The sequence below is a fragment of the Cupriavidus sp. GW823-FHT07A04 genome (genome assembly GCF_058794615.1).
On record NZ_JBXAHA010000016.1, the window covers coordinates 36,830 to 94,500 of the forward strand.

The 57,671-nt window shown below is 66.3% G+C and carries 45 protein-coding genes and 2 tRNA genes (2 of these 47 running past the window's edge); 20 read left to right on the forward strand and 27 right to left on the reverse strand.

From position 1 onward, the window contains the following. The 3 genes from AC1Q7Q_RS26035 to AC1Q7Q_RS26045 all read left to right on the forward strand — a co-directional run. A protein-coding gene (locus AC1Q7Q_RS26035) for an efflux transporter outer membrane subunit (RefSeq protein ID WP_492387234.1) crosses the window boundary here: on the forward strand, positions 1–91 show its final stretch. 1,523 nt of this gene lie to the left of the window's left edge; the window shows 91 of its 1,614 coding nt (coding positions 1,524–1,614); its start codon lies beyond the left edge, outside the window; it ends in the stop codon at positions 89–91. 75 nt (positions 92–166) lie between these two features. Continuing rightward, positions 167–1,438, forward strand: coding sequence for an HlyD family secretion protein (locus AC1Q7Q_RS26040; protein ID WP_492370625.1), 1,272 nt, complete (start codon positions 167–169; stop codon positions 1,436–1,438). Positions 1,439–1,548: 110 nt separating this feature from the next. Continuing rightward, a complete protein-coding gene (locus AC1Q7Q_RS26045) occupies positions 1,549–3,114 on the forward strand; it encodes a DHA2 family efflux MFS transporter permease subunit (RefSeq protein WP_492370626.1) in 1,566 nt (521 codons plus the stop codon). Positions 3,115–3,161: 47 nt separating this feature from the next. On the opposite strand, the gene AC1Q7Q_RS26050 is transcribed toward AC1Q7Q_RS26045, so the two are convergent. The 5 genes from AC1Q7Q_RS26050 to AC1Q7Q_RS26070 are packed head-to-tail and all read right to left on the reverse strand — an operon-like array spanning position 3,162 to position 7,269. Further along, positions 3,162–3,800, reverse strand: coding sequence for a hypothetical protein (locus AC1Q7Q_RS26050; RefSeq protein WP_492370627.1), 639 nt, complete (start codon positions 3,798–3,800; stop codon positions 3,162–3,164). Beyond that, positions 3,797–4,435, reverse strand: a complete 639-nt coding sequence (locus tag AC1Q7Q_RS26055) for an SCO family protein (protein WP_492370628.1) — start codon at positions 4,433–4,435, stop codon at positions 3,797–3,799. Before AC1Q7Q_RS26055 ends, AC1Q7Q_RS26050 begins: the two co-directional genes overlap by 4 nt. A gap of 1 nt (position 4,436) precedes the next feature. Continuing rightward, entirely contained in the window at positions 4,437–5,045 is a 609-nt protein-coding gene (locus AC1Q7Q_RS26060; protein WP_492370629.1) for a c-type cytochrome, read from the reverse strand. A gap of 16 nt (positions 5,046–5,061) precedes the next feature. After that, entirely contained in the window at positions 5,062–5,664 is a 603-nt protein-coding gene (locus AC1Q7Q_RS26065) for a cbb3-type cytochrome c oxidase subunit II (protein ID WP_492370630.1), read from the reverse strand. A 3-nt stretch (positions 5,665–5,667) separates the two neighbouring features. Then, complete coding sequence (locus AC1Q7Q_RS26070) at positions 5,668–7,269, reverse strand: cbb3-type cytochrome c oxidase subunit I (protein WP_492370804.1); 1,602 nt, start codon at positions 7,267–7,269, stop codon at positions 5,668–5,670. A 612-nt stretch (positions 7,270–7,881) separates the two neighbouring features. Between AC1Q7Q_RS26070 and AC1Q7Q_RS26075 the strand changes: the two genes are divergently transcribed. From AC1Q7Q_RS26075 to AC1Q7Q_RS26085, 3 genes are all read left to right on the forward strand, one after another. Further along, complete coding sequence (locus AC1Q7Q_RS26075; RefSeq protein WP_492370631.1) at positions 7,882–9,108, forward strand: NnrS family protein; 1,227 nt, start codon at positions 7,882–7,884, stop codon at positions 9,106–9,108. Positions 9,109–9,220: 112 nt separating this feature from the next. After that, a complete protein-coding gene (gene pdxR / locus AC1Q7Q_RS26080) occupies positions 9,221–10,672 on the forward strand; it encodes a MocR-like pyridoxine biosynthesis transcription factor PdxR (protein WP_492370632.1) in 1,452 nt (483 codons plus the stop codon). A 96-nt stretch (positions 10,673–10,768) separates the two neighbouring features. Further along, positions 10,769–11,206, forward strand: coding sequence for a carboxymuconolactone decarboxylase family protein (locus tag AC1Q7Q_RS26085; RefSeq protein ID WP_492370633.1), 438 nt, complete (start codon positions 10,769–10,771; stop codon positions 11,204–11,206). Between the two features lie 61 nt (positions 11,207–11,267). Here the strand turns inward: AC1Q7Q_RS26085 and AC1Q7Q_RS26090 are convergent, their stop codons facing one another. Continuing rightward, a complete protein-coding gene (locus AC1Q7Q_RS26090; RefSeq protein WP_492370634.1) occupies positions 11,268–11,792 on the reverse strand; it encodes an RrF2 family transcriptional regulator in 525 nt (174 codons plus the stop codon). A 303-nt stretch (positions 11,793–12,095) separates the two neighbouring features. Here AC1Q7Q_RS26090 and AC1Q7Q_RS26095 point away from each other — a divergent pair, with 303 nt between their 5' ends. Then, positions 12,096–13,307: a globin domain-containing protein gene (locus AC1Q7Q_RS26095; protein WP_492370635.1), complete on the forward strand. Its 1,212-nt coding sequence runs from the start codon at positions 12,096–12,098 to the stop codon at positions 13,305–13,307. Between the two features lie 87 nt (positions 13,308–13,394). On the opposite strand, the gene AC1Q7Q_RS26100 is transcribed toward AC1Q7Q_RS26095, so the two are convergent. After that, on the reverse strand, positions 13,395–14,819 hold the full coding sequence (locus tag AC1Q7Q_RS26100) for a heavy metal sensor histidine kinase (protein WP_477133685.1): 1,425 nt from the start codon (positions 14,817–14,819) through the stop codon (positions 13,395–13,397). Beyond that, positions 14,816–15,487 (reverse strand): heavy metal response regulator transcription factor, encoded by a 672-nt coding sequence (locus tag AC1Q7Q_RS26105; protein WP_150985778.1) that lies wholly within the window; start codon positions 15,485–15,487, stop codon positions 14,816–14,818. The genes AC1Q7Q_RS26100 and AC1Q7Q_RS26105 overlap by 4 nt, the downstream gene beginning before the upstream one ends. Before the next feature lie 147 nt (positions 15,488–15,634). Between AC1Q7Q_RS26105 and AC1Q7Q_RS26110 the strand changes: the two genes are divergently transcribed. The 4 genes from AC1Q7Q_RS26110 to AC1Q7Q_RS26125 all read left to right on the forward strand — a co-directional run bounded on the left by AC1Q7Q_RS26110 (position 15,635) and on the right by AC1Q7Q_RS26125 (position 18,322). Continuing rightward, positions 15,635–16,276, forward strand: a complete 642-nt coding sequence (locus tag AC1Q7Q_RS26110; protein ID WP_492370636.1) for a hypothetical protein — start codon at positions 15,635–15,637, stop codon at positions 16,274–16,276. A 61-nt stretch (positions 16,277–16,337) separates the two neighbouring features. Further along, the gene (locus tag AC1Q7Q_RS26115; RefSeq protein ID WP_492370637.1) at positions 16,338–16,985 is read left to right on the forward strand and encodes a cytochrome b/b6 domain-containing protein; all 648 of its coding nucleotides are present in this window, start codon (positions 16,338–16,340) and stop codon (positions 16,983–16,985) included. A gap of 29 nt (positions 16,986–17,014) precedes the next feature. After that, on the forward strand, positions 17,015–17,767 hold the full coding sequence (locus AC1Q7Q_RS26120; protein ID WP_492370805.1) for a molybdopterin-dependent oxidoreductase: 753 nt from the start codon (positions 17,015–17,017) through the stop codon (positions 17,765–17,767). A gap of 243 nt (positions 17,768–18,010) precedes the next feature. Next, complete coding sequence (locus AC1Q7Q_RS26125) at positions 18,011–18,322, forward strand: hypothetical protein (RefSeq protein WP_492370638.1); 312 nt, start codon at positions 18,011–18,013, stop codon at positions 18,320–18,322. 11 nt (positions 18,323–18,333) lie between these two features. Here AC1Q7Q_RS26125 and AC1Q7Q_RS26130 read toward each other — a convergent pair whose 3' ends face one another. The 11 genes from AC1Q7Q_RS26130 to AC1Q7Q_RS26180 all read right to left on the reverse strand — a co-directional run bounded on the left by AC1Q7Q_RS26130 (position 18,334) and on the right by AC1Q7Q_RS26180 (position 38,037). Beyond that, positions 18,334–18,591 carry a type II toxin-antitoxin system RelE/ParE family toxin gene (locus tag AC1Q7Q_RS26130; protein ID WP_492370639.1) on the reverse strand — a complete coding sequence of 86 codons (258 nt, stop codon included), beginning with the start codon at positions 18,589–18,591 and terminating at the stop codon, positions 18,334–18,336. A gap of 5 nt (positions 18,592–18,596) precedes the next feature. Further along, entirely contained in the window at positions 18,597–18,866 is a 270-nt protein-coding gene (locus tag AC1Q7Q_RS26135; protein WP_492370640.1) for a CopG family ribbon-helix-helix protein, read from the reverse strand. Positions 18,867–19,106: 240 nt separating this feature from the next. After that, positions 19,107–23,153 carry a phosphoribosylformylglycinamidine synthase gene (purL, locus tag AC1Q7Q_RS26140; RefSeq protein WP_492370641.1) on the reverse strand — a complete coding sequence of 1,349 codons (4,047 nt, stop codon included), beginning with the start codon at positions 23,151–23,153 and terminating at the stop codon, positions 19,107–19,109. Positions 23,154–23,497: 344 nt separating this feature from the next. Further along, the gene (locus tag AC1Q7Q_RS26145; protein WP_492370642.1) at positions 23,498–25,450 is read right to left on the reverse strand and encodes an alkyl/aryl-sulfatase; all 1,953 of its coding nucleotides are present in this window, start codon (positions 25,448–25,450) and stop codon (positions 23,498–23,500) included. A gap of 265 nt (positions 25,451–25,715) precedes the next feature. Beyond that, a complete protein-coding gene (locus AC1Q7Q_RS26150) occupies positions 25,716–26,174 on the reverse strand; it encodes a (2Fe-2S)-binding protein (protein WP_492370643.1) in 459 nt (152 codons plus the stop codon). Between the two features lie 16 nt (positions 26,175–26,190). Continuing rightward, complete coding sequence (locus AC1Q7Q_RS26155; protein WP_492370644.1) at positions 26,191–28,467, reverse strand: xanthine dehydrogenase family protein molybdopterin-binding subunit; 2,277 nt, start codon at positions 28,465–28,467, stop codon at positions 26,191–26,193. Beyond that, positions 28,467–28,898 (reverse strand): hypothetical protein, encoded by a 432-nt coding sequence (locus AC1Q7Q_RS26160; protein WP_492370645.1) that lies wholly within the window; start codon positions 28,896–28,898, stop codon positions 28,467–28,469. The genes AC1Q7Q_RS26155 and AC1Q7Q_RS26160 overlap by 1 nt, the downstream gene beginning before the upstream one ends. Before the next feature lie 26 nt (positions 28,899–28,924). After that, positions 28,925–30,796 carry a GMC family oxidoreductase gene (locus AC1Q7Q_RS26165; protein ID WP_492370646.1) on the reverse strand — a complete coding sequence of 624 codons (1,872 nt, stop codon included), beginning with the start codon at positions 30,794–30,796 and terminating at the stop codon, positions 28,925–28,927. 21 nt (positions 30,797–30,817) lie between these two features. Beyond that, positions 30,818–33,319 (reverse strand): hypothetical protein, encoded by a 2,502-nt coding sequence (locus tag AC1Q7Q_RS26170; RefSeq protein WP_492370647.1) that lies wholly within the window; start codon positions 33,317–33,319, stop codon positions 30,818–30,820. A 342-nt stretch (positions 33,320–33,661) separates the two neighbouring features. Then, the gene (locus AC1Q7Q_RS26175) at positions 33,662–37,312 is read right to left on the reverse strand and encodes a hydantoinase B/oxoprolinase family protein (RefSeq protein ID WP_492370648.1); all 3,651 of its coding nucleotides are present in this window, start codon (positions 37,310–37,312) and stop codon (positions 33,662–33,664) included. 104 nt (positions 37,313–37,416) lie between these two features. Continuing rightward, the gene (locus tag AC1Q7Q_RS26180; protein ID WP_492370649.1) at positions 37,417–38,037 is read right to left on the reverse strand and encodes a winged helix DNA-binding protein; all 621 of its coding nucleotides are present in this window, start codon (positions 38,035–38,037) and stop codon (positions 37,417–37,419) included. Between the two features lie 306 nt (positions 38,038–38,343). Here AC1Q7Q_RS26180 and AC1Q7Q_RS26185 point away from each other — a divergent pair, with 306 nt between their 5' ends. The 8 genes from AC1Q7Q_RS26185 (at position 38,344) to pgi (ending at position 48,599) form a co-directional block, all read left to right on the forward strand. Then, positions 38,344–39,687 carry an amidase gene (locus AC1Q7Q_RS26185; RefSeq protein ID WP_492370650.1) on the forward strand — a complete coding sequence of 448 codons (1,344 nt, stop codon included), beginning with the start codon at positions 38,344–38,346 and terminating at the stop codon, positions 39,685–39,687. Positions 39,688–39,833: 146 nt separating this feature from the next. After that, positions 39,834–40,796 (forward strand): TRAP transporter substrate-binding protein, encoded by a 963-nt coding sequence (locus AC1Q7Q_RS26190; protein WP_174424553.1) that lies wholly within the window; start codon positions 39,834–39,836, stop codon positions 40,794–40,796. A 169-nt stretch (positions 40,797–40,965) separates the two neighbouring features. Continuing rightward, complete coding sequence (locus AC1Q7Q_RS26195) at positions 40,966–41,517, forward strand: TRAP transporter small permease subunit (protein WP_309405805.1); 552 nt, start codon at positions 40,966–40,968, stop codon at positions 41,515–41,517. After that, positions 41,517–42,827, forward strand: coding sequence for a TRAP transporter large permease (locus tag AC1Q7Q_RS26200; RefSeq protein WP_253927291.1), 1,311 nt, complete (start codon positions 41,517–41,519; stop codon positions 42,825–42,827). Before AC1Q7Q_RS26195 ends, AC1Q7Q_RS26200 begins: the two co-directional genes overlap by 1 nt. Positions 42,828–42,849: 22 nt before the next feature. Then, positions 42,850–44,139 carry a D-amino acid dehydrogenase gene (locus AC1Q7Q_RS26205; protein WP_492370651.1) on the forward strand — a complete coding sequence of 430 codons (1,290 nt, stop codon included), beginning with the start codon at positions 42,850–42,852 and terminating at the stop codon, positions 44,137–44,139. 2 nt (positions 44,140–44,141) lie between these two features. Further along, the gene (locus AC1Q7Q_RS26210) at positions 44,142–45,767 is read left to right on the forward strand and encodes an NAD(P)H-hydrate dehydratase (RefSeq protein ID WP_492370652.1); all 1,626 of its coding nucleotides are present in this window, start codon (positions 44,142–44,144) and stop codon (positions 45,765–45,767) included. Then, on the forward strand, positions 45,764–46,726 hold the full coding sequence (locus tag AC1Q7Q_RS26215; protein ID WP_492370653.1) for a DMT family transporter: 963 nt from the start codon (positions 45,764–45,766) through the stop codon (positions 46,724–46,726). Before AC1Q7Q_RS26210 ends, AC1Q7Q_RS26215 begins: the two co-directional genes overlap by 4 nt. Positions 46,727–46,964: 238 nt before the next feature. Further along, positions 46,965–48,599 carry a glucose-6-phosphate isomerase gene (gene pgi, locus AC1Q7Q_RS26220; protein WP_492370654.1) on the forward strand — a complete coding sequence of 545 codons (1,635 nt, stop codon included), beginning with the start codon at positions 46,965–46,967 and terminating at the stop codon, positions 48,597–48,599. Positions 48,600–48,611: 12 nt separating this feature from the next. Here the strand turns inward: pgi and AC1Q7Q_RS26225 are convergent, their stop codons facing one another. Then, the gene (locus tag AC1Q7Q_RS26225) at positions 48,612–49,310 is read right to left on the reverse strand and encodes an ABC transporter ATP-binding protein (RefSeq protein WP_492370655.1); all 699 of its coding nucleotides are present in this window, start codon (positions 49,308–49,310) and stop codon (positions 48,612–48,614) included. On the opposite strand from AC1Q7Q_RS26225, the gene AC1Q7Q_RS26230 reads away from it, so the two are divergent. Next, positions 49,309–49,992: an arylesterase gene (locus AC1Q7Q_RS26230; RefSeq protein WP_492370656.1), complete on the forward strand. Its 684-nt coding sequence runs from the start codon at positions 49,309–49,311 to the stop codon at positions 49,990–49,992. The genes AC1Q7Q_RS26225 and AC1Q7Q_RS26230 overlap by 2 nt on opposite strands. Positions 49,993–50,064: 72 nt before the next feature. Here AC1Q7Q_RS26230 and AC1Q7Q_RS26235 read toward each other — a convergent pair whose 3' ends face one another. The 7 genes from AC1Q7Q_RS26235 to tig all read right to left on the reverse strand — a co-directional run. Beyond that, entirely contained in the window at positions 50,065–52,014 is a 1,950-nt protein-coding gene (locus AC1Q7Q_RS26235) for a SurA N-terminal domain-containing protein (RefSeq protein WP_492370657.1), read from the reverse strand. 246 nt (positions 52,015–52,260) lie between these two features. Beyond that, positions 52,261–52,337, reverse strand: a tRNA-Asp gene (locus tag AC1Q7Q_RS26240). Between the two features lie 56 nt (positions 52,338–52,393). Continuing rightward, positions 52,394–52,469, reverse strand: a tRNA-Val gene (locus AC1Q7Q_RS26245). Between the two features lie 284 nt (positions 52,470–52,753). Beyond that, the gene (lon, locus tag AC1Q7Q_RS26250; protein WP_043351692.1) at positions 52,754–55,165 is read right to left on the reverse strand and encodes an endopeptidase La; all 2,412 of its coding nucleotides are present in this window, start codon (positions 55,163–55,165) and stop codon (positions 52,754–52,756) included. 249 nt (positions 55,166–55,414) lie between these two features. Continuing rightward, a complete protein-coding gene (clpX, locus tag AC1Q7Q_RS26255; RefSeq protein WP_043345921.1) occupies positions 55,415–56,689 on the reverse strand; it encodes an ATP-dependent Clp protease ATP-binding subunit ClpX in 1,275 nt (424 codons plus the stop codon). 246 nt (positions 56,690–56,935) lie between these two features. Then, positions 56,936–57,586: an ATP-dependent Clp endopeptidase proteolytic subunit ClpP gene (clpP, locus tag AC1Q7Q_RS26260; RefSeq protein WP_043345919.1), complete on the reverse strand. Its 651-nt coding sequence runs from the start codon at positions 57,584–57,586 to the stop codon at positions 56,936–56,938. Between the two features lie 73 nt (positions 57,587–57,659). Further along, a protein-coding gene (tig, locus tag AC1Q7Q_RS26265) for a trigger factor (protein ID WP_441630808.1) crosses the window boundary here: on the reverse strand, positions 57,660–57,671 show its 3' end. Its footprint extends 1,350 nt past the window's final position; the window shows 12 of its 1,362 coding nt (coding positions 1,351–1,362); the start codon falls outside the window, past its right edge — the gene reads right to left on this strand; the stop codon is at positions 57,660–57,662.

Sequence of the window (57,671 nt, forward strand, 5' to 3'; positions counted from 1 at the left end):
CCCCCCCCCTCTCCCCCCCCCCCCCCCCCCCCCCCCCCCCCCGCCAGTCCTTCGCGCCGCCGCGCCGGGCGCTCCCGAACAGCCGCAATAGCCATAACAACCGCAATAACCGCAATAACCGCTCAACGCCGATAACGCCACCGATACAGCGACCGAGGTGATCAAAATGACCGAAGCTACCCAGACCGAAACCACCGCCGACAACAACAACAGCAGCAGCACCGCCCCCGCCAGCAAGATGGCCACCCGCAAGCGCCTGCTCGCCGCGCTGGGCCTGGCCTCCCTGATTGCTGCCGGCGGCTACGCTGGCTACTACTTCACCTACGCCGTGCATCACGAAGACACTGACGACGCCTACGTCAACGGCAACCTCGTGCAGCTCACGCCGCAGGTCAGCGGCACCGTGATCAGCGTCAACGCCGACGACACGCAGATCGTCCAGGCCGGCGAAGCCGTGGTCAACCTCGACCCGGCCGATGCGCAGGTCGCGCTGGGCAATGCCCAGGCTCAGCTCGCGCAAACGGTGCGCCAGGTCAGCGCCCTCTACGTCAACAACAACGTCTATCAAGCCGCGATCCAGCAGCGCCAGGCCGACCTGGCCAAGGCCCGCGACGACTTCCAGCGCCGCAGCCAGGTGACGGAAACCGGGGCCGTGTCCGCGGAAGACGTGGCCCACGCCCGCGACGCGGTCAAGACCGCCGAGGCCACGCTCGAAGCCGCCCGCCAGCAACTTGCCTCCAACCGCACCATGACCGACCAGACCACGGTCGCCGAGCACCCTGCCGTACAGGCCGCCGCCGCCAAGCTGCGCGACGCGCATCTCGCCCTGGCGCGCAACACGCTGCCGGCGCCGGTCACGGGCTATGTGGCGCGCCGCTCGGTGCAGGTCGGCCAGCGCGTAGCCCCGGGCGCGCCGATGATGGCCATCGTCCCGCTGGATGGCGTGTGGGTGGATGCCAACTTCAAGGAAGTACAGCTCCAGCACATGCGAATCGGCCAGCCGGTTGTGCTGCGCGCGGACGTGTACGGCAGCAGCGTGCGCTATCACGGCCGCGTGGTGGGCTTCTCCGCCGGCACCGGCAGCGCGTTCTCGGCGTTGCCGGCACAAAACGCCACCGGCAACTGGATCAAGGTCGTGCAACGCCTGCCCGCCCGCATCGAGCTCGACCCGGCGGAGCTGCGTGCGCACCCGCTGCAGATCGGCTTGTCGATGCAGGTCGACGTGGACACCAGGGACCGCAGCGGCGCGCAACTCGGCGCGGTCAAGAAAACCACCTACAGCACCAATGTCTACCGTGGCTATGGGGAGCAAGCCGATGCTGAAATCGCTCGCATCATCGCGCTGAACAGCACCTCGGGCGCATCCAGCCAGGGCGCACAGGCCACTGCGGTTGCCGCGAAGACGGCTGAAAAACCGGCCAAAGGTGCTGTCCTGTAATGCCTTGCCAGGATTTTTCTTCGTTATTTATCTGATAACTCAGATTTTTAAATAGCAATCAAATCCGGCAAGAGCCGGCCGACACCAGCCAGAGACACGTCGAGTTCACCATGGAAAACGCCAACACAGCCGAACCGCTCCAGCCCCCGCCGCTTACCGGCGGCAAGCTGGTGCTCGCCACCTTCGCGGTAGCGCTCGCCACCTTCATGAACGTGCTCGACTCGTCGATCGCCAACGTGGCCATTCCCACCATCTCCGGCAACCTCGGTGTGTCGGTGGACGAAGGCACGTGGGTCATCACGCTGTTCGCCGCCGCCAACGCGGTATCGATCCCGCTTACAGGCTGGTTGACCCAGCGCATCGGGCAAATCCGCCTGTTCGTGGGCGCCATCCTGCTGTTCGTGCTGTCATCCTGGCTGTGCGGCATTGCGCCCAACCTGCCGATCCTGCTGGCCGCGCGCGTGCTGCAAGGCGCCGTGGCCGGCCCGCTGATTCCGCTCTCGCAGGCCATCCTGCTTGGCTCGTATCCCAAGCGACGCAGTTCCACAGCGCTGGCGCTGTGGGCCATGACGGCCACCGTGGGCCCGATTGCCGGCCCGGCGCTGGGCGGCTGGATGACCGACCGCTACTCCTGGTCGTGGATCTTCTACATCAACATTCCCGTCGGCCTGTTCGCCGCCGCCGTCACCTGGATCATCTACCGCTCGCGTGAAACACCGAAGCGCGCGCTGCCGATCGACAAGGTTGGCCTGGCTTCGCTCATCACCTGGGTGGCAGCGCTGCAGATCATGCTCGACAAGGGCAAGGATCTCGACTGGTTCCATTCGTCGCTGATCGTGGGCCTGGGCGTCGTTGCGTTGATCAGCTTCATCTTCTTCGTGATCTGGGAGCTGACCGAGGAACATCCGATCGTCGATCTCAAGCTGTTTGCCGGGCGCAACTTCCTGGGCGGCACCGTGGCGATCTCGGTAGCCTACGGCGTGTTCTTCGCCAACCTGGTCCTGCTGCCGCAATGGATGCAGCAGTACCTTGGCTACCCGGCCGTGAATGCCGGCCTGGTGACCGCACCGCTGGGCATCTTCGCCGTGATACTGGCGCCGGCGCTGGGCAAGATCATGCCGCGCTCCGATGCGCGGGTGCTGGCGACCATGGCCTTTGCCGGCTTCGCCGCAGTGTTCTTCATGCGCTCGGGCTACACCACCACCGTGGACACCTGGACGCTGGTGCTGCCCACATTGTTGCAAGGCATCCCCACCGCGCTGTTCTTCGTGCCGCTGACCGCGATCATCCTGTCGGGGCTGTCACCGGACAAGATTCCGGCCGCCGCGGGCCTGTCGAACTTTGCTCGCGTGTTCACCGGCGCGGTAGGGACGTCGCTGGCCAGCACGGCCTGGAACGACCGCAATGTCCTGCACCACTCGCAACTCGCGGAGCAGGCCAGCCAGCACAACCCGGCCTTTGTGCACGCGCTGGAAGCCTTGCAGGCGACGGCCGGCTTCAGCCATGACCAGGCGATGGCGTTCTTCGAACGCAGCCTCACCACGCAAGCCGCCATGCTTGGATTGAACGATATCTTCTGGATCTCGGGCGTGATCTTCATCGCGATCATTCCGCTGATCTGGTTCACCAAGCCGGCCAAGGGCGGCAATGCTGCCGCTGGTGCGGCAGCGCATTAAAGGCGCGCGGAAGCTTGCAGGAACGGGCGGCAAACCAACCTACTTGCCTACTTGCCGCCTTGCCCCGCCGTCCCGTGGGGCTGCTCTGCCCTCCTGGCGGCCCATAGCAGCAACCACATGCCCAGCAGGCCCGAATAGATCACCAGGCCCACGCCCGCGATGCGCTGGTCGGCCAGCAGGTAGCTGGCGCAAAGGCGCGTCTCGCTATCGATGAACAGCATCCCGACGGTCAGGCCCATCCATACGTAGTTGCCGCCGATGAACAGCACCGGCGGCCACGCGCTCGCCTTGAAACCGAAATGCGCGGCGACGCCCGCTGCCACCACCAGCGCGTACTTGGCCACCAGGGTCGGAAATTCCAGCCGGCTGAGGTCCAGCGCGACGGGAAGCATCCATGCGCCGTAGGCCAGCAGGGCAAACGCCAGCAGGCTCAGCGCGTAGGGCCGCAACGCCGCCGTGATCCGCTCGCGCCGCGCGTCCGAGATCAGCCAGGGCAGCGCACAGCCCGCGCAGAACAGGCCCGGCAGCAGCACCAGCATCTGCAGCGTCATCGAGCCCTCCAGCAAGGCATGCGCACGCGGCACGCACAGCGCCACGGCTAGCGCCGCCAGCCCGCCGGCAAGACCGGCCCGGCGCGCCCGCCAATGGCGGAGCCACGGCTGCTGCACGGTGGCTTGCGGGCTCATGGCAGATGCCTGCGCGCGAAATCGTAGGCCTGCTGGTAATCGGCCAGCGTGTAGACGGCCAGCACCCGGCCATGGGCGTCAGTCACGTGCACGCCGCCGTTGTGCTCGAAGCCGCCGAGGCCGTCCGGGATAGCGATAACATCCGCGTCGCGCAGCAGCGCCTGCATGGCTGGCGTGGCGACGGGCGTGGCCACCTGCCAGCCAGGCAGTTGCGCATGGTGCTCCCTGGCATAAGCGGCAAGGCTGGCGGTGTCGTCGCCGGCGGGATCGAAAGACAGGGAAACCAGGCCAATGCGGCCGTCCATGCCATCGGCACGGATGCGGCCCTGCAATTGCTCGAACTCTGAGCCGAGCGCGCGGCACACGCTCAGGCAGCGCGTGTAGATGAAATCCACCAGGAAGAGCCGCGCGCCCTGGTCCCGCCCGGCGCCGAACAGCCGCGCGGGCTCGCCCGCTTGATTGCGCGTCTCGATGACCGGCAGCACCAGCGCGCCTTGCGCAATGCGCGTCTCGCGGCGGTCGTCCAGCGTCCAGGCGGTAAAGCCCAAGGTGAGATAGCGCAAACCCGCGACGGCCAGCACCAGCACCAGCAACAAGGCCAATGCCGGCCACGCCGGGCGAATGCGCGACAGCATGCTAGCCACCCGGCGCGCCAAGCGCGGCATCGCCGTCGAACGGTGCGGTCATGGCCGCGGTCTGCGCGCGCGCCGCCTTGACGATATCTTCCGTCATCGCCGGCGAGGTGTTGCCCCACTGGCTGCGCGCATGCGTGAGCACCGCCGCGATCTCGGCATCGCTCAACTGATCCGCGAATGCCGGCATGGCGCCGTTGTAAGTGGTGCCCTTGACCGTCAGCTTGCCGGTGATGCCGCGCAGCACGATGGAGGCAACCTTGGCGTCCTTGCCGTTGACCCATTCCGAGCCGGCCAGCGGCGGGAACACCCCCGGCAAGCCCTGCCCCGTGGCCTGGTGGCAAGCCACGCAGCGCGCCTGGAACACGGCGGCGCCATCCACGGCACCGCCAGCGGCCTTGCCGCTGCCCTGGAGATCGGCCAAGGTGCGGCGGTCGCCCAGTTCTGCCGGCGCGTTGATGGGCGCGGTGGCGATATACCAGCAGCCCCAGGCTACCAGGGCCACCACCAGCACCAGCACCACCTTGGGCATGGGTGCGCGGTTTTCATGCGGGTCCGCATTCTCGCGGGATCGGGCCGCGGCGGCCCGGCGCTTTTCCGATGGGCTGTCCATCTGTGTCTCCGGGGGGCTACGGCGCGGCCTTGGCCGCGGGCGGCGCGGGCAGGACGGCGCCGGTGCGGTTCAACGATTGCAGGTACGAAACCAGGTCGAGCGCGGTTGCCGTGGCCACCACGATCTTGCCCGGCGGATTGAAGGCCTCCGGCAGGTTGACCACCTTGTCGCCGGGGTCCGCCTTGTCCTTCACGTCGAACAGGAACGGATAGCTTGGCATGATGCTGCCGGGTACGTAGGCGCGCGGCTGGAACAGGTGGCCGAGGTGCCAGTCGGCACTCGGCTGGCGCACGCCGATGTTCATCAGGTCAGGCCCGGTGCGCATGGTGCCAAGCAAGTGCGGGTGGTCGTAGTAGTAATCGCCGGCCACCGACACCCGGCCCCAGCCACGCTTGGCGTCCGGCGCGAACGAGGCGTCGCGCGGCTGCTGCGAATGGCAATAGACGCAGCCGTTGGCGATATAGACCTCGCGCCCGCGCAGTTGCGCGGCGGAATACGGCTTGACGCCTTCGGTGGGCTTGACGTCCCGGAGTTGCAGATAGGGGATCACGACCAGCGCGCTCGTTGCCAGCGCGAGCATGGTCATGCCGCCGGCCAGCAGGGCTTTTTCATTGTTCACGATTCAGGCTCCCAGTGCCCGCTTGCGGCCTTGGTGGAACAAGGCGGGCCGGTCCCGGTTAGGTCCCAGGCCAAGGATGGCGCAGACAAAATTGGCGACGAAGAAGAGATGGCCAAGGAGCATCATGCCGCCACCGACCGAGCGCGCTTTCAGGTAAGGGATGGTGACGGCCACGGAGTCCATGAAGGGCTTGCTGGCATCGAGCATGGCATAGCCTTGCAGCGTGCCGCCGATGGACAGCCCGATGAAGTACACGCCGATGCCGGCCACCGCGAGCCAGAAGTGCGCGTAGATCAGCCAGCGGTACGGCCACTCGCGGCCGGTCACGCGCGGCACCATGAAGTAGATGGCGCCAAAGAACGCAAAGCTGACAAAGCCGTACAGTCCCAGATGCGCGTGCGCCACCGTGTAGTGCGTGAAATGGGTCACGCGGTTGACGGCCCGCAGCGCCTCGAACGAGCCTTGTGCCGAGCTCAGCGTATACATCATGCCGCCGAAGGTGACGAAGCGCAGCGTGGGCGAATCGATCAGCCGGTGGAAATGGCCGCGCATGGTCTGGTGCTGGTTGATCGAGAACGCGATCACGGGCACCAGCATCATCATGCTCTGCACGATGGACAAGGTAATCAGCCAGCCCGGCACCGGCCCGCCGATCAGGTGATGGCCGCCGACCTGGCCATAGAAGAACGCCAGCGCCCAGAAGCCCAGCAAGGACAAGCCGTAGGAGCGCACGGGCTGGCCGATGATCTTGGGCAGGAAGTAATAGATGGAAGCCAGCGCCAGCGGGGTGTAGAACAAGCCGAGCACGTTATGGCCGAACCACCAGTTCATGGTGGCCTGCTCCACGCCGAAATGCAGCCCGGGGATGTTCGCCACCAGGAACAGCACGGGGAACCAGAACAGCGCGCAGCCCATGTACCAGACCGAGACGTAGAGGTGATCCACTTTGCGGTTCACCAGCGTGAGCACCAGCGGCATGCCCACCAGCGCGCCGCCGGCCACGAGCAGGATGTCGACCTGCCACGGGATCTCCAGCCACTCCAGGCCGTCCGAGATCCCGGCCGCGATGCTCCCCAGCCCGGCAATGAGCCCGGCGTTCCACAAGGCCGCGCCGAGTACGGCGTATTTCGCGCCGGCCAGGCGCGTCTTGAGCAGGCGTGGCAGCAGGAACAGCGCGATGGACAAACCGGCCATCGGTGCCCAGCCATAGGCCACGGCGTTCAGGTGGATGGTGCGGATGCGGCCGAACGACAGCCACGGCACCGTGGCCAGCAAGTCGGGCTCGTGCAACTTGACCGAGGCCGTCAGCCCCGCCAGCGACGCCACCACCAGCCACACCATGGCGCAGCAGATGAACAGGAAGACCACGGGCGCCGAGGATTCGTCCGCGATATCGCGCGAGGTGTCGTACGCAGCGTCGCCTGCGGCCCCGTGCGGCTTGTCCGCGGCAGGGTCTTCCGGCCGCCCCGCCTCCCCGCGGTCGAAGATCACGTTGGCCGCCGCTGGCGAGGTATCGAAGAAGCCCTTCTGCATGCTCCAGATAAAGGCCGCGAGCGCGACCACCGAGAGCAGGAAGGCGGATAGCAGGATGGCGATGGTGCTCATGGGACGTTTCGGTTGCTGCCGCATCAGGCGCGTGGCGACGATTGCCGGGCGCCGGGCCACCAGCTTGGCAAAGCGCTCGACCCTGTGGATGGTTTTGTTGCGGATGTGCCGGCGGCGGCCGGCGGCCAAGGCCTCCCCCCCCCCCCCGGGGCCTTCTTCAAGATGCTCATCAAAACTTAGCTCTTTTTTTGGCGGGCGGCGTCGCCTGGGCAAAAAACGGCCTTGCCCGGGTACGTCACAGGCCCCGTCCCGTGCAGAGTAGGTAGTGAATGGCTAAGCCGTCCATAGCCACTTTCCAGATTTTTCTGGTGACCACTAGCGGGCGGGCAGGCGCGGCACCGACCCCGCCTTTGTGCAGCCAGGGCCGCGGGCGGCTTAGCGGCAAATTGTCGCGTCGCCGCGCCGTGTATCACCCCGCTGACACACCCGTATTTTATGTTGCATTTGAAATGCTTGTTTTATAGAATCGTTCACAGGTTGCTGCGGCGCACGATATGCGAATTCTGTTGGCAAGCACACGGACAAAGACCTGGAAGCACCAGCAAACACCGACAAACACCGACAAACACCAACGGCAATCCGCGTTTCATCCAACCCTTTGCGAGAGGCGTCATGCTGCCCCTGCCACAGACCCGGCCATCTGCCCGGCCACCTACGCGGCCACCAGCCGGCGCCGGATACCACGGCCACCCCGTGCTTGCGCTCGCGTTCCGGCCCTTCTATCTGCTGGCGGCGAGCTTCGCCGTGGTGGCCATCGGCGTGTGGGCAGCCATCTACCTGGGCTGGTGGCCGTGGTCTGGCGCACAGCCGGCCATCGGCGGCATGCTGTGGCATGCGCACGAGATGGTGTTTGGCTTTGCCGCCGCGGTTGTGGCCGGCTTCTTGTTTACCGCCGGCAAGAACTGGACGGGACAGCAGACGCCGCAGGGCTGGCTGCTGGGTAGTCTCGCCGCTGTGTGGGTCGCGGCGCGCGTGGCGATGTGGACCGGGCCCGCTCCTGCCGCGGCCGTGCTGGACCTCGCCTTCCTGCTGCTGTGCGCCGCCACCTTCCTGCGCGTGCTGGTGCGCGCCGGCAGCGCGCGCAACTACGGCCTTGCCGCAGCCTTGTTCCTGTTGTGGTCGCTGAACGTGGTGTTCCACCTGGCGATGGCGAGAGGCGCCGTGCACGTCGCGCTGCAAAGTGCCGATGCCGGCATCGGCCTGGTCGTCATCTTCATTACCGTGATCGGCGGGCGGGTGATCCCGATGTTCACCGCCAATACCGTGCCCGGCGTACGCATCCGGCGCTCGATGCCGGTGGAGCGCAGCGTGGTGGCGCTGACGCTGGCCGCGATGATCGCCTGCACACTGGCGCCGCGCGGCATGGCAACCGCAGCCATCGCGCTGCTAGCTGCGCTGGCGCAAGCGCTGCGGCTTGGCGGCTGGCGCTCGTGGCACACGGTGCGCAAGCCGCTGATCGCCATCCTTCACCTGGCGTATGCCTGCCTGCCGCTGGGCCTGGTGTTGCTGGCGGCATCCGCCCTGGGCTGGGCCGACCGCTCGACGGCGCTGCACGCCCTCACCGTGGGCGCGATCGGCTGCGCCATCCTGGGGATGATCACGCGCACCGCGCTGGGCCACACCGGCCGCAAGCTGGAAGCGGGTGCGATGGAGAACGCCGCCTACGCGTGCATCGGCCTGGCCGCTGTCGTCCGCGTGATCGGGCCGCTGCTGTTGCCGCAATACAAACCGTTCTGGATCGCCAGCGCGGCGGCGCTCTGGATGGCGGCCTTCGCGCTGTACCTGCTGAAATACGTGCCCTACCTGACCCGGCCCCGGGCCGACGGGCGGGAAGGTTAAGGCTTCCCGCGATGCTCGCCGAACAAGACCACGCTCCCCGCTCTTCCCACCTGCCCGCCTCAGCCTTTGGCGTTGTGCCGGGCCCGGGTAACCACCAACAAAAGATCAAGAGATGGATGTCCATTTGAGCATTCACGGCCGGCAGGGCCTTGCCGGCCAACTCTATCGACAGTTGCGGGCGGGCATCGTCGACGGCCGCCTGGCGCCGGGCGAAAGGCTGCCGTCGACCCGCGACCTTGCCACGCAGCTTGGGGTATCGCGCAAGACCACGCTCGACGTGTTCGAGCGGTTGATTGCCGAGGGCTACCTGCGCTCCCGCGCCGGCGACGGCACCTTCGTCGCGCATGAGATGACGGGCCTGGCACCATCGCCATCATCGCTGTCCCCCAGCGCCGGCTCCGGCTCGATCTGGGAGGCGCTGCCCGACACCCTTCCCCATACGCCACCCGGCGCCGCGCCAGCATTCGACTTCGTGGGCGGCGTCACCGACAAGGGCATGTTTCCCTTCGATAAGTGGCGCAGCTGCGTCAGCCACGCGCTACGCGTGCAGGCCCGCGGGCGCGGCAGCTACCGGGATCCCGCCGGCGAGCAGGAATTGCGGCTTGCGGTGTCGCGCTACCTGGCGTTCAGCCGCGCGGTGGTGAGCAACTGGCAGGAAGTCATCGTCACGCAGGGTGCGCAGCAGGCGATCGACCTGATGGCGCGGGTGGTCATCCGCCCCGGCGACGTGGTGGCAGTGGAGGATCCCGGCTATCCGCCCGCGCGCATTGCGTTTTCCGCGCTGGGCGCGCAGGTGGCTTATGTCCCCGTGGATGCGCAGGGGCTGGTAGTGGACGCCCTGCCGGACAACGCGCGCATTGTCTACGTCACGCCGTCCCACCAGTTTCCGCTGGGCATGGCGATGAGCCTGGAGCGGCGCGTGGCGCTGCTCGAGTGGGCGCAACGCCGTGGCGCGCTGGTGCTGGAGGACGACTACGACGGCGAGTACCGCTTCATGGGCCACCCGGTGGAGTCACTCAAGAGCCTGGACAAGACAGGGGTGGTGGCGTACGTCGGCACCTTCTCCAAGACGATCTTCCCCGAGTTGCGCATCGGCTACGTGATCCCCCCGGCGCCGCTGGGCGCAGCCGTGCGCAGGGCCAAGCAGGTCAGTGACTGGCACAGCTGCACCATGACGCAGACGGCGCTGGCCAGGTTCATGCTCGACGGCCACTTCGCCAAGCACCTGCGGCGCATGCGCAAGGAGTACGCCGCACGCCGCGCCGCGTTGCTTGCGCACCTGCAGGGCCCGTTGAGCCCGTGGTTCATGCCCCACGCGCCGGCCGCGGGCATCCATATGGTGGCCCACCTGAAGATGCCGCAAGATGAAACCGCGCTGATCGCGCGCGCCGCCGCCGCATCGGTCGGCCTGTATGGCATTGCAGGCATGTACGGCGGGCAGGCGCCGGTGCCTGGCATCCTGTTGGGCTACGGTGGCATCAGCGTGGCGGACATCCACGCCGGCATGGAGAAGCTGGCCGGGGCGCTAGCGGCGGACGGCCCGCCACTGGTTACCTCAAATTAGAGAAAACTGGCTATTTTGCATAGCCAGTCGCCGTCCTATTCTTGTTCCTGTCGCGCCTCCACACCGATGGCGCAAAACGCAAAGCAGGAGCAAACCATGGAACAACGTCTCGACTTCTACAAAGCCAGCCCCGCCGCCATCAAGGCCGTGCTCGGCCTGGAAGAACGCGTCGGCAAGAGCGGCCTGGAAAAACCGCTGGTAGAACTGGTGCGCCTGCGTGCCTCGCAGATCAATGGCTGCGCCTATTGCATCGACCTGCACACCACCGATGCGCGCAAGGGCGGCGAGAATGACCGCCGCCTGGCCACCCTGTCGGTCTGGCGTGAAACGCCCTTCTTCACCGACCGCGAGCGCGCCGCCCTGGCCTGGACGGAAGCCGTCACGCTGGTCGCCCAGGATCATGTGCCCGACGCTGCATGGGAAGCGGTTCGCCCCCACTTCGGCGACGCCGAGCTGGTCGACCTGACCCTGCTGATTGCCACGATCAACAGCTGGAACCGCTTCGCCATCTCGTTTCGCAAGACGCCGGCCTGAACCCGGGCCGACCTCGCCCCGGCGCCGCTCCCGCCAGCCGGGAGACCGGCGCAACGCGGGCTTACTGCTCGCCAGCGTCCTCGGCTGCCGCCTGGGAGGCCTTGGCCTTGCGCGTCACGCTCTTGATCGGGATGCCGGTCAGGGTGGCGGCGCCACCGTCGCCAAACGCCCGCGTGAGCGCCGCAGGCTTCTCCACCAGATCCTGCAGGCTATACGCGTCCAGCACCTCGAAATAAGCCCGCAACGCCGCGGACAGCACGCCGCGCAAGCCGCATACGCGGGTGATGATGCAGTGGTTGTCATCGCCCTGGAAGCACTCCACCAGGTTGAAATCCGACTCCATGGTCCGGATCACTTCGCCCACATTGATCTGCGCAGCCGGCCGGCCCAGCTCGATGCCACCTGCGCGCCCGCGCACCGTATGCAGGAAGCCGGCCTGGCCGAGCTTTTGCACGATCTTGATCAGGTGGTTCTTGGGAATGCCGAACGCATCCGCGATGTGCTGGATGGTGACCAGTTCGCCCGGATGGACCGCCACATAGATCAGGGTCCGCAGACTGTAGTCGGTGTAGTCGGTCAGTCTCATGGAAAAATCCGGTTTGCGGCGATGATGTATGGGGTAGCCAGGATGGGGCCCCGGCAGGCATTGCAGCCTCAGTGTGACGGCTGCCGCAGTCTAACATGGACCAAAGATGCATCTTTGCGCGCTGCCGCAAATTTTATGTTGCATTGCAAATGCATGTTTAATAAAATCGATTTCAAGGCGTCGCCACCTGGCCGCGTCCAGGCTGAACCGGGACTGCACCCAGCGCCGTACGCCGCCACCGCACCACGTTGCGGAGTCTTTTTTCTTTTTTGTTGCATTTTCCGCACATCTTTGGAGGTTGCCGTGCTGTCCGAACAATCGAGACCCCTGATCGACGCGAGCGTGCCCGTGCTGCGCGAACATGGCCTGGCCATTACCCAGACGTTCTATCGCAACATGTTTGCCGATCGGCCCGAGCTGACCAACCTGTTCAACATGGGCAACCAGGCCAACGGTTCGCAGCAGCAGTCGCTGGCCTCCGCCGTGTTTGCCTACGCCGCCAACTATGGCGACAACAGCGCCCTGGCACCGGTGGTCAGCCGCATCGTCCACAAGCACGCCTCGGTCGGCATCAAGCCCAGCCACTACGCCATCGTCGCGCGCCACCTGCTCGGCGCCATCGGCGAAGTGCTCGGCGATGCCGCCACCCCGGCGCTGGTCGCCGCCTGGGACGAAGCCTACTGGCTGCTCGCCGCCGAACTGATCGCCGCGGAAACCCGCCTCTACGAGCGCGCGCAAACCGGCCCCGATCACCGCCAGCCCGTGCGCATCGTCGCGCGCGAAGCACAAAGCGCCGACATCACCGCCTTCACGCTCGAAGCCGTGGGCGGCACCACGCTGGCCGACTTCCTGCCCGGCCAGTACATCTCCGTGGTGGTGGAACTCACCCCCGGCGCCTTCCAGCAGCGCCAGTACAGTTTGTCCGACGCGCCCAACGGCAAGACCTGGCGCATCTCGGTCAAGCGCGACCGCGGCAATGGCGAGGACCTGCCCGCCGGCGCGGTCTCGAACTGGCTGCACGAAAACGCCCGCGAAGGCGACGTGCTGCTGGTCAGCCAGCCCTTCGGCGACTTCGCCCCGCGCATCGAGCCCAGCACCCCCATGGTGCTGCTTTCGGCCGGCGTCGGTGTCACGCCCATGATCAGCGCGCTGAACACCGTCGCGCAGCGCAATCCTTCACGCAAGGTCGTATTCGGCCACGCCGCGCGCATGGCCTCGCACGTGGCGCACCTGAAGGACGTCAAGCATGCCGCCCGCAAGCTGCCCAAGCTGCGCACGCACTTTTTCCTGGAATCCGAGGAGCCGGCGGAATTTCTGGCGCAACCCGCCCTGCCTGGCCGCATGGATATCGATGTGATTCTGGCCGACGAAGATCTTGCGGATGCGGACTTCTACCTGTGCGGGCCGCTGCCGTTCATGCAGGCACAGCGCGCGGCACTGCAGGCGCGTGGCGTGAGGGCGGAACGGGTGCACCGGGAGGTGTTTGGGCCGGATCTGCTGGATACGCTGCTGTAACGCTGCTGTAACGCTAGAAACGAGACGGCAATGAAGCGCGCGGGGATCCCGCGTGCACGGCTTGCAGGCGCCGGCCGCCACAAGCTCTCAGGAAGCCAACCCTTGCTGCCGCGGGAACCGCAGCGCAAACCGCACCAGCCCCGGCGCGGGGCAACTGGCCATCACGCCGCCGCCGTGCAGCACCATGATGGCCTTCACGATGGCCAGGCCGAGGCCGTTGGACTCGGTGACCCGGCTGCGCGCCGCATCGCCGCGATAGAAGCGGTCGAACAGGCGGTCGAGCTGGCCTTGCGGGATGGCCTCGCCCTGGTTTTCCACCGCAACGACGATGCCGTCAGGCTCTTCGGTACTGCTCAGCCGCACCACGCTGCCAGGCGCGCCGTAGCGCACGGCATTGACCACCAGGTTGTTGATGGCGCGGCGGCACAGCAGCGGATTGGCCCAGACCGTGCCGAGTGCCTCCACTTCGAATGTCATCGCCTTCTCGTCCGCCGGCCCTTCGAAATACTCGGCGATCTTGTTGAGCTCGTCAGGCAGCGACACCGGGGCGCGCTCGATAACCAGCCCGGCATGGTCGGCCTGCGCCAGGAACAGGATGTTCTCGGCGATATGGCCGAGCCGGTTCAGCTCCTCCAGGTTGGACTCGAGGACGTCCTGGTACTCCTCCGGCCGACGCGACTGGCTCAGCGTGACCTGGGTCTGGCCGATCAGCGCGCCCACGGGCGTGCGGATCTCGTGGGCCAGGTCGGCGGAAAACTGGGACAGCCGCTCGTAGCCGTCGGCCAGCCGGTCCAGCATGGCGTTGAACGCGCCGACGAGGCCGCGCAGCTCGGCGGGAGCATCCCGCTCATCCAGGCGCACGGCGAGGCTGGCGGGGCTGATCTCGGCGGCCCGCGCGGCGATGCTGCCTACCGGCTTGAGCCCGCGCCGGATGGCGAAGAAGGCGAGCGCGGTCGCCGCCAGCATGCCGACCAGCGCGGCCAGCACCACGCGGTCGCGGTAGGCGGCGAGCATCCGCACTTCGTTGCTCATCGGATGCGCGGCGATCACCTCGACCACGCCGCCATCCTCGCTGGAGCGCGCCATCGCGGCCGCCCAGTGCACCGGCACGCCGTTGTCCAGCCGGGTGCGCAGGATGCTGGCCGCGCTCAGGCCGGCGCCGTCGCCCGGCGGGGATGCCTCAAGCTTTGCCGGCACCGGCAGGTTGTCCGGGTTGACGTGGATAAACGGCGGTTCGCCCGGCTTGCGGAAAATCAGCACGTCGCGCTCGGCGCCGAGCATGGATTCGAACAGCAAAGGCCGGTCCTTGAGCTCGCCGACGGTGTACACATCGCTGGCCAGCCGGCGGAAATGCGCCACGCGCCCGATCAGTTGCAGATCGGCGCGGGCCTCCATCGAGGTCTTGACGGACTGGTAGAAATACGCGCCCAGCGCGCCGATCACCACGCAGGCAATCGCGGCGAACGACAACGTCGTGCGCGCGGTCAGCGAGCGCGAGGACCAGGCTTTCACGCGCCCTCGCCGAAGGTATAGCCGATGCTGCGCACGGTATGGATAAGCTTCTTGTCGAAGGGCTGGTCGACCTTGGCGCGCAGCCGCTTGATGGCCACGTCAACGACGTTGGTGTCGCTGTCGAAGTTCATGTCCCACACCTCGGCGGCAATCAGCGTGCGCGACAGCGCCTCGCCCTGGCGCTTGACCAGCAGGTGCAGCAGCAGGAACTCCTTGTTGGTCAGCACGATCTCCACGCCCTGGCGCGTCACCTTGCGGCGCAGGACATCGAGCTTGAGGTCGGCGAATTCGAACAGCTCCGCCTCGCGCACCACGCCGCGGCGCAGCAGCGTGCGGATGCGCAGCACCAGCTCGATGAACGAAAACGGCTTGACGAGGTAATCGTCGGCGCCGAGCTCAAGCCCGTGGATGCGGTCGTTGACATGGTCGCGCGCGGTCAGAAAGATCACCGGCAGGTCGCGCCGCGCGCGCAGCGTGCGCATGATTTCCCAGCCGTCGATGCCCGGCAGCATCACGTCGAGCACGACGAGGTCGTAGGCGTGCTCCAGCGCCATGTGCAGACCGTCCGTACCGGTGCGCGCGAGATCCACGGCGTAGCCGCTTTCACGCAAACCCTTCTTGAGGTAATCGCCGGTCTTGGGGTCGTCTTCGATGACGAGGATGCTCATGATGCGCAATGCCATTCAACGGTATGCCGCCATTCTAGCGGTGGCCGGAGCCCCGATTCATGACATTTTGGTCATCAAAAAGTCATCCGAGCGACCCGGCCATCACCCTAACCTACGTAGCACTTTCCACGCACCAGGAGTTCCAGGATGAAGATCGTTTCGCGTAATTTGACACGTACCTTGGTGGCCCCGGCGCTGCTCGCCGGCGCCATGTTTGCCGCAGCGCCCGCGGTGCTGGCGCAGCCCGCTCCCGCCGCCACGCCTACCGGCGTGCGCGGCACCGTGACCGCCTTCGCCGGCGACACGCTGAAGGTGCGCACGCGCTCGGGACAGGACCTGGAAGTGGGCCTGACCAAGGACACCGCGGTGCGCGCGGTGACGCTGGCCAAGGTCGATGAGATCAAGCCCGGCAGCTATATCGGCTCGGCCGCCGTGCCGCAGGCGGATGGCTCGCTCAAGGCGCTCGAGGTGCACGTGTTCCCGCCGAGCATGCGCGGCAGCGGCGAAGGCCATCGTGCGTGGGACCTCGGCAAGAACAGCAGCATGACCAACGGCACCGTGGGCAACGTAGTGGTCAGCAACGGCCGCACCATCACCGTGAAGTACCCCGACGGCGAAAAGCGCATCGTGATCCCCAACGACGTGCCCATCGTCAACCTGGAGCCCGGCGACCGCTCCTTGCTGGTCCCCGGCGCGCATATCGTGCTGTTTGCCAGCAAAGGCGCCGACGGCGGGCTGACCGCGCGCTTTATCTCGGCCGGCAAGGAAGGCGTGGTGCCTCCGATGTAAGACCCGCCCGGGCCGGCGCCGTCCGGCCTGGATCCTTGCTGTCCCGCCAACGTTCCCCGTCATGCGCAAGCTCCCCTCCTCCTCACCCGCGCGGCGCGCCATCGTCCATCCGCTGGTCGTGCGCGCCACGCACTGGATCAACGCCTTCGCCATGGCCTGCATGGTGATGAGCGGCTGGGCGATCTACAACGCCTCGCCGCTGTTTCCCTTCAAATTTCCGGCCTGGGCGACGGTAGGCGGCTGGCTGGGCGGCGCGATCGCATGGCATTTCGCGGCCATGTGGCTGCTGGCCGCCAATGGCCTGGTCTACCTGGCTTATGGCCTCGCCACGCGGCATTTCCGGCGCCACTTCCTGCCGCTGAGCGCGCGCGGCGTCCTGCGTGACGCGTCGCTTGCCATCCGGCTGCGCCTGCCGCATCGGCCCGGCGCCTACAACGCGGTGCAGCGGCTGATGTATGTGGCGGTGCTGCTGCTGGGCGTGCTGGTGGTGGCGTCCGGGCTGGCCATCTGGAAGCCCGTGCAGCTGGACTGGCTGGCGACGCTGTTTGGCGGGTTCGACACGGCGCGCCATGTGCATTTCCTTGCCATGGCGGGGATCGTGGGTTTCGTCGTGATTCACCTGGCGCTGGTCATCCTGGTGCCGGCCACCTTGTTGCCAATGTTGACCGGACGCGCCGGGCGCGCTGGCCATGGAGATGTCGAAGCATGAGCGCCCCCAACGATGACAAGCGGATCGTCATGCCGGCCTCGGAGCCGGCAAGCGCGGCTGATTTCAAGCCCCAGCTCGTGCAACTCCAGCGGCGCCTGTTGCTGCGCTCCTCGCTGTCGCTGGGCGCCCTGTCCATGCTGGCGGGCTGCACCTTGCAGGATGGCGATGCCGTGGACAAGGTGCTGTGGTCAATGTCGCGCTGGAACGATCGCGTGCAAGCCTGGCTGTTCAACCGCAACCGGCTCGCCCCCACCTACGCGCGCAGCCAGATCACGCAGCCCTTCCCGTTCAACGCCTTCTATCCTGAGTACGACGTGCCGGAGGTCGACGGTGCCGGCTACCGCCTCGAAGTCTCCGGGCTGGTCGCCGACAAGCGCGCATGGAGCCTGGCGCAACTGCGCGCGCTGCCGCAGGCGGGGCAGATCACGCGGCATATCTGCATCGAAGGCTGGAGCGCGATCGGCGAATGGCACGGCGTTGCGCTGCGCACCTTCCTGGAACGCATCGGCGCGGACACCACCGCCCGCTATATCGGCTTCAAATGCGCGGACCGCTATTACTCCAGCCTCGACATGGAAACCGCGCTGCACCCGCAGACCATGCTGGCGCTGGATTTCGGCAGCGAGCCGCTACCCGCCCGCTATGGCTACCCGCTCAAGCTACGGGTGCCGACCAAGCTCGGCTTCAAGAACCCCAAGCATATCGCCGCGCTCTTCGTGACCAACGAGAATCCGGGCGGGTACTGGGAAGACCAGGGGTATAACTGGTTTAGCGGGCTGTAGGACAAGAACGCACCGCTGCCTGCAAGTGACGACCCCTGGGTGATGCACGGTACGCCGGGCACCAAACACGTTGCCTGGTGTACGCATTGCCGCACCTGGCGAGCGCGCCAAGCATTCCCACCATCGCCGCACATGGGTAATATCAAGGTCATGCGTGCCGCCACCCTGGCCGTGGCGCAGTCTGATTAGCGCAAGCCCGCCTGATCTCCCGCCGCGGGCACCGGCATGCGAACGAGGGAGACCATGGCTTCAGTGGCTTCAGTGGCTTCAGTGGCATCAGGCGGCAGCCCCTACCGGCAACTCTGGCACCTCACATCCGAAGGATGGGGCTACTGCGCGCTCGGCACCTTCAGCCACGATGGCCTGCCCCCGGAATGGCGCGCCGTGCTGCCCATGCTGCCGCTGCGCGACCGCTACTCCCCCGTGAAAGCCGCGCGCATGGTGCTGGTCACCATGCAGATCCGCGGCGCGGCGCCGGCATCGGCCAGGCAATCGGATCCGCAGCGGCCGTTGTATTACGTTTATCAGGCCTGGAGTACACGGCGGATGACTTGAGGCAAGTCGTCTTAGCGATCCTCTCGGGTATGCCACACCCGCAGCACGTAGATTGTCGAATCCCGAATCTCATAGCGCATCTCATAATGCCCCGCAAGAATCCGCCGCACCTCGCGGGGCTCGAATTCATCAAGCTGCTCACCGATGCGTGGGTGAGCCAGGAAATTTGCAGGTGCCGCCGCGAGCGCCTGGACGGTTCGCGCAGCTGCCAGCTTATTCACGGGGGCCAAAAACTTGGCGAGCGCCTTGCTGGTCCACTTCAGGTCCATCAACATCAGCGCGAGACCGGCGGGGGCGTGTCCGTGCTAAGACCGTCGGCCCAAGCCTGAACGGCCTGATGATCGATAACGCGACCTGCATCCACGTCGGCTAAGGCCTCACGTGTCAGACGGCTGCGCTCTTCCTCCTGATCGATCCAGGCAGATAGGGCCTGCTTCATGATCCAGCCGCGCGAGCGCTCCAGGCGGGCCGCCAACTGATCGACCTTCTCGGCCAGTGGCAACGGCACATGCACGGTCAGCACCTTGGTTTCGGTCTGTGCCATATGTAGTCCTTTTCGATGCGGGTTGAATCACAGTGAATCATAGCGATTCATGATAGCGCGTCCAAACCGAAGGTCTTGTTTGGGCATTTTTCAGCACTTATCTGTGTCACCCGCTGAGCGCGCACGGAAATGCAGCCTGCCTGAGGCAGCCAACCCGCTCAGTGAATCCCGCATCGACAAAAGGAAAAGCCCGCGCGAAGCGGGCTTTTCCTTTCTACAGCGCGAAAAACAGCAGGCCGTTCAACCCACCCACTTGCGCGCGTTGCGGAACATGCGCATCCACGGGCTGCCGCCGTCTTCCACCTGCTTCCAGGCGTCCGGCGCCCAGCTCATGGTGGCGGTGCGGAACACGCGCTCTGGGTGCGGCATCAGCACGGTGAAGCGGCCATCGGTGGTGGTCACCGAGGTAATGCCGTCGGGCGAGCCGTTCGGGTTCAGCGGGTAGGTTTGCGTCGGCGCGCCGTGGTTGTCCACGAAACGCAGCGCCACCTGGGCCTGGCTCTTGTCGCCTTGCTGCGAGAAGTCGGCGAAGCCTTCGCCGTGCGCCACCACGATGGGGATGCGGCTGCCTTCCATGCCGGCGAAGAAGATCGACGGCGAGGATTGCACTTGCACGGTGACGTAGCGCGCTTCGTACTGCTCCGACTGGTTGCGGGTGAACTTGGGCCATGCGCCCGCGCCGGGGATGATCGGGGCGAGGTTGCTCATCATCTGGCAGCCGTTGCACACGCCCAGCGCGAAGGTGTCCTGGCGGTTGAAGAAGGCCGCGAACTGCTCGGCCATCTGCGCGTTGAACAGGATGGTCTTGGCCCAGCCTTCGCCGGCACCCAGCACGTCGCCGTAGCTGAAGCCGCCGCAAGCGACAAAGCCGGAGAAGTCGGCCAGGTTGGCACGCCCGGCAATCAGGTCGCTCATGTGCACGTCGTGCGTGTCGAAGCCGGCGCGGTCCATGCTGTACGCCATTTCGATCTGCGAGTTGACGCCCTGCTCGCGCAGGATCGCCACGCGCGGACGCGCGCCGGTGGCCACGAACGGTGCGGCGATGTCTAGTGCCGGATCGAAGGTCAGCACCGGCGAGATGCCCGGGTCCGCCGCGTCGAGCACGCGATCGTATTCGCTGTCGGCGCAAGCCGGGTTGTCGCGCAGGCGCGCGATGCGCCAGCTGACTTCGCTCCAGGTGCGCTGCAGCTCGCTGCGCGCGGCGCCGAAGACCTTCTTGGCGTCGCGGTAGATCTCGATCTGGTCGGTGGCATTGGGCTTGCCCACCACGTGGCTGCAGGCCGACAGGCCGACTTCGCGCAGCACGGCGAACACGGCATCGCGCTCTTCCTGGCGTACCTGGATCACCGCGCCGAGCTCTTCCGAGAACAGCGCGCGCAGGGTCTGCTCGTCGCGGCGGCCGGAGATTTGCTGCGCCCAGTTCTTGGCGTCGCCGAAGTCCTGCTCCTGGACCGGGTCCAGCGCCAGCATGTCGACGTTGAGCGACAGGCCGCAATGGCCGGCAAAGGCCATTTCCGCCAGGGCAGCCATGAAGCCGCCGTCGGAACGGTCGTGATAGGCCAGCAGCTTGCCCTCGCGGTTCAGGCGCTGGATCACGTTGAAGAAGTTCTTCAGGTCTTCGGCGCTGTCCACGTCCGGCGCGGTGTCGCCTACCTGCTGCGTCACCTGGGCCAGGATGCTGCCGCCCAGGCGGTTCTTGCCGCGGCCGAGGTCGATGGCGATCAGCACGCTGTCGCCCGCATCGGTGCGCAGTTGCGGGGTCAGGGTGCGGTCGGTGTCATCCACGGCGGCAAACGCCGAGATGATCAGCGAGACCGGTGCGACCACTTCCTTGTCGACGCCGTCGTCCTGCCACTTGGTGCGCATGGACAGCGAATCCTTGCCCACCGGGATGCTGATGCCCAGCGCCGGGCACAGTTCCATGCCAACCGCATGCACGGTGTCGTACAGCTTGGCGTCTTCGCCGTCCACGCCGCAGGCGGCCATCCAGTTAGCGGACAGCTTGACCTTGGCCAGGTCCTTGACCGGCGCGGCGGCCAGGTTGGTCAGCGCCTCGCCGATGGCCATGCGGCCCGAGGCGGGGGCGTTGATCACGGCTAGGGGCGTGCGCTCGCCCATGGTCATGGCTTCGCCGGCCCGGCCCTTGTAGTCGAGCGTGGTCACCGCCACGTCGGCCACCGGCACTTGCCAGGGGCCGACCATCTGGTCGCGCGCATTCATGCCGCCAACCGTGCGGTCGCCGATGGTGATCAGGAACGACTTGCTGGCCACGGTCGGGTGGCGCAGCACGTCGCGCACGGCCTTGTCCAGCGCGATGCCGGTCACGTCCACCGGGGGCAGGCTTTGCGCCACGTGCTTGACGTCGCGGTGCATGCGCGGCGGCTTGCCCAGCAGCACGTCCATCGGCATGTTCACGGCATAGTGTTCCTTGAGCGCCGCGTCGACATGCGCATCGACCAGTTGCAGCTGCTGCTCTTCGGTGGCGATGCCCACCACGGCAAACGGCGAACGCTCGCGCTGGCACATGGTCTGGAACAGCGGGAAGGACTCCGGCGCCACCGCCATCACATAGCGTTCCTGCGACTCGTTGCACCAGATCTCGGCCGGGCTCATGCCCGACTCTTCCAGGTGCACCTGGCGCAGGTCGAAGCGCGCGCCGCGGCCCGCGCCGTCCACCAGCTCGGGGAAGGCATTGGAGATGCCGCCCGCGCCCACGTCGTGGATCGACAGGATGGGGTTGTCGTCGCCGAGCTGCCAGCAGGCGTTGATGACTTCCTGCGCGCGCCGCTCCATTTCCGGGTTGCCGCGCTGGACCGAATCGAAGTCCAGGTCGGCGGTATTGGTGCCGGTCGCCATCGAGCTGGCGGCGCTGCCGCCCATGCCGATGCGCATGCCCGGGCCGCCCAGCTGGATCAGCAGCGAGCCGGCCGGCAGCGCCTTCTTGTGCGTGTGGCCGGCGTCGATGTTACCGATGCCGCCGGCGATCATGATCGGCTTGTGATAGCCGCGCACGGTGCCGCCCACGTTTTGCTCGTAGACGCGGAAGTAACCGCCCAGGATGGCGCGGCCGAATTCATTGTTGAACGCGGCGCCGCCGAGCGGGCCTTCGGTCATGATTTGCAGCGGCGAGGCGATGCGGTCCGGCTTGCCGGTCACGCTCACCTTGTCGTCCGGGTTGCGGTGCGCCACCGGCTGGGCGGCGTCACGCGCGTTTTCCCAGCCTTCCACGGCGTCGGGCAGCATCAGGTTGGAGACCGTGAAGCCGGTCAGGCCAGCCTTGGGCTTGCCGCCACGGCCGGTGGCGCCTTCGTCGCGGATTTCACCGCCGGCGCCGGTGGAGGCCCCGGGGAACGGCGAGATGGCGGTCGGGTGGTTGTGCGTCTCCACCTTCATCAGCGTGTGGGTCAGCGCCTCATGGCGGCCGTACTTCTGCTCGGTGCCGCGCGGGAACCAGCGCTCAGCCACATCGCCTTCCATCACCGCGGAGTTGTCCGAGTACGCCACAATCGACCCTTGCGGGTTGAGCTGGTGGGTATTACGGATCATGGCGAACAGGGATTTGTCCTGCTGCACGCCGTCGATGGTCCAGGTGGCGTTGAAGATCTTGTGGCGGCAGTGCTCGCTGTTGGCCTGCGCGAACATCATCAGCTCGACGTCGGTCGGGTTGCGCTCCAGCTTGGCGTAGGCGTCGACCAGGTAGTCGATCTCGTCTTCCGACAGGGCCAGGCCCATTTCGGTATTGGCTTGCGCCAGCGCGGCGCGGCCACCGGAGATGTCGATGAAGCGCAGCGGCTTGGCCGGCAGTTCCTGGAACAGGCCGGCGGCGTCTTCACGCGAAGCCACCACGCTTTCGGTCATGCGGTCGAACAGGTGGGCAGCCACCGCGGCGCGCGTGCCGGCATCCAGCGTCTTGCGCCCACGCAGCAGGCCCTTCTTGCAGATCACGGTGATCTCGATGCCGCGCTCGATGCGGTGCACGTGCTCGAAGCCGCAGTTGTGCGCGATGTCGGTCGCCTTGCTGGCCCACGGCGAGATGGTGCCGAAGCGCGGAATCACCACAAAGCGATCACCGTCGGTTTGTGCCTCGAAAGGCGCGCCATAGGTCAACAGCGCGGCGATGCGGGCGCTGTCGTCTTGCGATAGCGGCACGTCGGTGTCGACAAAATGCAGGAACTGGCCGTGCACCGACTCGATGTCGGCGTCGATCTGCTTGAGGGCGGTGAGCAGGCGTTGCTGGCGAAAGGCGGAAAGCGCCAATGCACCGGGGAAGCACGAGAAATGCGCCATGGTCTGAGCGGTCGGGAGGGCAGGAGGTAGGGGCTGCTACCGGCCGGCGCCGCTGGTTGGGGCGCCGTGCTGGCGGGAAACCGGGATTATACCTTGTCGAGAGGGGGTTCCCGCGTTGCAGCAGAGGTGGCTTGACGGACAAAAGGTGGTGGTGGCCCGGACAAGCTCCGCAGCCATCACGCGGGCCGGGTGGCATCCGGGCTAATTGCGCCTCATAAACCACTTAAGCAGGCCGAACCCAATCCGCCCCAATCCGCCCACGCCACGGCCTTGCCCTCCAGCGCCACCGTCACCTTGCACAGCCAGAACGGCTGCGATTCGCCGACGACGGGCCGGTGGCCGGCTCAGCGCTCCGGCCAGGGCGCCGCGTCCACCACCGGGAAGCTGCCGCTGAACTGGTCCAGCAGGCCCATGAAGCGCGGCAGCAGCGACACATCGCCGCGCAGCGTGAGCCGGCCTTGCGCCACAGCCTCGGCCGCCGTCAAGCGCCGGGTCAGGACGGCGTCGAGCGTGTCGCGGCTGGTCTCGATGACCACGTCCGCCGTGTTCGCCACGTCAGCCGCCACATCGGCCACCACATCGGCCGCCTCCACCAGCAGGCTGCTCAGCGCGCAGTTGGACAGCGTGCTCATCCAATGCTCGCCGCTGTCGGTGAACAGCCAGCCGATCTGGCACGCCATGCCCTGCGCGCGCTGCCCGTGGATGCGCACCGCCAGCGCGTCGAACAGCAGCTCGTTGCTCATCGCGCCCATCAGCGCGTTGGCCGGCGGCCCCTGCGGATTGGCCTGCGGCGGCCCTTCGCGATACTCGCGCGCGGCCAGCAGGTAGGCATTGCGCCACGTCGCCGACTCGGCCTGGAAGCCCATCTGCTCCAGCGCGCGGGCCGCCAGCTCGCGCGCCTCGGCATGCGCCGGATGCGCGTAGACCGCGTGCTTGAGCACCTCGGCCACCCAGCGGAACTCACCGCGCTCGTAGTCGGCGCGGGCCTTGGCCATCACGGCGTCGATGCCGCCCATGTATTCCAGGTGCTTGCGCGCGGCGGCCACCGGCGGCAGCGCATGCAGGTTGGCCGGATGCGCGTCGTACCAGCTCAGGTAGTGCTGCACGATCGCCTTGACGTTGTGCGACACGGTGCCGTAGTAGCCGCGCGTGTGCCAGCGCCTGGCCAGCGACTCCGGCAGTTGCAGCCCTTCGGCGATCTCGCCGGCCTTCAGGCCATGGCTCATCAGCCGCACGGTCTGGTCGTGCAGCACGCGGTACAGGTCGCGCTGCTCGGACAGGAAGCGCCGGGCGCGCTCCGCGCCCCAGGTCGGCCAGTGGTGCTGGGCCAGCACCACCACGGTACGCGGGCCATAGCGGTGCAGCGCGCGGTGCAGGTACTTGGACCATGCCAGTGCGTCGCGCACCTTGGCGCCGCGCAATGGGCAAAGATTGTGCAGGTTGTGGGTGGCGTTTTCGGCCAGGTTGAGCGCGCCCTCGGACGGGATGAAGAGGTGCATCTCGGAGGGCGCCTCGGTCTCTGGCGTGAGCTGGAACTCGATCTCCAGCCCGTCGATCACGTGGATCTCGTGCTCGGCCTCGATCGACCGCGTTGGCGCGATCAGCGTCGAGCGGCCCATCGGCAGCGTCTTGCCCAGGCCGGCATCCACCTGCGCTGCCGGCCCTTTGGCCAACGTGTGGCCAAACTGGAACTGCGCGCGGCGCGCCATGGCCACGCCGCCGATCACGTTCTCAGCGATGGCGTGGTGCATGAAGCCGGAGGGCGCAATCACCTGGACCCGCCCGGCGCGCACGTCGGCCTCGTCAACCAGCCCCGCCACGCCGCCAAAGTGGTCGGCATGGCTGTGGCTGTAGATCACGGTGTGCAACGTGCGGTTGCCGCGATGCGCCCGGTACAGCGCGAGCGCGGCTGCGGCGGTCTCCGGGCAGGTCAGCGCGTCCAGCGCGATCACGCCGGTGTCGCCTTCGATAAAGGTGATATTGGCGATATCGAACCCGCGCACCTGGAAGATGCGCGGCGTGACCTGGAACAGGCCGTGGATGCGGTTAAGGCGCGCCTGCCGCCACAGGCTGGGGTTGACGGTATCCGGCGCCTCGGCGGCATCCAGGAAGCCATAGGCTTCCATGTTCCACACGCCGTGCCCGTTGGCGCGTGCCACCTTGGCATTGGGGATGGTGCCGACGAAGCCGCGCTGCGCGTCTTCCCAGTCCTGCTCGTCGTGCTCCGGCAGCTCGCGCGCCAGCAGGCGATGAAAATCAGCCGTGGCCGCGTGGGCACAGCTTGCGTTGTCCGGCATGGGGTCTCCTTGGTGGCGCGTTGACGATGCTCAGGTAAGCCAACCGCGCCGCCAATAGCGGCATCAACAGCGCCGGGATCGGTCAGCACAGCGTGAATCGGCACGCCATGCCATGGATGATCGAACGCAACCCGCTTGTGAGCGCAAAGGGCGGTTTCGCCGCGATGGGCATGGCGCGAATAACCTGAACAGGAATTGGGGTTTCATTCTTTGTCGCCCCCTGCGTTCACGTTATCGGTAAAAACCCTCGCCGGGCGGGGCTGCCTCAGGTGCGTGGCTGCCCGGCGGCTTGGTGGATAGCAGCGCGGATCCGCGGGTAGGTGCCGCAGCGGCAGACAATGTGCTCCATCGCCTTATCGATGTCGGCATCACTGGGCTTTGGGTTGCTTCTCAGGAGCGCGCTGGCGGTCATGAGCTGCGCGCTCTGGCAGTAGCCGCACTGCACCACGTCCAGATCGAGCCAGGCGGCCCTCAAGGCTTGCGCCTGCGGGCCGCGCAAGCCCTCGATGGTCACGATCCGGATATTGGCCAGCGTGGAGACCGGGCTCATGCAGGCGACCTGCGGCGCGCCGTTCAACTGCACCGTACAGGCCCGGCAAACGCCGATGCCGCAACCATACTTGGTGCCGGTCAACCCCAGCTCGCACCGAAGCACCCACAGCAGAGGGGTGTCCGGATCGGACTGCACGGACACTGTCTTACCGTTGATGTTCAGGGGCAGCATGGCTTTCTCCCGGGACTCAGGCCAGTTTCAAAGGCAACGCGCGCAAGCGCTGTCCCGTCAGCGCAAACAGGGCATTGGCCACCGCCGGCGCAATGGGGGGCGTGCCCGGTTCACCTACACCCTGGGGATGGTCCTGGCTTGGCATGATGTGGGTTTCGATGGCCGGGCAGTTGTTCATGAAGATGACGGGGAAGTCACCAAACGTTTTCTGGTGCACCTGGCCGTCGACGATCGTGATCTCCTCGAACAGCGCGGCCGACAAGCCAAAGATGATCGCGCTCTCCATCTGCTGGCGAATCAGGTTCGGGTTCACCGGCAGCCCGCAATCGATCGCGCAGACCACCCGGTGCACGCGCACGGTCTTGTCCGGCGCCACGGATACTTCCGCCACCTGCGCGACGATGCTGCCGTATGCCTCGTGCAGCGCCACCCCGCGTGCGCGTGCGGCGCCGTCGGCTGTCTTCCCTAACGGCGTTCCCCAGCCGGCCTTGTCCGCGGCCATGTGCAACACGGCCAGATGACGCGGATGCCTGACCAGCAGGCTGGCACGAAAGGCAACGGGATCCTTGCCGGCGGCCGCCGCCAGTTCGTCGATAAAGCTCTCGGTAAAAAATGCCTGGTGCGAGTGGCCCACCGAGCGCCAGAAACCCACCGGCACCGGCAGGTCGACAATCACGTGCCCGACGCGCGCGTTCGGCCATTCGTAGGGCCGGTCGAACGCGCCTTCCGTCGTGGTCTTGTCGATGCCCAGGCCCGGCAGGCCAAGCAAGCGCGCCAGCATGGCCGGCACGATCGCCTGGCTGGCCGACGTGTTGTGCCAGGCCACCAGGTTGCCCGCGCCGTCGAGCCCGGCCTTGAAGCGCGAGAGGCAGGCAGGCCGGTAGAAGTCGTGCGTGGTGTCCTGGACGCGCGACCAGATCGTCTGCACCGGCCGCCCACCGCCCGCGCGCGCGATTGCCGCGGCCTGGGAGATAAAATCCACCTCCAGCCGCCGCCCGAACGCGCCACCGATCAGTTGCGGCTGCACATCGACCTTGTCGGCATCGATGCCGAGGACCTTCGACACCGCCCGGCGCGCCAGGCCAGGCAACTGCGTCGAGACCCAGACCCTGGCCGCGCCGTCGCGCACCTGCGCCGTGCAGTTGATGGGCTCCACCGCGCCATGCGCGAGGTAGGGCGCGCTGTACTCGGCGCTGACGGGCTTGGCGGCTGACTTCAATGCCGCTTCGACATCGCCGTGCCGGTAATAGGCGTGGCCGTCGGAGGCATCCAGCGCCTGCGCGAGACGCCGGCTCACCTCCGGGCTGGACAGCGAGGCGGCGGGGCCAGGGTTCCACACGATCTTGACCGCATCCAGCGCCTTCATGGCCCGGTACGCGTTGTCGGCGATCACCGCCACCCCGCCGGTGCCGCCGTTGTAGGCATCCACCGCGAGCACCTTGACGATGCCCGGCATCGCGGCGGCAACCGCGCCGTCGAAGCTCGCCACCGTGCCGCCCAGCGTCGGGCACATCGTCACGCTGGCGTACAGTAGGCCCTCGGGCAGCACGTCGATGCCAAAGCGCGCCGTGCCATCGATCTTGGATGCGGCCTCCAGGCGGCGTATGTCCTTGCCGATCAGCTTGAATTCGGATGGCGTCTTCAGCGCCACCTTTGCCGGCAGCGGGAGCTTCCCGGCCTGGGCCGCCAGTTCACCGAAGGTGGCTGTTTTCCCGGACGGATGCAGTACCTTGCCGTCCTGCGCGCGGCACTCGCCCGCTGGCACGTTCCACCGCGCGGCTGCCGCGCCGATCAACATCGCGCGGGCGGATGCGCCGGCCTCGCGCATCGGGTCCCACAAGTCATTGAGGCTCGACGAGCCGCCTGTCACCATCTCGCCGATCTCGCGCATGAGCTTGGCGGTCAGCCAGGCGGCCAGATGCCTGGCCACGCTGTCGTCGTCCGCGCGGAACGGGAGATCCTCGACGACGACTTCCAGGTTGTTGTAGATCTTGTCCACGGGCGCGTGCTCAACCTTCACGTGCGCCCAGCTGGCATCCAGCTCGTCGGCCAGCACCATGGCCAGGCCGGTGTGCACGCCCTGCCCCATCTCGGAGCGGCACATCATGATGGTGACGGTGTTGTCCGCTGCGATCTTGACCCAGCCATTGAGCCCCACCTGCGTGCCAACCGCCGGCAACGGCTGCGACGTGGCCAGCCGCTGCCGAGGCGGCAGCACCGACCAGCCGATCAGCAACGCACCGACTGCCCCGATGCCGCCGATGCCACCGACCAGGAACGCTCTGCGCTTCATCAGAACTCGAGGCAGAAATCGATCAGGCGATGCTTGTCCCAGTACACCTTGCCAAGATACACGCCAGGCGCGATGCAGCGAATCTCGTCGCGGATCCAATGCGCGACCAGCGATGTGGCGGAATAGTCCAGGACAATGCACTCCTTCTGGTCAAGCCAGCTCTCGCCCTTGTACACCTTCGCCAGGATCGCCTCGAGCCCGAAGATGGAGACGCGGTTCTTGAGAACGCCGCGCTTGGCGTCGAAGACCTTTCCCTGCCAGGCAAAGAGGTTGATCATCTTGGCGATGCTCTCGGTGAATACCGTGCCGGGCGAGATGATCGCGGTGCCGGCGGCCTCGCCATCCGGAATATCGCCGGCCGGGCTGTTGCGAAACAGATCGTCAAGCTGGTCCTGGCTCATTTCCAGCAGCATGCGTACGTCGTATGCCATGTTTGCACCTCCAATGTCGCGCCTGCCTACACCGTCGCCGCCGCCGTCGCCTTCGCCGCGGCGTTCGCTTCGTGCAAGAGCACGTCGGCAGCCTTCTCGGCGATCATGTAGACCGCGCTGGCCAGGAAGAAGCCGGGAATCCTCGGGAAGACGGACGCGTCGACAACCCGCAGCCCGCGCGTGCCATGCACGGAAAAATCGCTGCCCAGCACGCCGCCCGCCGCACGCGCGCCGATGGCGCAACTGCACGAGGCGTGATGCCCCCAGGCGTTGTCGCGCACATAGCCGCCCAGTTCATCGTCGCTGCGCAGGTGCGCGCCAGGAAGCTGCTCCTGCGCGATCACGCCGCGCTCTGCCAGCGGCGCTGCCAGCTTGCGCACAAAGCGGATGGCGTCGATCACCGCGCGCAGATCCTCGTCCGCCCCCGCCCCGCCTTCTTCGAAATAATGGAAATTGATCAAGGGCGGCTCGAGCGGATTCGCGGAGCGCAACCGCACCGTGCCCGCGCGGTTGCGCGTGTGTGCCTTGAGAATGGCCCAGGTAAGCGCATCGTCGCTCTGGGCGAATAGCTTGGAGTAACCCGGGAAGTAGCCGGTGAAATGCTCAACCAGCGCCATGCAGAACACATCCGGTGCGGGCGCGGATTTGCGCGAGCGCCGTGCGACCGCGATCGCCACGCCGTTGGAGGTGTAGACCCCATGCCGGCGGTCGCGCCAGCTGCAATAGGCCGGATCATCCTTCTGGAAGCGGGCGCCATCGAGGATGCGCCACGGCTGGGCCATCCGGCTTACCACGCCCACCTCATAGCGATCCTGGAGATTGCGCCCGACGCCCGGCAAATCCACCTTCACGGCAATGCCGTGCGCCCGAAGGTGCTCGGCAGGGCCGATGCCCGACAGCATCAGCAGTTGCGGCGTATTGAACGCCCCGCCCGCCAGGATCACCTCACGGCGCGCGTGCACTTCATGGCGTACGCCCGGCGCCGTGCTTGGCGAGACGTGGGCCTGGTAGAGGCGCTTGCCCTTCAGGTATTCGACACCGGTCGCCGTGCCGTGCGCGTCCAGCAGCACGCGCGTGGCCAGCGCGTCCATCTCGATATGCAAGCACGACGGCAGGCGGGTCGCCACATCCAGCACCCGTTCGCGCGCGCCGTGGCGCGCATGCCCGCGCGTGGAAAGCGGCGTATAGCAAACGCCTTTGAAACATCGCCTTGCCCAGATCCTGGCGTTCGGATCGCCCTGCCAGCGCAAGAAGCTCAGGACCGCATGCAGGCGCCGCGGCACGCTGCGCGCCGCCAGTTCCATGGAGCCCAGGATCAGGCGCGTGAGCGCATTGTCGGCCAGCGCTTCCAGCGGGAACGCGCGCTCGGTGCTGAGCCATCCGTCCCAGCCGTGCGCCGTGGGATCGAAGCCAAGGCGGCGCGCGAGCGCCCACAGCGGACGGTGCCGGCATTGCTCCAGCGTCTTGGCATACCGGCGCATGCGAGCGGCTTTCCACGAGTGGTCGCCGGTCAGCTCGGCAATGCCGTCCCAGTCCGAGTCGTGCGGGTAGAGGAAGATCATCGCGTTGTGCGCGGTGCAGCCGCCGAGCGTCGCCGCCCGGGGATAGAGCACCCCTTCGCTGCCGTACTTCGGGTCCCTGCGCTGCTGCGCATCGTCCGCGTAGTGGCGCACGAAAAAATTCCAGCTCATGGCCGGATTCTCAGAGGCGCAGGCATGAAACGCCGGCACCTCGTAATCCTCCGGCATGCAAGCCGTGCCAGGCTCGCGCGCATCGTTGCCGGCCTCGAGCAGGAATACGCGCATGCCGGCCTCCGCCAGCCGCGCGGCGAGCGTGCCGCCCCCCGCGCCGGAACCGACGATCACGTAATCCCATGCTTGTTCGCCTGGAGCAGACATATCCCCGCCGCGCCGCCTACGTCAAAACGTCTTGAGAAAGGCAATCAAGGCCCGTTTGTCGTCATCGCTCAATACCGGCTCCTGCCCGAACGATTGCTCATCGGCGCTCAGGCCGGCCTGGTTGTTGAACTCCGCCGTGCCGAAGTAATGGCCGCGGTTCACGACAAAATCCGGGCACTTGCTGAGTGCCAGCATCGGCTTGACCAGATCGGCGTAGGTCTTGCCCAGATCCGCGTCGGTCGCACCTTCCGGCACGGAGGCCAGGTCCGATCTCAGCTTGAGCGCAAGGCCCACCACCTTGGCCGCATGCTCGGCCTTGGCCCCGACGTCGGTGGTCTCCGATAGCGGCTGGATATTGGCCAGCAGGTTGACCGGCATCTGCCTGGGCGCCGGCCCGATCGTCACATCGCCGCTCGCCCCCACCAGCCACGGCGCATAGCGGTGCATGAAGCCCTGCAATGGCTGGAGCGCGTCCGGCACGAAGCCCTCCGGCACCGTAATCTGGCTGCGCTCGGTGGTGCGATCGATGGTGCCCGGCACCTTGGCGCCCAGGATGTCGTCATGCACGCGCTTCTCGGGCCAGAGCAGCTGCTCGATGGACGCATCGAAGACCTGGATACGGCTGGCGACCGACGGATCCTCGCTGAAGGGTCCAAGCGCGTTGTTAAGCAGGAACGGCGCCGTCGACCAAATGCTGATCAGCGAGGGCACGCGGGTATAGCCACGGCCGCCCGCCGGCATCCGGTATTGCCAGCGCTCGCCGGTGAAGGGGTCGTTGAGGGTAACGCTACCCACCGAGGGCAGCGTCTTGTACGACTCCGACGAGAAATTGTCCCAGATATTTCCGCGCAGTGCATTGGTCGCGAGCGGGCTGCACACGTTGGTCCGCAGCAGCGTGGCGGGAATGCGCGCATCGGACGACAGATAGTTGCCCGCCAGGAAGTCCGGCGCCTTGACCACGTCGCGCATCTGCGTTTTGAATTCGTCCGTCTGCGTCCATTTCCAGTACCGCATGAAGCAGGCGAGATAGTTCGGGCCCGCGCAGTTCTGCAGGTTCAGGCTGGCCGGCGGCGGCGGCGCCTTGCTGGAATGACAACGTGCGCAAGTGTCGGCGAACACGAGCTTGCCCCGGTCGAGCATCTGCGCGCCGGCCGGCATGGAAGTATCCGCCAGGAAGCCAGCGCCGCCCGGGGCATCGCTCAAGTGGTCCGGCGGGGTCGCCTTCAGCAGGAAAAGCGCCATATTGATCGTGCCGGCTTCCGTTGCCTTCCAGTAGCTCGAGTTCTTCTGCGCCACGGCGAGCTCGATGGGCGAGATCGCCTTGCCGCCGAGGATGGGATTGAAGTGCAGCAGCCATTCCTCGCTGAACAGGCCGATATTCAGGTACACCCGGTTCAATGCGCCCAGCACGCCGACCGAATCGGCGCCGTCCTTGAGGACATGCGGCGTCCATACCGTGTCGGGCGGCGTGTAGAACTGCGTCAACGCGCCGGTCTTGACGAAGTCGTTGAGCTGCCGGTTGTTCAGCTCGCCCCCGGCCAGTTTTTCTTCGCCGATGCGCCTGGCCACGCCCATGCGCGACATCAGGTCGTAGAGTGCGTTCATGGTGCGGGGGTTGTTGATGTTGTCCGTGGACACCAGCGAAGTATCCATGGTGCCCGGGCGGAAGGTATGCACGAGCTGGAACATGAAGTTCTGCCGGCCTTCGGGCGTCGATGCGTTATGGATGAACAGCCGGTCCACCCACATGTACTGCGCACCCACCGTGGAACTCAGCTCGGGCCATTGCGGGTGCGCGGGATCCCCGGGGGGATGGATCGGGCTCGGGCCCACGTGGCAAAAACCGCAGGCCATGCCAACGCGGTAGGGCCGCACGAGATCTGCGCGATTGTAGTACTTGGGATCGGTGTAATAGCGCTGCGGATCCCATGCCTTCGCAGCCTTCTCGTCAAAGGCCGGGTTGGGGAACAGCCGCAAGCCGACGATGCCCGTGGGGTAGCCGTAGTAAGAGCCCACCGGCAGCTTCGCGCCATTGGCGAACGTGGTGCCGCGCGCGCCAATCTTGACGCCCGGATAGGCTTGCTCGTTCTCGAAGGGATCGGCCGGGCAATCCTTGACCCGTTGGTCCAGCCACAGCCCGAAGCGCTGCGGATCGGGCCCTGCGGGTTTTTCGAAGCAGGGCTCGTTGAGCAGGCCCAGATAGCGCCAGCGGGTGTCGCGGGAATAGCCCTGGCTCGGATGCGAGCTGATGGACTTGAGCAGGTCGAACGCGCCGAACGTGAAGTTCGTCATGTCGTCCCAGAACCGGTCGTTGCCGCCGCTCCACACCAGCCACATATTGCGGCCGGCGATTTCTTCCTGGGTCAGCGCAACGCCACGATCCATGTCGTGGAAATAGTCTTCCGATGCGTGCCGGAACGTTTCCGGGCCCCGGCCGGCCTGCTTCGCCTCGTCAAGGACGCGGCCCGGCTCCGGCTTGGTACACCCGCCCGCGGCGAGCGCGCCAATCAATGCGCCAATCAATGCGATACCAAGAACGATTGATCTGCTGCGTGGCGTCACTGCGGTCCCTCCCTTGCCCCCCCGGGAAGGACCACTTGCTGCACGATGGCCTCGCCCCCCAGGGTCTTCATAAACCTAGGAATCACCTGAGGATAAGTCAAGGAGTTTGCTGCAACGCGATGTGTCCGGCAGCGACGCCCGGCGCGCCAAACCTGGTGAAAACGATGGATCGAAAATTCAGGAAGTGACGAAAGACTGATCTGTTGGAAATGAATGGAAATGAATGCGAATGTAAATTCGCCGCGCCCGCGAAGCCCGTGCGACGAGCCGGCGCGTTGCACCCCGGCTCGCCCCGCCACGCCCTTACACCTTGCCGTAGCCCCCGCCTCCCGGCGTTTCCACCACGAAGACATCGCCCGCTTGCATCTCGCAACGCCCGACATGGCCCAGCGCTTGCTCGCTCCCGTCACCCCGCACCACGTAGTTGCGGCCCATCGCGCCGGGCTCGCCGCCGGCCATGCCGAACGGCGCATGCAAGCGGTTGTTGGACAGGATCGACGCCGTCATCGGCTCCAGGAAGCGCACCTTGCGGATGCCGCCGTTGCCGCCGTGCCACTGCCCCGCGCCACCCGAGCCGGGCCGGATCTCATAGCTCTCCAGCCGCACCGGGAAGCGCCATTCCAGCACCTCGGGGTCGGTCAGGCGCGAGTTGGTCATATTGGTCTGCACCACGTCGCAGCCGTTGAAACCCTGCCCCGCGCCGCTGCCGCCGGAGATGGTCTCGTAGTACTGGTAGCGCGCGTTGCCGAAAGTGAAATTGTTCATGGTGCCCTGGCTGGCCGCCACCACGCCCAGCGCGCCATAAAGCGCGTTGGTGATGCACGATGACGTTTCCACATTGCCCGACACCACCGAGGCCGGATAGCGCGGATTGAGCATGGAGCCTTCGGGGATGATCACGTTGATCGGCTTGAGGCAGCCGGCATTGAGCGGAATGTCCTCGTTGACCAGCGTGCGGAACACGTAGAGCACGGCCGCCATGCAGACCGCGCGCGGCGCGTTGAAGTTGTTGGGCAGTTGCGCCGAAGTACCGGTGAAGTCCACCACGGCTTCGCGTCTGGCCTGATCCACGGTCACGCGTACCTGGATTTGCGCGCCATTATCCAGCGGGTAGCGGTAGGCGCCGTCCTTCAGCGCGGTGATGACCCGGCGCACGGCTTCCTCGGCGTTGTCCTGCACATGGCCCATATAGGCGCGCACCACCGGCAGGCCGAACTGCACCACCATCTTGCGCAGCTCTTCCACGCCCTTGGCGTTGGCCGCCACCTGGGCGCGCAGGTCGGCCATGTTCTGGTCGATATTGCGGGCCGGGTAGCGCGCGCCCGCCAGCAGTGCGCGCATGCCGGCATCGTCGAGCACACCGGCCTTCACCAGCGGAAAGTTGTCGATCATCACGCCCTCTTCCTCCACCACCGTTGAGTCCGGCGGCATCGAGCCCGGCGTGATGCCGCCGATATCCGCATGGTGGCCGCGCGAGCCAACGTAGAAGAGGATCTCCGCGCCGGCCTCGTCGAAGACCGGCGTGATCACCGTCACGTCCGGCAGGTGCGTGCCGCCGTTGTACGGGTCGTTGAGCACGTAGACATCGCCATCGGCCATGTGCCCGGCATTGCGCGTGATCACGGTCTTGATGCTCTCGCCCATCGAGCCCAGGTGCACCGGCATGTGCGGGGCATTGGCGATCAGGTTGCCGCCGGCATCGAAGATGGCGCAGGAGAAGTCGAGCCGTTCCTTGATGTTGACCGAGTACGCCGTGTTCTGCAGCCGCTGGCCCATCTGCTCGGCGATCGACATGAACAGGTTGTTGAACACTTCCAGCATGACCGGATCGGCGTCGGTGCCCATGGCGCGCCGCTGGGGACGCGGCACGGCGCGGGTCAGCACCAGGTGGTCGCGCGCGGTCAGCTCAGCCTGCCAGCCGGGCTCGACCACCGTGGTGGCGTTGCGCTCGGCAATGATGGCGGGGCCCGGCAGCACGTCGCCGGGGCGCAGCGTATCGCGCGGGAACAGGCCGGTGTCGTGCCAGGCGCCGCCGCTGAACACGCGCACCAGTTCCGCCGGCACGGGCCCGCCGGTGCGCGGCTGCGCGTCGGGCAGTTTCTCCTCGGGCGGCTCGCTGCTGCCGATGGCTTCCACCGACAGGGCTTCCACGACCAGGGGCTTGCCTTGCATCAGGAAGGCATAGCGCTGGCGGTACGCGGCATCGAACGCCGCCTGCATGGCAGGCAAGGTGCCGAACGGCACCACCAGCGCCGAATCCGTGCCCTCATAGCGCAGGTGCGCACGGCGCACCACATCGATCTGCGCCTCGGCGACTTCCTGCTCCAGCAGTTCCTGCCGCGCTTCGCTTGCCAGCGCATCGAGCGTGGCTTGCAACGCGGGCAATGCGCTGTCGTCCAGGCGCGTCTCCACGGCGCGCTCGCGCATGGCGGTTCGGTCGGCCAGGCCCATGCCGTAGGCCGACAATACGCCCGCCAGCGGATGCACGAACACGGTCTGCATGCCGAGGGCGTCCGCCACCAGGCAGGCATGCTGCCCGCCGGCGCCGCCGAAGGTGGTCAGTGTGTAGCCGGTCACGTCGTGGCCGCGCTGCACGGAGATCTGTTTGATGGCATTGGCCATATTACCGACCGCGATCTCGATGAAGCCTTCGGCCACCTGCTCGGCGCTGCGTTGATCGCCAGTCGCTTCCGTTACCGCTTGCGCCAGCGCCGCGAACCTGGCCACCACCGTGTCGCGGTCCAGCGCGGCATCGGCGCGCGGGCCGAACACCGCGGGGAAATGCCGCGGCTGGATCTTGCCGAGCATGACATTGCAGTCGGTCACGGCCAGCGGGCCGCCGCGCCGGTAGCTCGCCGGCCCCGGGTTGGCGCCGGCCGAATCGGGGCCGACGCGGAAACGGCTGCCGTCAAAATGCAGGATGGAGCCGCCGCCGGCGGCCACCGTGTGGATGCTCATCATGGGCGCGCGCATGCGCACGCCCGCCACGCTGGTCTCGAACACGCGCTCGAAATCGTTGGGATGATCGCCGTTGAAGTGCGAGACATCGGTCGACGTGCCACCCATGTCGAAGCCGATGATGCGCCCAAAGCCCGCGCTCTGCGACGAGCGCACCATGCCGACGATGCCACCGGCCGGGCCGGACAGGATGGCGTCCTTGCCCTGGAAGCGGTGCGCATCGGTCAGCCCGCCGCTGCTCTGCATGAACTGCAGGCGCACGCCCGGCATCTGCTGCTCCACTTGCCCGACATAGCGGCGCAGGATCGGCGACAGGTAGGCGTCCACCACCGTGGTATCGCCACGCGAGACCAGCTTCATCAGTGGCGACACCTGGTGCGAGACGGAAATCTGCGTAAATCCGGTCTCGCGGGCGATCCGCGCGGCGGCCTGCTCGTGCGCCGCCTGGCGGTAGCCGTGCAGGAACACGATGGCGATGGCGCGGATGCCGCTGTCGAATACACGCAGCATATCGGCGCGCAGCGCGGCTTCGTCGAGCGGCGTCACCGTTTCGCCCTGCGCATCCAGGCGCTCGCCCACCTCCACGACTTCGCGGTAGAGCAGCTCCGGCAGCACGATGTTCAGGTCAAACAGGCGCGGCCTGTTCTGGTAGGCGATGCGCAGCGCATCGCGAAAGCCGCGCGTGATGAACAGCGCCACCGGCTCGCCCTTGCGCTCCAGCAAGGCATTGGTCGCAACGGTGGTGCCCATCTTCACCACTTCCACCTGCGCCGGCGTGACCGGCTCGCCCGGCGCCAGCCCCAGCAAGTGGCGGATGCCGGCCACGGCGGCATCGCTGTACTGCTCCGGGTTCTCGGATAACAGCTTGTGCGTGACCACCGTGCCGTCCGGCTGGAGCCCCACCACATCGGTGAAGGTGCCGCCGCGATCTATCCAGAATTGCCAGCGGCGACGGTCCGAAACAACGGCGGCGGAGGATGGCAGCGACTTCGGCATACGGGGGCTTCCTTCTAGGGCGTGATGGAGATGTCGGGAAAAAACGGGCGGCCATGCGGCGGCGCGGCCGGGGCGCAGGCCGGTCGCGCGCGATGTGCTTGCTGCTACAGGGACGTTGCCGAGCGTGCGGCCTGCTCGTACAGGCCGGTCAGCACACGCAGCAGCCGTGCCAGCTCGCCGATCTCCACGTTCTCGGCACTGCCGGCGGAGAAATTGCTGGTCAGGCATTGCTCGCGGATCTCGCGGTAGCGTGCGCAGGCCTGGGTGCCGGCGGGGGTGGTGATGTAGGTGGCTTCCTTGCCGATGCGCTCGCCCTCCACCAGTGCCAGGCCCTGCAGCTTCTTGAGCGCGTAGGTGACCAGGTGGGTGTCCTCGACGTTGAGCACGAAGCAGATATCGGCGAGCCGCTTGGGGCGCGCCCGGTGGTTGACGTGATGCAGCACCAGCACGTCCAGGAAGGTCAGGTCGCGCACGCCGGAGGCGCCCATGCAGCGTACCACCCAGCGGCTGTAGGCGTTGTAGGCCGTGTTCAGGCCGAACTCGAACTCCGACAGCTCCGGGCTGCGCTCCGACACCAGGTGCGAAGACGAAACGATATTGGGGCCCGACGGATGCGCCAGCGCGCTGGCCGCAGATCTGGCGGGCGCTTGGCCACCCTCGGCTTGATCGGCTACTGGCTCGGTTGCTGGCTCGGTTGCTGGCTGAGTTGCTGGCTTACGCGCCATGTCTTCACTCCTTTCAGGGGTCGGTGTACGCACGGAACGACAAGAATGACTAGGTGTAACCCCGATGTCCCGGCCACCATATTTGGCTTGACAGTTTATTAACAAATTATGAGGATAAACACAAAATAAATCCAAGCAAAACATCGGGGATGTCACCGTGGATTCTGCACGAAAAAAGGGCGGGGAACGCGGGTTGCGCACTATCGCGGGGACGCAGGCGTGCCCCGCCATGGGCTGGTTGCGCAGCGCGGACGCACTCGATAGACTCGATCGGACCCCTCCTGAGCGCGACTGATCGCGAGCCCCATGCCCACGGATATCCAAACATTACAGACAAAACTTCGCGATGGCGCGATCTCCCGCGCCGACGTGATCGCCCAGGCTGCGCAGCACGCGCAACAGCCGGACGCGCACGCCGTGTTCCTGCATACCACCTTCGACACCGCCGCGCAGGTCGCCAAGGCCGCCGATGCGGCCTGCCGGGCGGGCAAGCCGCTGCATCCGCTGGCCGGCCTGCCGGTCTCGGTCAAGGACCTGTTCAACATCGCCGGCGAAACCTCGCGCGCAGGCTCGCCGGTGCGCAGCGACGCGCTGGCGGCCACGGCCGACGCCACGGTGGTGCGCCGGCTGCGCGAGAGCGGCGCGGCGCTGGTCGGGCGCACCAACATGACCGAGTTCGCCTTCTCGGGCGTGGGCATCAACCCGCATTTCGGCACGCCGGTGAACCCCGCGGACAAGCAGGTCGCGCGCATTCCCGGCGGCTCGTCGTCGGGCGCCGCGGTGTCCGTGGCGCTGGGCCTGGCCGCGGCGGGTCTGGGCAGCGACACCGGCGGCTCCATCCGCATCCCGGCTGCCCTGTGCGGGCTGACCGGCTTCAAGCCGACCGCCCGGCGCGTGCCGCTGGATGGCGCCTTCCCGCTCTCCTATACGCTGGACACCGCCTGCGCCATGGCGCGCACGGTGCAGGATTGCGTGCTGGTGGACAGCGTGATCGCCGACCAGGCGGTGCTCCCCGTCATCAAGGCCGCGGCGGGTATCCGCCTGGCCATCCCGCGCCAGGTCCTGCTCGACGGACTCGATGACACGGTGGCGCGCGCGTTCGACCGCGCCCTCGGCCGGCTGTCCGCGGCCGGCGTGCAGATCGAGCACATCGACCTGCCGGAGCTGGCCGAGCTGGCCAGCATCAACGCCGGCGGCGGCTTCACCGCCGCCGAGGCGCATGCCATCCACCGCCACGTGCTGGCCACGCGGCGCGAGCAATACGATCCGCGCGTCGCCTCGCGCATCGACCGCGGCGCGGCCATGAGCGCGGCCGACTACGTGGACCTGATGCGCGCCCGCCTTGACTGGATCGCGCGGGTAGCAGTTCGCATCGAAGGCTTCGACGCCGTGGCCTGCCCCACCGTGCCGATGGTGGCGCCGCCGATCGCCCCCCTGGTGGCGGACGACGATTTGTTCTTCCGCACCAACGCCCTGCTGCTGCGCAATACGTCGGCGTTCAACTTCCTCGATGGCTGCTCCATCTCGCTGCCCTGCCACCAGCCGGACGAGCTGCCCGTGGGCCTGATGCTCTCGCACGGTGCGTTGCGCGACGCGCAACTGCTGGGCACGGCAATTGCATTGGAATCCATCATCAAGCCGGCGGCCTGAGGCGCCGCGGCAAGGACAGAGGTAACCCGCGCCACCCCTGAGCCAGGTGGCGCGGGCAAGACGACTTCAGAACAAAATCCAAGACAAACGTAGCCGCAACGACAAACCAGGAGAGATCGATGCAAGGGAAGGCCACACTGAAGTGCATGTTGCTGGGCGGGGTGCTTGCCACCGCTGCCGTGATGACGTCGGCCGCGCGGGCGGATACCAAATGGGACCTGCCAACCGGCTACCCGGTGAGCAACCTCCACACCGAAAACCTGCAGCAGATGGCCACCGACGTGGAGAAGGCCACCGGCGGCAAGCTCAAGATCGTGATCCATCCCAACGGCTCACTGCTCAAGGCCAACGAGATCAAGCGCGGCGTGCAGACCGGCCAGGTGCAGATGGGCGAGATCCTGATGTCGCTGCTGGCCAACGAGAACCCGGTGTTCGGCGTGGACGCGGTGCCCTTCCTCGCGACCAGCTACCAGGACTCCTACAAGCTGTGGCAGGCCTCGCGCGCGGTCACTGACAAGGTGCTGGACAAGCAAGGCATGAAGCTGCTGTACGCGGTGGCCTGGCCGCCGCAAGGCATCTACGCCAACAAGCCGATCAACACCGCGGCCGACATGAAAGGCCTGAAGTGGCGCGCGTATAACCCCGCCACCTCCAAGATCGCCGAACTGGTGGGCGCACAGCCGGTGACCATCCAGGCAGCCGACCTGGCGCAGGCGCTCGCCACCGGCACCGTCAATTCATTCATGTCCTCGGGCGCCACGGGCGTGGACACCAAGGTCTGGGAGAGCGTGAAGTACTTCTACACCGTCGATGCCTGGCTGCCCAAGAACATGCTGGTGGTCAGCAAGAAGTCCTTCGCGGCGCTGGACAAGCCAACCCAGGATGCCCTGCTCAAGACGGTGGCCGAAGCCGAGAAGCGCGGCTGGCAGATCTCGGAGCAAAAGACGCGTGAATACCTGGCCGTGCTTGGCAAGAACGGCATGACGGTGCAGCCGCCCTCGCCCCAGTTGAAGCAAGACATGCAGAAGCTTGGCCAGGTGATGGTGGAAGATTGGGCCAAGGGCGCCGGCGACGACGGCAAGGCCATCCTGGACGCATACAAGAAGTAGGCGTTTCCGTCATTGCCATAGTTGGCGCTGTAGTTGGCGCCGTAGTCAGTGCTCTAGCGAGAATCAAGCGATCCGTATCCGGCCACGGCGGCGTTGCACGCCGGCGTGGCCCTGCTGCCGCAAGCCTCCCGCGCCCTCTTTTTCACCGCATCAACCCTCCCCACTCGCCATGGAAGCCACTTCCGTCAACAAGCGCTGGCTGGACCGGCTGCTTGACCTGTTCGCCGTGCTCGGCGCGCTGTGCATCCTCGGGGTCTGCCTCATCATGATCCTGATGTCGTTCTCGCGCGAGACCACGTTTATCTTCAAGGGCGGCGACGATATCGTCGCGTGGCTGTGCGCCGCCTCCGCCTTTCTCGTACTTGGCCAGACCTTCCAGCACGGCGGCATCGTGCGCGTGGAAATGCTGCTGGAGGCCGTCAAGCCGCGCGTGCGCTGGTGGCTGGAGCTGATCTCGCTGACCATCTGCGCGGTGTTCGCCGCCTACGCGACCTGGGCCTTGTTCAGCTTCGCCTGGGCGAGCTGGGAGATCGGCGATGTGTCGCAGGGCCAGATCGTGGTGCCGCTGTGGATTCCGCAGAGCTTTGCGGTGCTGGGCTGCGCCGGCTTCATGCTGGCGGTGCTGGACGAACTGTTGCGCGTGGCGCGCAAGCAAAAGCCGCGCTACCAGCTGGCGCAGGAAGCCAAGCTGGCCGCCGGCGACTTCGGGGAGACCGTCTGATGAGCACCGTCCTGATTTCCCTGATCCTGCTGGTGGTGATGATCGGCTTCCTGGTCATCGGCGCGTGGATTCCCGTGGCCATTGCCGTCACCTCCTGGGTGGGGCTGGTGGTGTTTGCCGATCGCGATGCGCTGGTCAACCTGGCCAATGCGTGGTGGTCGTCCAGCGCGTCGTATACGCTGGCCTCGCTGCCGCTCTTTGTGTGGATGGGCGAGATACTGTTTCGCACCAAGCTGTCCGAGCAGATGTTCAACGGGCTCTCGCCGTGGTTGAACTGGCTCCCCGGGCGCCTGATGCACGTCAACATCCTGGGCTGCGGCATCTTCGGCTCGGTGTCGGGCTCGTCTGCCGCCACCTGCGCCACCATCGCCAAGTCGGCGTTGCCCGAGCTGACCCGGCGCGGCTACGATGAGCGCGTGACGCTGGGCTCGCTGTCGTGCGCTGGCACGCTCGGCATCCTGATCCCGCCTTCGATCACCATGGTGGTCTATGCGGTCTCGGCCGATGTGTCGATCATCCGCGTGTTCCTGGCCGGTTTCCTGCCCGGCCTGCTGCTGATGCTGCTGTTCTCCGGCTACATCGTGGTGTGGGCGCTGTCGAACCCGGACAAGACGCCGAAGGCGGAAGTCTTCAACTGGCGCTCGCGGCTCGCCTCGATCCGCCAGTTGATGCCGTGCATCGTGCTGATCGCCTTTATCACGTGGATCATGATCACCGGCTACTCCACCGCCACGGAAGCGGCCGCCTACGGCGTGGTGGCGTCGCTGGCGCTGGCGTGGGTGGGCGGCTCGCTCACGCGCAAGGCGTTCTGGGAAAGCCTGATGTCGGCCACCCGGCTGACCGCCATGATCATGTTCGTGCTGGGCGCAACCTCGTTCCTGTCGGTGACCATGAGCTTTACGGGCATCCCGCGCGCGCTGGCGGAATGGGTGGCCTCGATGCACCTGTCGCCCTGGGCGCTGATCGCCGTGCTGACCGTGATCTACATCCTGCTGGGCACCGCGCTCGATGGCATTTCCATGATCGCGCTGACCACCGCCACGGTGCTGCCGATGGTGCAGGCCGCGGGCTTCGATCTGGTATGGTTCGGGATATTCATCGTGCTGCTGGTGGAGATCGCCGAGGTGACGCCACCCGTGGGGTTCAACCTGTTCGTGCTGCAGAGCATGACAGGCAAGGACAGTAACTACATAGCGCGGGTCTCGCTGCCGTTCTTCATGATGATGGTGGTGGCCATCGGCATCGTCACCGTGTGGCCGGAGATCGTCACCTGGCTGCCCGATGTGGTGATGCAAAAAGAGCTGAAGTAACTGAAGTAACCTACGGAGCGCCATGCATGTGATCGTCATCGGCGCCGGTGTCATCGGCGTGTGCTCCGCGTGGTACCTGCGCGAGGCTGGCTTCGACGTAACCGTGGTCGAGCGGCGCGCCGCGCCGGCGCAAGAGTCGAGCTTCGGCAACGCTGGCGTGATCGCACCGGGCTATGTCACACCCTGGGCGGCGCCCGGCATGCCGGGCAAGGTGCTGCGCAACCTCTTCGCCAGCACCTCGCCCGTGCTGTTCCGGCCCAGCGCCGATCCGGCCATGTGGCGCTGGATCGCGCGCTGGCTGGGCGAATGCACGCTGGAGCGCTACCGTCTCAACAAGCTGCGCATGCAGCGCCTGGCCTTCTACAGCCGCGAATGCCTGCATGCGCTGCGCGGCCAGCTCCAGATCGACTACGAGCAATCTCAAGGCTACCTGCAGCTGTTCCGTACCCAGCGCGACCGGGATCTCGCCGAGCCGGCGCTGGCCCTGCTGCGCGAGCACAAGGTGCCGCACCGGCTGGTCGACGCCGACGGCTGCCGGCGCATCGAGCCTGGCCTGACCACCGACACGCCGCTGGCCGGCGGGCTGCATCTTCCCGAGGACGAATCCGGCAATTGCCCGATGTTCGTGCGCCGGCTGCGCGTGCTGGCCGAGGCCGCGGGCGTGCGCTTTGTCATGGACAGTGACGCCAGCGCGCTGCGGCCGTTGCCGGGCGGCAAGCTCTCGCTTGACCTGCGCAGCACCGGTGCCGGCGATGCCCGCGGCGCGCGCGAAACGCTCACCGCCGATCGCGTGCTGGTCAGTGCAGGCATAGCCAGCGCCGCGCTGTTGCGCCCGCTGGGCCTGCGCATCCCCCTCTACCCCGTCAAAGGCTATTCCGCCACCGTGCAGGTCAGCGACGAGCTGCAGGCGCCGCTGGGCGCGCTGATGGACGAGTCGTACAAGGTCGCCATCACCCGCATGGGCAACCGACTGCGCATTGCCGGCACCGCCGAGCTCGGCTCGCGCAAGCTCGACTTGCGCCCCGCGGCCATCAACACCTTGCTCAAGGTGGCGCGCGACTGGTTCCCGGTTGCAGGCCACTATGGCACGGCCACGCTGTGGGCCGGCGCCCGCCCGATGCTGCCCGATGGCCCGCCGCTGATCGGCGCCACGGCCGTGCCCGGGCTCTACCTCAACCTGGGCCACGGCTCCACCGGCTGGGCGATGGCATGCGGCTCCGGGCGCATTGCCGCCGACCTGATCGCAGGCAATCGCCCCGGCATCGACCTGGATGGCCTGACCCCCGACCGCTACGGCTTAGGCCCACGCTGACCATGCAAAGCTCTGCCCCGACTTCTCCCACGCTGGCCGCTGCGCTGCCCGACGATGCCTGGCTGCCCCTGGACGCGGCAAGCGCCAGCGTGATCCCGCTGTACGACGTGGCGACCATCCGCCACATTGAAGCGGCCGCCATGGCCAGCCTGCCCGCCTTCGCGCTGATGTCCCGGGCCGGCGCTGCCGCGGCGGCCTGGCTGGCGCACCATGCGCCAGCGGGCCCGCTGCTGCTGCTGGCCGGCCCGGGCAACAACGGCGGCGACGCGCTGGTGGCCGCCACCCGCCTGCACCAGGCCGGGCGGCAGGTGCAGGTGTGGCTGACGGCCGAGCCCGATCGCCTGCCCGCCGACGCCGGGCGTGCCTGGCTGGAGGCGCGCGCGGCCGGCGTGATACTGCACGCCATGCCGGAGTCCACCTGCCATGGCACCCTGCCGCCGTTTCCCCCGGACACCTGCGCGCTGGTCGACGGCTTGTTCGGCATTGGCCTGAACCGCGCCGCCGATGGCTTCACGGCGCAGTGGATCGCGCACCTTGCCGAATCCCGGCTGCCAGTGTTCTCGCTCGACATCCCGAGCGGGCTGTTCGCCGATACCGGCGCCGGCACGCCGGCGGTACGCGCGCGCCGCACCCTCACCTTCATCGGTGCCAAGCCGGGCCTGCTCACGCTCGACGGGCGCGATTGCGCGGGCGAGGTCGATATCGCCCCGCTCGGCCTGCGCTACCCGCCGGCCCAGTCTGCCTGCGCCACGGTCAACGTGCCGGCGTCGTTTGCATCGGCGCTGCCCACGCGGCGCCATGCCACCAACAAGGGCACGTTCGGCTCGCTCGCCGTGATCGGCGGCGGCATCGGCATGACCGGCGCACCGCTGCTTGGCGCGCGTGCCGCGCAGCACCTTGGCGCCGGGCGCGTGCACATCGCTTTCCTGGCGCAGCCCGCGCCGCTGATCGACCTTGTGCACCCGGAGCTGATGCTGCACCCGATCGCGGAGATCGAGCTGACCTACATGTCCGCGCTGGTGATCGGCCCGGGCATGGGCACGGGCACGGCGGCGCGCAAGCAGCTGGCGCAGTTGCTGCAAGCCAGCGTGGCCGCCACCGAGCCGCCCGCGCTGGTGCTGGATGCCGATGCGCTGAACCTGCTGGCCGCGGACCCCGCGCTTGCCGCCATGCTTGGCGGCGGCCCGCCGGTGCGCGTGATGACGCCGCACCCGCTCGAAGCCGCGCGCCTGTCCGGCATCAGCGTGGCCGAGATCCAGCGCGACCGCCTGGCGGCGGCGCGCTCGCTGGCGGCCCAATGGCAGGCCGTGGTCGTGCTCAAGGGCTCGGGCACGGTGATCGCGTCGCCACCGGATGCGCTTGGCAGCATGTCGCTATCGATCAACCCGACCGGCAATGCCGGCCTGGCCACCGCCGGCACCGGCGACGTGCTCGCCGGCATGATTGGCGCCCTGCTGGCCCAAGGCATGCCAGCGCTGCAGGCCGCGCAGGCCGCGGTCTGGCTGCACGGGCGCGCCGCCGACCACCTGGTGGCGCAGGGCACCGGCCCCGCCGGCCTGACCGCGAGCGAGCTCTACCTGCCGGTGCGCGACCTGTTCAATGCCCTGCTGCGGGCGCAGCAGGCATGAGCAAGGCGACGGATGGCGGCGCCCGCCTGCGGGCCGCCAGCGGCTCGCAGGCCCGGCGCCAGCTGCTGACCGGCGTGGCCCTGCTGGTGCTCGGCCAATGGATCCTCAGCCTGCTGGATGCCAGCAGCAAGACGCTGACCCAGCAGGGCCTGCCGGTGGTGGGCGTGGCGTGGGTACGCTACGTGGGCCATGTGGCCGCCATCTTCCTGCTGCTCGGGCCGGTGCGTTTCCGCCAGCAATGGCGCCCCGTGAAACCGGGCCTGCAATGGCAGCGCGGGGGGATGATGCTGGTCTCCACGCTGGTGTTCTTCAGCGTGCTCAAGCTGATGCCGCTGGCCGAGGCCACGGCGCTGAATTTCTGCGCGCCGCTGTTCGTGGTGGCGTTGTCGCCCTGGCTGCTCGGCGAGCGCCCGAGCGCGCATGCGCGCGTCAGCCGCTGGAGCGGCGTGGCGATCGGCTTCATTGGCATGCTGATCGTGGTGCGCCCCGGCGGCGAGCTGAGCGGGGCCGGCATTACGCTGGGCTTGTTGTCGGCGCTGGTGTTCGCGTTGATGCAGATGCTGACGCGGCGCATCGCCGCGCATGACGCGCCCATGACCACCTTGATCCAGAGCGGCGTGACCGGCGCCGCCCTGACCACCCTGCTGGTGCCTTTCTTCTGGTTCGAAGCGGCACCCACGCCGCTGCAAGCCGTGCTCCTGCTGAGCACCGGCATCACCGGCTCGATTGGCCACTATTTTGTGATTCGCGCGTTCCAGTACGCGGATGCGTCATTCCTCAGTCCCTTCCTCTACCTGCAGATCCTGTCGGCGACGACCATCGGCTACCTGGCGTTCGGCCAGTTGCCGGACTGGATCACCGCGCTCGGCGTGGCGGTGATCTGCGTGGGCGGGGTGTGCGTGGCGGGGGGCGAGTCAGCGCTGCGGGCGGTTGCGCGCCGGCTCGGGCGCCCCGGCTGACGGGAGAACGGCGCCAGCGCGCGAAGGAATGCGCCCGGCGATCGATCCCCTCGGAAGCACTAATGCCGTCTTTTGCCGCCAAAACGCCGAGTCGTGCCAGATGGGCGCGTTATACTTGAGAGGCTCCTGACCGTTGCGCAAGGCCAGCCGGGCTGGCTGCCGGGGAGCAATGATATCTAGCCGAAAAACCAAGCTTGAAACGGTACTTCCGCGCTGTCCTTCAAAGATTTCCGCACGCATGCCCACAGACCTCCACGCCTGGCACTCACTTCTGCAACACCACGACGCCATTCGCGAAACGCCGATGCGCGAGTGGTTTGCCGCCGGCTCCGCGGAACAACGCGTCGAGCAGTTCTCGCTGGAAGCCGCAGGCCTGTATCTCGATTACTCCAAGAACCGCATCACGCCGCAGACCATGGCATTGCTGATGCAACTGGCGGATGAAGCCGGCGTGCCGAAACGCCGCGATGCCATGTTTGCCGGCGACCACATCAACGCCACCGAGGACCGCGCGGTCCTGCACATCGCGCTGCGCGCCGGCGCCGGCGCAGCGTTCAAGGTTGACGGCAAGCCCGTCATGCCCGCCATCCACGCCGTACTGGACCGCATGCGCGTGTTCTCGCAGCGCGTGCGCAGCGGCGACTGGACCGGCTTCACCGGCAAGCGCATCACCGACGTCATCAACATCGGCATCGGCGGCTCGGACCTGGGTCCGCGCATGGTGTGCCGCGCGCTCTCGCACCTGGCCGGCAACGGCCCGCGCATGCATTTCGTCTCGAACGTGGACGGCACCGAACTGGCCGAATGCCTGGACCGTCTCGACCCCGAGCAAACCCTGGTGATCGTCTGCTCCAAGACCTTCACCACGCTCGAGACCATGGCCAACGCCTGCAGCGCGCGCCAGTGGTTCCTCGACCAAGGCGTGGCCCAGGAGCAGCTGGCCAGCCATTTTGCCGCGGTGTCGACCAATGTGGAGGCAGTGCGCGCCTTCGGCATCGACCCGGCGCACATGTTCGAATTCTGGGACTGGATCGGCGGGCGTTTCTCGCTGTGGTCCTCGGTCGGCCTGTCGATTGCGCTGGCGGTGGGCTTCGATGCATTCGAAGACCTGCTGATCGGTGGCCGCGCCATGGATGCGCATTTCAGCAGCGCGCCGCTGGCGCAGAACATGCCCGTGGTGCTGGGCATGCTCGGCATCTGGTACCGCAACTTCTTCGGCATGCCGACCAGCTGCATGGCACCGTACTCCACCTCGCTCGAATTGTTCCCTGCCTTCCTGCAGCAGCTGGAGATGGAGAGCAACGGCAAATCGGTGCAGCTTGACGGCCGCCACGTGCGCGCCCATACCGCGCCGGTGGTCTGGGGCTCCGCTGGCACCAACGGCCAGCACGCCTATTTCCAGTTGATCCACCAGGGCTCGCAGATCGTGCCGGTGGATTTCGTGGCGCCGCTGCGGCCGCCGCGCCTGCTGCCCGGCCATCACGCCAAGCTGCTGGCCAACTGCTTTGCCCAGGCCGAGGCGCTGATGCTCGGGCGCACGGCCGAGGAACTGCGCGCCACGGGCCTCACCGACGAGATCCGTATCGCCCACATGGTATTCGAGGGCAACCGGCCGAGCAACACGCTGCTGATGGAAGACATCACGCCGCATACCCTCGGCGCGCTGATCGCGCTCTACGAACACCGCACCTTCGTGCAAGGCGTGGTCTGGAACATCAACTCGTTCGACCAGTGGGGCGTGGAACTCGGCAAGATCCTGGCCAAGCCGATCGAGGGCGAGCTTAACCATGCGGCAAGTGCCGCCGCCGGGCAGCACGACGCATCGACCGGCAGCCTGATTGCGCGCGCGCGCGCGGCGCTCGGCAACGCCTGACGCAGCGTTTTATCAAACCGGCGCGGTCATCCACTCGTCGCTGGCAACCCGGCCGGCTTCGATGGTCAGGATGCGCCCGCAGCGGGCCGCCACGGAGCGATCGTGCGTGACCAGCACCAGGGTGGAACCGGCATCGCGGTTCAGCTCGAACATCAGCGCAATGACGGCCTCCCCGGTGGCCGTATCCAGGCTCCCGGTAGGCTCGTCGGCAAAGAGAATGTCGGGACGGGCCACAAACGCCCGCGCCAGCGCCACGCGCTGCTGCTCGCCGCCGGAGAGCGTGCGCGGATAGTGGGAAAGGCGCCCGCTCAGCCCCACGCGGGCCAGCATGTCGGCGGCGCGCTCGCTCACGCCAGCGGTCTCTCCGCGCAACTCCAGCGGCAGCATGACGTTTTCCAGGGCGCTCAGGTGCCCGACCAGCTGGAACGACTGGAACACAAAGCCCACATGGCGTCCGCGCTGCGCTGCCCGCTGGTCTTCGTCAAGCTGGAACAGGTCCTGCCCGTTGAGCTTGACGGTGCCTGTCGTGGGCAGGTCCAGGCCCGCCAGCAAGCCCAGCAGGGTGGATTTGCCCGAGCCGGATGCGCCCACAATGGCCAGCGTTTCGCCGGGCGTGACGGAAAACGACACGTCGTGCAAAATCGTCAGCGAACCTGTCGTGTCGGCTACGGTCTTTCCTAATGACTCGACTGCAAGAATGGATGAAGACATGAGCAAGAAGTTCTGGTGCGGTTGGCGAAAGCTGGCGCTGGCGGTGTGCGTGACCACGCTGCTGCCCGCGATGGTGCCGGCCACGGCGTCGATGGCGCGTGCGGCAACGCCCGCCATCCTGGTGCTGGGCGACAGCCTGTCCGCTGAGTATGGCCTGGCCCGCGATACAGGCTGGGTCAAGCTGATGGAGGCGCGTCTGCGGGCGGAACGTTTCGATTATAACGTCGTGAATGCCAGCATCAGCGGCGAGACCACGGTAGGCGGCAAGACGCGCTTGCCCGACCTGCTGGCAAGGCACCATCCGGCCGTGGTCATCGTGGAGCTTGGCGCCAACGATGCCTTGCGCGGCCTGCCGTTGCAGACCACCGAGGCCAACCTGCGCAGCATCGTCACCAGCGCACAGCAGGCCAAGGCCAGCGTGCTGCTGGTGGGCATGCGCATCCCGCCCAACTACGGGCCGGACTACACCGAACGGTTCTTCTCGCTTTACCCCAAGCTGGCCAGCGAGTACAAGGTCCGGCTCGTGCCCTTCCTGCTGGAGCAAGTCATCGCCAAGCCAGAGTGGTTCCAGGCAGACCGCCTCCATCCCACGGCGCAGGCGCAGGGCACGCTGCTCGATACCGTCTGGCCGCAGCTCAAGCCCTTGCTGAAGGCGCCGGCGGCCGAGACAGCTACCCGCTAGTTGTCCGCGGCTTTGCCATAAAGAGAAAGGCGCCCGAAGGCGCCTTTCTCTTTATGGCTGCGAGCGGCAGTATTACTGCGCGCCAGCGCCGCTGGCCGGACCCGCTTCCGTCGTGGTGGCGGGCTTGAGCAGCTTCACCTTGGCCCGGTCCTTCAGGCCTTCGTAGAAGGCTTCCAGCTGGCTCTGGCCCAGCATCTGGCCCAGTTGCTGGGCCTCGCCCTGGCGCTGCGCGGCATCCGCCTGCGCAGGCTGGCTGACCTTGCCAATGCGATAGATCGCGTAGCCGTCGGCGCCCAGGTCCACACCGACATACGCGGGCAGCTTGGCGGTATCGGCACGCATCACGGCTTCCACCGCCTTCGGTGCCAGGCCGTCGGCCTTGGCACGCGAGACCGTTACCGGCGCGCCGAAGCCGTCGGCGCCGCCGCTCTTCTTCAGTGCTTCGAGACGTTCCGCGCCCGCCTTGGCCGCAAGCTCGGCTGCCTGCTGCGCGATATAGCCTTCGCGCACCTTGGCCTGCACGTCTTCGAACTTGCGCACCGTGGCCGGGCGGTAGTCGACGATGCGCGCCGCCACCAGCGTGGTGGGGCCAACCTGCACGGCCTCGGTGTTGCGCTTGTTCTTGACGGACTCATCGCTGAACAGCGCCTTGAGCAGCTTCTCGTTATTGAGCGGGTTTTGCGCGCCCAGGGCCGGGTTCGGCTGGCGGGTCACGTTGTCGGCACTCTGGATCGTGAGCTTGAACTTGTCGGCGGCCGGCTTGAGGCTGTCGGACTGCTCATAGACCGTATTGCCAAACGTGTCAGCCAGTTCGGTGTACTTCTTGGCGGCGAGTTGCTTGCGCAACTCCGCTTCCAGCTCGGTACGGACCTGGTCAAGCGGCTTGGTCTCGGCCGGCTTGATGCCAGTGAGCTTGATGATGTGATAGCCATAGTCGGTCTCGACCACGTCGCTGATCTGGCCATCCTTGAGCGCGTACATCGCGTCTTCGAACGGCTTGACCAGCGCGCCACGGCCCATGAAGCCGAGGTCGCCGCCCTTCTCCGCCGAGCCCGGGTCCTGCGACTGCTTGCGGGCCACGTCGGCAAATGTCTCGGGATGCTTGCGCAGGTCCTCGAGCAGCTTGGTGGCTTTTTCCTTGGCCGCCTGGCGCTCTGCGGCCGGGGCTTCCTTGGGCGAGCCGATCAGGATGTGGCTGGCGCGGCGCTGCTCGTCGGTGCGAAAGCGCGCGATGTTGCTGTCGTAGTAGGACTTGAGCTCTTCGGGCGTGACCGGCGTCGACGCGGCCAGCGCGTCGGCCGACAGCACCAGGTATTCGACCTTGGCTTGCTCGGGCACCGAGAACGCTGCCTTGTGGCTTTCGTAGTAGGCCTTCAGCGCGGCGTCATCCGGATTGACCTTGGCGGTGAAATCGGCCGCCTTGATTTGCAGTGCCTGCACGTCGCGCTGCTGGTCGCGAATGGCAATCAGGCGGTCCAGCAAGGACTTCGGCACGAAGGCGGTAGCGCCAACCGAGCTACTGAGCTGCTGGGTGGCCAGGTCAAAACGCATGCGGGCGTCGAACTGCTCGGGCGTCATGCCTTGCTGGGCCAGCAGGCCGACATAGGCCTTGTCGTCGATCGTGCCGTCTTTCTTCTTCGGCAACTGAGCGATGGCGGGAATGCTGCTGATCGTCTCGAGCAGGCGTTCGTTGGAAACGGTCAGGTGCTTCTTGGCCACCTCATCCGCCACCACGCGCTGCAGGATCAGCTGGTCGAGCACCTGCTGGCGTGCCTGCGCGCCTTCGAACTGGCGCGGGTCGTAGTTCGTGCCAAGCATCTGGCGCATGCGCTCGCTCTGGTCACGTACCACGTTATCCACTTCTTGCGCGGTGATAGCGCGGCCGTCGACCTTGGCGAGGTCGTGCGAGCTGTCCATGAAACGCGAGTAGCTCTCCACGCCGAAGAACACAAACGACGGGAAGACAAGCACCAGCAGCAGCAAAAGCATCAAGCGCCGGTTGTTGCGTACGAAATCAAGCATGCTGACTCAGGAAAAGGGTTGGTACCGAACGGCAAACCCCGGGATTCTATCAGGAGCGGCAAGCTTCACGCGATTTGCAGCCCTGCGGCGCAATTGGCGAGCCATATCTGCCTTGCCGGGCGGGTGCTGCGGGACACTGCAAGCCGGAGCCGGTTTGATCAAGAACGGAGCGCGGAACTGGGAATGCGACGTGGTGCGCAAAAAGCAAAACGGGCCACTAAGGGCCCGTTTTGCTGACTGCTTGTTTGGCGGAGTGGACGGGACTCGAACCCGCGACCCCCGGCGTGACAGGCCGGTATTCTAACCAACTGAACTACCACTCCTGAATCGGTGTTGCAGGATGCATCTGTGTGTCGGGCTTGTCTTGCGGCAGGAGCGATGGTGGGTGCTGAGGGGCTCGAACCCCCGACCTACGCCTTGTAAGGGCGCCGCTCTACCAACTGAGCTAAGCACCCGCTCTTACCGCAGCCGCACTGCATGCTGCAAGCATCGCCGCGCACATATCAGAGTAATTACTGCTGTTTGCGTTGCGAGGGCGCAAGTGTAATACAGCCTTTAGCGTTTTGCCAAGTATTCTTCGCGGGCATTTTTACAGGCCGGAAAATGCACCTGCACGTTGTGCAAGGTGGCACGGATCGAAGGCGGAACAGGAGGAGCCAGAATAGAAAAACGCCGCGGGGACACCCGCGGCGTTTTTCATGCGCTGCCAGCAAGCTACGGCAGCATCAGCGAGACATCATCAGTGATGAATCATCTCGACCTTGGCAGCGCCCTTGTCCGCCACATCGGCAGGCTTGGCCACTTCTTCAGGCAGAGGCTCGGGCTTGCGCTCGAGCGCGAGTTCCAGGACCTTGTCGATCCAGCGCACCGGGACGATCTCGATGGCGTTCTTGACGTTGTCCGGAATCTCCGCGAGATCCTTCACGTTCTCTTCGGGGATCAGCACCAGCTTGATACCGCCGCGATGCGCCGCGAGCAGTTTCTCCTTGAGGCCACCGATCGGCAGGACTTCGCCGCGCAGCGTGATCTCACCGGTCATGGCCACGTCCGCGCGCACCGGAATGCCCGTGAGCACCGACACCAGCGCCGTGGTCATCGCACCGCCTGCCGAAGGGCCATCCTTGGGGGTGGCGCCTTCAGGCACGTGGATGTGGATGTCGCGCTTCTCGAACATCTCGTCCGTAATGCCCAGACGACGTGCCCGCGAGCGCACCACCGAACGTGCCGCCTCGACCGACTCCTTCATCACGTCGCCCAGCGAACCGGTGCGGGTGATGTTGCCCTTGCCCGGCATGATCGCGGCTTCGATGGTCAGCAGATCGCCGCCCACTTCCGTCCACGCCAGACCGGTCACCTGGCCTACCTGGTTTTCCTTGCCGGCCAGGCCGAAGTCGTACTTGCGCACGCCAAGGAACTTGTCCAGGTTCTCGGACGCGACCTTGACCGTGCCCGTTTCCTTCTTGAGCAGCAGCAACTTCACCACCTTGCGGGCGATCTTCGACACTTCACGCTCGAGCGAACGCACACCCGCTTCCCGCGTGTAGTAGCGAATGATGTCGCGCAGGGCGTCTTCGTTCACTTCCATCTCGCCGGGCTTCAGACCATTGTTCTTGATCTGCTTGGGCAGCAGGTAGCGCTGGGCGATGTTGACCTTTTCTTCCTCGGTGTAACCCGACAGGCGGATCACTTCCATCCGGTCCAGCAACGGAGGCGGAATGTTGAGCGAATTGGAGGTCGCCACGAACATCACATCGGACAGGTCGAAATCGACCTCGATGTAATGGTCCTGGAACGTGTGGTTCTGTTCCGGGTCCAGCACTTCGAGCAATGCAGACGACGGGTCGCCGCGGAAATCCATGCCCATCTTGTCGATTTCATCGAGCAGGAAGAGCGGATTGCGCACGCCGACCTTGGCCAGGCTTTGCAGGATCTTGCCGGGCATCGAACCGATGTACGTGCGACGGTGGCCACGGATCTCGGCCTCGTCGCGCACGCCGCCCAGTGCCATGCGTACGAACTTGCGGTTCGTGGCACGCGCAACAGACTGCCCGAGCGAGGTCTTGCCCACGCCAGGGGGCCCAACCAGGCACAGGATCGGTGCCTTTACCTTGTCCACGCGCTGTTGCACTGCAAGATACTCAAGGATGCGTTCCTTGACCTTCTCGAGACCGTAGTGGTCTTCATCCAGCACGCGCTCTGCATTGGCGAGGTCGTTGTTGACCTTGCTCTTCTTGCGCCACGGCAGGTTGACCAGCGTGTCGATGTAGTTGCGCACGACCGTGGCTTCCGCCGACATCGGCGACATCAGCTTGAGCTTCTTGAATTCGGCGTCGGCCTTTTTCTTGGCTTCCTTCGGCATGCGCGCAGCCTTGATGCGCTTGTCGAGTTCTTCCAGGTCAGCGCCTTCTTCGCCCTCGCCCAGTTCCTTCTGGATGGCCTTGACCTGCTCGTTGAGGTAGTACTCGCGCTGGCTCTTCTCCATCTGGCGCTTGACGCGGCCACGGATGCGCTTTTCCACCTGCAGGATGTCGATCTCGCCTTCGAGCTGCGACAGCAGGCTCTCCAGGCGCTCGGTGACATTCACCATCTCCAGGATCTTCTGCTTCTGCTCGAGCTTGATCGGCAGATGCGCGGCGATGGTGTCGGCCAGGCGACCCGGCTCGTCGATACCCGACAGCGACGTCAGGATCTCGGGCGGGATCTTCTTGTTCAGCTTTACGTACTGGTCGAACTGCGACACGATGGCGCGGCGCAGCGCCTCCGTCTCGGCGGTCTCGACCGGACCCGGCGGCACGGGCACGGCTTCGCACATGAAGTGCGATTCGTCTTCGCTCACTTCGCGGATATTCGCGCGCTGCGTGCCTTCCACCAGCACCTTGACGGTGCCGTCGGGCAGCTTGAGCATTTGCAGGATGTTGGCGATGCAGCCCACCTCATAGAGGTCGTCAGCGGTCGGCTCATCCTTGGCCGCCGTTTTCTGGGCCACAAGCATGATGCTTTTGCCCGCCTCCATCGCAGTTTCCAGCGCCTTGATGGACTTCGGACGTCCCACGAACAGTGGGATCACCATGTGCGGAAACACCACCACGTCGCGCAGCGGCAACAGTGGCAAGCGGATCGGCTCAGCCGGGAGGAGTTGTGTTCCGGACATCATTTTCCCCAGTCAGTCATTTAGGCGTAAATTGGGTCTCATGAATCGATTGCAAGACATCCTTTGCACGCGATTCGATGCTAGTTGCAAAATGCTGCTCCCCGCACTTGCAAGACCCGTCCAAACAGCATACCCCCGTTTCCTCCCCTTCGTTTTACGAAAATGAAGAAAAAAAGCCGCTCGCTTTTCGCGAACGGCCTCTCAGGACTCGCTGCCGGCCTGGCATCGTCATAAGCGCCGGCGTTCGCGTCAGTTCGAACCAGCCACCTTAGGCTGTTCCTCGTACATCAGCAACGGCGGAGCGTCCCCGGTGATGGTGTTCTCATCGATCACCACCTTTTGCACGCCCTTGTAGTTAGGCAGGTCGTACATCACATCCATCAGCGATTGTTCGAGAATCGAACGCAGGCCACGTGCACCGGTCTTGCGGCGGATTGCCTTGCGCGCAATCGCGGAGAGCGCGGCCGGGCGGATTTCCAGCTCAACGCCTTCCATCGCCAGCAGCTTCTGGTACTGCTTGATCAGCGCGTTCTTCGGCTCGACCAGGATCTGCATCAGCGCGGCTTCGTCCAGCTTGGCCAGCGTAGCCACCACCGGGAGGCGGCCGATCAGTTCCGGGATCAACCCGAACTTGATCAGGTCTTCCGGCTCGACCTGCGGCAGCACTTCGCTGGCCTCGCGCTCTTCCTTGCTTTGCACCTGCGCGGCAAAACCGATACCGGTCTTGTCCGAACGCTGCATGATGACCTTTTCGAGGCCGTCGAACGCACCGCCGCAGATGAACAGGATGTTGGTGGTATCCACCTGCAGGAAGTCCTGGTTCGGGTGCTTGCGGCCGCCTTGCGGGGGCACCGAAGCCATGGTGCCTTCGACCAGCTTCAGCAGGGCCTGCTGCACGCCTTCACCGGAGACATCGCGGGTGATGGACGGGTTGTCGGATTTGCGCGAGATCTTGTCGATCTCATCAATGTAGACAATGCCGCGCTGTGCCTTTTCCACCTCGTAGTTGCAGTTCTGCAGCAACTTCTGGATGATGTTTTCCACGTCCTCGCCGACATAGCCGGCTTCGGTCAACGTGGTGGCATCAGCGATCACGAACGGCACATTGAGCAGGCGCGCCAGCGTTTGCGCCAGCAGCGTCTTGCCCGAACCGGTGGGACCGATCAGCAGGATGTTGCTCTTGGACAACTCGACGTCGTCCTTCTTGCCGAGGTGCTTCAGGCGCTTGTAGTGGTTGTACACCGCTACGGCCAGGATCTTCTTGGCCTGCTCCTGCCCGATCACGTATTGATCCAGGCTTTCGCGGATCTCGTGCGGGGTGGGGAGATCGGATTTGGCCGTGGCCCCCGCGTCCTTGTCGGATGCAGCAGCCTCGTCGCGGATGATCTCGTTGCACAGGTCGATGCATTCGTCGCAAATGAACACCGACGGGCCCGCGATGAGCTTCTTTACCTCGTGCTGGCTCTTGCCGCAGAACGAGCAGTAAAGGAGCTTCTCGCTGGATGAACCTTTTTTATCCGCCATAGGAATCAGTCACATTAGCAGTGTGCGTGCCGCAGTGCCGGAGCGCTGCGGGGATACGCTTCAAACGCATCATACGCCAAAAAAAATGGCGCGGCGGGTAGACCCCCAAGCTGTGGGGCAAAAGCAAAAAACGAGGCACAAGGCCTCGTTTCTGTATAGCCTTCTTCGTTGCGGCCGGGCGGCGATACCCTGAGGATCGCCACCCGACCCCGGCCCGGCCCGCCTTGCGGCAGCCGGGCCGGTCTGTCAGGCACGGCGGGCGAGCACCTTGTCGATCAGGCCGTAGTCCACTGCCTGCTCGCCGCTCATGAAATTGTCGCGATCGGTGTCACGGGCAATCTTGTCGACCGGCTGGCCGGTGACTTCCGACAGGATCGTGTTGAGCCGCTCGCGCAGGTACAGGATCTCGCGGGCCTGGATCTCGATGTCCGAGGCCTGGCCGCGCGCGCCGCCCAGCGGCTGGTGGATCATGATGCGCGAGTTGGGCAGCGCCGAACGCTTGCCCTTGGCGCCAGCCGACAGCAGGAAGGCACCCATGCTGGCTGCCATGCCCATGCACAGCGTGGCCACGTCCGGCTTGACGAACTGCATGGTGTCGTAGATGGCGAGGCCAGCCGACACCGAGCCACCCGGCGAGTTGATGTAGAGCGAAATATCCTTGTCGGGATTTTCGCTTTCCAGGAACAGCAACTGGGCGACCACCAGGTTAGCGGTCTGGTCGTTGACTTCGCCGACCATGAAAATCAGACGCTCCTTCAACAGGCGCGAATAGATGTCATAGGCGCGCTCGCCCCGACCGGACTGCTCAACCACCATCGGCACCAGCCCCAGTCCCTGCGTTTCCAGGGCGGAGGCCTGCGTGGTGGCCAGACGGTCAAGCAAATCATTGCGGGTCATGCAAGTTCTCCTGGAGTTCGGTAAGAGACAAGGCTGCGGCCAACGCGCCACGCGCGCCGGCCACGGGCCAGGCTCAGGCCTGCTG

Bases quoted from the DNA above. Each gene is read 5' to 3' on its own strand.
- AC1Q7Q_RS26115 (WP_492370637.1), top strand. From the start codon at position 16,338: ATGCGCAAGCTCCCCTCCTCCTCACCCGCGCGGCGCGCCATCGTCCAT.
- purL (WP_492370641.1), bottom strand. From the start codon at position 23,153: ATGGCGCATTTCTCGTGCTTCCCCGGTGCATTGGCGCTTTCCGCCTTT.
- AC1Q7Q_RS26055 (WP_492370628.1), bottom strand. From the start codon at position 4,435: ATGCTGTCGCGCATTCGCCCGGCGTGGCCGGCATTGGCCTTGTTGCTG.
- AC1Q7Q_RS26165 (WP_492370646.1), bottom strand. From the start codon at position 30,796: ATGTCTGCTCCAGGCGAACAAGCATGGGATTACGTGATCGTCGGTTCC.
- AC1Q7Q_RS26190 (WP_174424553.1), top strand. From the start codon at position 39,834: ATGTTGCTGGGCGGGGTGCTTGCCACCGCTGCCGTGATGACGTCGGCC.
- lon (WP_043351692.1), bottom strand. From the start codon at position 55,165: ATGTCCGGAACACAACTCCTCCCGGCTGAGCCGATCCGCTTGCCACTG.
- pdxR (WP_492370632.1), top strand. From the start codon at position 9,221: ATGGATGTCCATTTGAGCATTCACGGCCGGCAGGGCCTTGCCGGCCAA.
- AC1Q7Q_RS26130 (WP_492370639.1), bottom strand. From the start codon at position 18,591: ATGGACCTGAAGTGGACCAGCAAGGCGCTCGCCAAGTTTTTGGCCCCC.
- AC1Q7Q_RS26150 (WP_492370643.1), bottom strand. From the start codon at position 26,174: ATGCTGCCCCTGAACATCAACGGTAAGACAGTGTCCGTGCAGTCCGAT.
- AC1Q7Q_RS26060 (WP_492370629.1), bottom strand. From the start codon at position 5,045: ATGGACAGCCCATCGGAAAAGCGCCGGGCCGCCGCGGCCCGATCCCGC.
- AC1Q7Q_RS26155 (WP_492370644.1), bottom strand. From the start codon at position 28,467: ATGAAGCGCAGAGCGTTCCTGGTCGGTGGCATCGGCGGCATCGGGGCA.
- AC1Q7Q_RS26135 (WP_492370640.1), bottom strand. From the start codon at position 18,866: ATGGCACAGACCGAAACCAAGGTGCTGACCGTGCATGTGCCGTTGCCA.
- AC1Q7Q_RS26180 (WP_492370649.1), bottom strand. From the start codon at position 38,037: ATGGCGCGTAAGCCAGCAACTCAGCCAGCAACCGAGCCAGCAACCGAG.
- clpP (WP_043345919.1), bottom strand. From the start codon at position 57,586: ATGACCCGCAATGATTTGCTTGACCGTCTGGCCACCACGCAGGCCTCC.
- clpX (WP_043345921.1), bottom strand. From the start codon at position 56,689: ATGGCGGATAAAAAAGGTTCATCCAGCGAGAAGCTCCTTTACTGCTCG.
- AC1Q7Q_RS26205 (WP_492370651.1), top strand. From the start codon at position 42,850: ATGCATGTGATCGTCATCGGCGCCGGTGTCATCGGCGTGTGCTCCGCG.
- AC1Q7Q_RS26200 (WP_253927291.1), top strand. From the start codon at position 41,517: ATGAGCACCGTCCTGATTTCCCTGATCCTGCTGGTGGTGATGATCGGC.
- AC1Q7Q_RS26050 (WP_492370627.1), bottom strand. From the start codon at position 3,800: ATGAGCCCGCAAGCCACCGTGCAGCAGCCGTGGCTCCGCCATTGGCGG.
- AC1Q7Q_RS26235 (WP_492370657.1), bottom strand. From the start codon at position 52,014: ATGCTTGATTTCGTACGCAACAACCGGCGCTTGATGCTTTTGCTGCTG.
- AC1Q7Q_RS26090 (WP_492370634.1), bottom strand. From the start codon at position 11,792: ATGAGACTGACCGACTACACCGACTACAGTCTGCGGACCCTGATCTAT.
- AC1Q7Q_RS26105 (WP_150985778.1), bottom strand. From the start codon at position 15,487: ATGAGCATCCTCGTCATCGAAGACGACCCCAAGACCGGCGATTACCTC.
- AC1Q7Q_RS26125 (WP_492370638.1), top strand. From the start codon at position 18,011: ATGGCTTCAGTGGCTTCAGTGGCTTCAGTGGCATCAGGCGGCAGCCCC.
- AC1Q7Q_RS26110 (WP_492370636.1), top strand. From the start codon at position 15,635: ATGAAGATCGTTTCGCGTAATTTGACACGTACCTTGGTGGCCCCGGCG.
- AC1Q7Q_RS26195 (WP_309405805.1), top strand. From the start codon at position 40,966: ATGGAAGCCACTTCCGTCAACAAGCGCTGGCTGGACCGGCTGCTTGAC.
- pgi (WP_492370654.1), top strand. From the start codon at position 46,965: ATGCCCACAGACCTCCACGCCTGGCACTCACTTCTGCAACACCACGAC.
- AC1Q7Q_RS26230 (WP_492370656.1), top strand. From the start codon at position 49,309: ATGAGCAAGAAGTTCTGGTGCGGTTGGCGAAAGCTGGCGCTGGCGGTG.
- AC1Q7Q_RS26215 (WP_492370653.1), top strand. From the start codon at position 45,764: ATGAGCAAGGCGACGGATGGCGGCGCCCGCCTGCGGGCCGCCAGCGGC.
- AC1Q7Q_RS26075 (WP_492370631.1), top strand. From the start codon at position 7,882: ATGCTGCCCCTGCCACAGACCCGGCCATCTGCCCGGCCACCTACGCGG.
- AC1Q7Q_RS26185 (WP_492370650.1), top strand. From the start codon at position 38,344: ATGCCCACGGATATCCAAACATTACAGACAAAACTTCGCGATGGCGCG.
- AC1Q7Q_RS26225 (WP_492370655.1), bottom strand. From the start codon at position 49,310: ATGTCTTCATCCATTCTTGCAGTCGAGTCATTAGGAAAGACCGTAGCC.
- AC1Q7Q_RS26160 (WP_492370645.1), bottom strand. From the start codon at position 28,898: ATGGCATACGACGTACGCATGCTGCTGGAAATGAGCCAGGACCAGCTT.
- AC1Q7Q_RS26040 (WP_492370625.1), top strand. From the start codon at position 167: ATGACCGAAGCTACCCAGACCGAAACCACCGCCGACAACAACAACAGC.
- AC1Q7Q_RS26175 (WP_492370648.1), bottom strand. From the start codon at position 37,312: ATGCCGAAGTCGCTGCCATCCTCCGCCGCCGTTGTTTCGGACCGTCGC.
- AC1Q7Q_RS26045 (WP_492370626.1), top strand. From the start codon at position 1,549: ATGGAAAACGCCAACACAGCCGAACCGCTCCAGCCCCCGCCGCTTACC.
- AC1Q7Q_RS26070 (WP_492370804.1), bottom strand. From the start codon at position 7,269: ATGAGCACCATCGCCATCCTGCTATCCGCCTTCCTGCTCTCGGTGGTC.
- AC1Q7Q_RS26145 (WP_492370642.1), bottom strand. From the start codon at position 25,450: ATGCCGGACAACGCAAGCTGTGCCCACGCGGCCACGGCTGATTTTCAT.
- AC1Q7Q_RS26210 (WP_492370652.1), top strand. From the start codon at position 44,142: ATGCAAAGCTCTGCCCCGACTTCTCCCACGCTGGCCGCTGCGCTGCCC.
- AC1Q7Q_RS26085 (WP_492370633.1), top strand. From the start codon at position 10,769: ATGGAACAACGTCTCGACTTCTACAAAGCCAGCCCCGCCGCCATCAAG.
- AC1Q7Q_RS26120 (WP_492370805.1), top strand. From the start codon at position 17,015: ATGCCGGCCTCGGAGCCGGCAAGCGCGGCTGATTTCAAGCCCCAGCTC.